This is a genomic window from Croceicoccus mobilis (assembly GCF_001661965.1).
Classification (GTDB): domain Bacteria; phylum Pseudomonadota; class Alphaproteobacteria; order Sphingomonadales; family Sphingomonadaceae; genus Croceicoccus; species Croceicoccus mobilis.
On sequence record NZ_LYWZ01000031.1, the window covers coordinates 1 to 52,366 of the forward strand.

The window sequence follows — 52,366 nt, forward strand, 5'->3', positions numbered from 1 at the left end:
GGTATATTACATCCTGCGCCGGGACGGTTGGTGCGTGAACTTGAAGAAGGTCTACCGGCTTTACAGGGAGTTGGGCCTGCAGCTGCGGAACAAGACGCCGAAGCGACGGGTCAAGGCCAAGCTGCGCGAGGATCGCGCACCGGCGGTCCGACCGAACGATGTGTGGGCGATGGACTTTGTTCACGACCAACTGGCGACTGGGCGTAAGCTTCGAATCCTGACCGTGGTCGATACGTTCTCCCGGCTATCGCCGGTGATCGATCCCCGGTTCCGCTACCGGGGTGAGGACGTGGTCGCCACGCTGGATCGCGCCTACCGGACGATCGGCTATCCGAAGACGATCAGGGTCGACAATGGCAGCGAACTTATCTCGCGGGACATGGATCTGTGGGCTTACCAGCGCGGTGTGATCCTGGACTTCTCCCGCCCAGGCAAGCCCACAGACAATGCGTTCATCGAAGCGTTCAACAGCAAGCTGCGCAGCGAATGCCTGAACGCCCACTGGTTCCTGTCGCTGCAAGATGCTTGCGAAAAGCTGGAGGCTTGGCGTAGACACTACAACGAGGATCGACCGCACAGCGCGATCGGGAATATCCCCCCGATCATGCTTGCAAACTCAGACGGTGAGACCAGCCCACCGAACCTGAGCAAGGCCGAAAACTCCAGACCTGAGCGGTCCAAGGTTGGGTAGCAGAGCAAACCTATCAGTATCAAGCGCACCGATAAATCGGCTATCTGATCCCAATCCTGACCATACCCACTGCGCATGGCAAGCCTCATAGGCGGTCGCATGCGAGGTCCCCGATGCGTTGTCACGCCAAGATCCCATCGGACTTTGCGCATGAGCTGGCACCTGAACCGCCTGGGATAGCATTACCCCCAACGCGAGCAGGGCAAAGACGCCGAGTATCCGCCGCACAGATCCTGACAGCAGGTCAGGCAGAAGTGCGCAACGCACCTCTAAGCGTTCATAAAAAATCATGGAATCGCGACCCCCTTGCGATTTTCGATTGACCGTTCCCGCGAATCAATCGACCCTGAAGCCGTCCCACATTTCCAAAACGCGCAAGTTTATTTACCCAATCACGACTTGTCTTATTTTCGACGCAATCCTTAATGCCACAAACACTATCTTTATTACAGGATCACCATGCCAAACGCCGCGCAATGGTTTCAATTGCAGAACGGATCTCTATAAGGATCGACCAACAGCCAAAGCGGTCCTTGCAGCAGCATCAAACATAAACCCCCGCCGCGATAGCACTGACCATATCGATGACGAATTCCAGTCCCTTGTCGCTCTCCTCGGCTTTTTGCAGCGGCGTCTGGCCGAGAAGCCAAGGGTGACGATAATTCATGAAGTATATCGTCGAAACAAAGTCGCCCGCATAAAGCTGCTCGGAAGCGTATAAGGCCGCAGTCGTCGAACGCTCTCCCGTCGCCCCGACAAGGTGCATGCCCTTCAAAAGCAGGGCAGAAGCCTCATCCTCGCGTCCGGACTTAACCAGTTCAACCAGATTTGTTTCGCTGTGATTATTCGTGCTCACACTGACTGCTCCCTGCTTTGATTGAAGCTGTTGGTCAGGCTCAGACGATGCTCGATCGCTTTGACCGTCATGGGATCGACCCTCATCTTCCGCGCCTTGGCTCTAAGGCTCATTCCCGCAGCGATATCCGAACCTAAAAAGCGTCTCGCTGCCGGTCCGCATTCTCGCAGTCGGACGCACCCGATGCTGCCGTCGATTTGCCGCGTCCGGCTGTACGAATAGCCGCAATCGCAGCTGAAATGACCATGAAGCTTGCCCTTGTCTCGGACAGTTCTAAGTCGCGTCACCACTCGCTCACCGAAATGCTCCGCGAGAGGGTTCTCGCATCGATATGGCGGCCTTCCGAAGGGTCGCTCCTGCGGAGGGAGCGCTGCTAGAGCTTGCCCGATAAGCAAATGCTGCGCAGGTGGCGCGAGCCTGCGCTGATTACGAAAGAAATCGACGAGAGCAGATTTGGAGAGAAGGTCAGAAGGGCACTGAAAACCGCCATTGCTGGTCCAGAACTTTCGTATGCGGTCATGGACGGCGTTTGCCCGGACTTGGCTATTACCACGGATGAGGCCGGTATCGTTTAAAATATGGCGATAATGGCTGTGCCAGCCAGGTGGCGATTTGGCCCGTGGTGGGTTTACGAGCAATTCGGCGCTCAGTCGGGCGAATAAGGCCTGCGCATCCGTCGGCTTCGAGGCTGTCTCCAGGCGCATGCCTTTTTGATGCACTCTTGGAAACACAAGCGAGTGCCGGTTAGCAGTCGTAACAGGAAACGCGCCTTCCAGCCACGATCCATGCCGATGACAAACTTCGACACCGGGAAGCTGGTGCGAACGGCACCACCAGACCTCGCCAAATTCCCCTTCCATCTCGGCGAGGCACTGCGGGCAAAATCGCAGTCGGTCCGGCAGGCTTATCGGAAAGGTTGCGAGACCAAGTACGAGATGCAGTGAACTGCCAATTTCATGCATTTCCGTCCTCGCACGATCACGCACAGCCTCTGACGCAAACGCCGTGTGGTAGTTGAAAGTGGTCGTCCGATCGATCAGCTGGTCTACAGCTGTGCGGCCGAGCTTCAGGTGCTCTCCTAATGCCGACAAGCCGCAAGGAAGATGCGACAGGGCGACGTAATGACGACCACCCGTCAGCATGCGCGAGAACGCCGAATAGGTCGGACGTCCCAGATAAAGATGCAGCCGCACCAGAAGACTGTAGAACGTCTCATCGGGATAGGGTTTGGGTAGCCAGCTCATGAGGCGGCCTCCGGCCAAATTCCGGCAAGCCCCGCTTCGCTAATCGCCTCCAGTGGCGTCAGACCTTTGGTCGCAGCGATTTCGATCAGCTTGCGCAAGTCGCGATCATTCAGGGCATCAACATCCAGCTTGGCACTTGGTCGCTTAGGCCGCTTTGCCTTGCGCAATATGTCCTTGGCCGCCGCGAAAAAGGCGAAGGGATTGTCGTCCGGGTCGAGACCCTTGTGCCGGATCTGGTCGATCAGGTTGAAGATAATGTCATCGCCTATGCCTTCGCGCTGTAGCTGGGAGATGATCATCTGCAGCCCGCCGGTCGCTTCGGCGTCGGCAGCGTGATTGAGATCGGTACTTGTAGCTGTCACCGGGATCTGGCTTGGCCCGACCAGGGCTTTCATATTCGCCCAGTAGTTTCGCTCGAAGCTGTGAAGATCTTCGAATCTCGCGAGCTTTGCCGGATCGCCTGTGTTGAGAGCTTTCACCATGGGGCGGACGGGCGCAAAATCCGTTCTTGCCACACCGCGAACGAAGTTCGGACGAATTATCTCGTCCGCCTGCGCATCCATCTCGCTGCGATAAAGCAGGCGCAATTGGACCGCGATGTAGAGCTTAACCGCAAGATCGATGATCCCGCCCGTCTCTTCGAAAAAGATATCCACGAGCTCATCATCGAGTTCGGTCGGTTCTTGTGTCCATTGATACGTCCAAAGCCGCGTCAGGCATGATTGCCATTCGGATCCTCGCGTAAGCGGCTTCCAGATCGCACATGCCGGCCCGACAGAACGCCGGGCCATACGACCGGTGCGCTGGATGTGCGCCAGTATCGAAAGAGTCCCGACAAATAGCACTGGGATGCCGAGCTGGTTGGTAAGCTGGGTGAGAAAGCTCATCATCTGGTGCTCTTCACCAGCGACCCGTCCGATGTGCTGGATCTCGTCAATGACAAGCAGACCCAGTCCGTGGAAATTCGCGGCCAGAGCCATCTGGTGCATCAGCGCGTCTTCCCCGGCGCGTCGATGCATGAAGAGCGCTGTGTAGTCGGATTTGCCAACAAGCCGGCTGAGTTCATCGAAGAACTGAAAGCACAGGCTGCGGATCGAGCCCTTGTCGGGGCATTCCAGCTTTAGCCAGGAAACCTGCGCGGGAAGTCCGGGTAGCTCGATCAGCTGCTCATAGCTACGGAGCGCCTGCTCCACGGTCTGCGTTTTGCCCATGCCCGGAGCGCCGATCAGAAATCCGCAGCCGGCTCCACCTTCACAGCCAACAGGACGAGATGCCGGGGCCCGTAAGATATTCGATCGGGCCAGCCTCCGCTGGCGCGCTTCGAATTTCCATGCGGCAGGATCGCGCCCCTCATAGCCTGCCCGCATCAACATATCGATCCCTTCCGCCATGCGCACATGGCGCGCGGTCGGAACGAAGAGCTGGCGAAGCCGCAAAACGGCATAGCGCCGCTGCACATGCGGCAGTGCCCTTTCCGCATCCGCATGATGGGGGAACGAGGCAAGGTCGCGGGCGATCTGCTGCATGCCCCTCAAGGGCGGCAGGCCCTGCTGGTAGAGATTGCCTGCAACCTCAGACATCAAAACCGCAGCTCCCCGTCACCAAGATGGTCGAAGCGGCTTGCTGGGTCTGCGCGGCTGATATTGCCCAGTTCTTCGCCAAGTTTCCCGGCAAGCTCTACACGCGCTTCGACCCTACGATGATCTCGCTCGAACTGGCGCTTCTCCCGTGCATCGGCCAGATTACATGGTCGCAAGCTCTCTATGCGTTTCGCGCGGGCTTCTGCACCAATGACCTCCAGGGAATTCCGCAAGTCCGCATGAGCGAGTGTTTGCTGGGCGTCCCTGGATGCTGCCTCGACGCGCTTTGCGCGGCGCATGACATCGAATTCTTCGAAAGACCAACCTGAGTAGCGACTATCGCGCGGCGTCAAATGCAGCGGCACAGGCAGATCTTCGCCCTGAAGATGCAGCCAGACCGTGTCCATCAGCCATGGGTGCAAACTCAGCTCCACCGATGTTGAGCCAGCAGACAGGTTCACCCCGTCAAACCAGCCTTCACGCTCGAGCCGCTCATTGGTGTAAAATACGCCTTTGCAGCTAACGCCTTGCGCGGTGATCCGGCCGCTAATTGTCGGTAGCAATGCCACCGCCAATTCGCCCGGATCGAACCGTCTGAGCGCAATACGACCGCGCTTCATGCACCAGGTCCACATCGCGATCGGACTTGGCGGTACGCCATCCACGATCATGGCATTCGATTGCCGGAATGCGGGGCGCTCCACGCCATTCAAATAGATGATGCAGTGAATGAGAACCTTCGTCAGCGCGTCGAGATCGAGAATGGCATCGCGCCGCGGATCCGGCTCCCCGCGCTCACCCGATGTCTTGTCCCGTGCGCCATCCACGAATTTGCGCAGCGCGCTGTTGATCAGATGAAAACGCTGCTCGCAGATGCCTTTCAGATCGGCGCGATAGGGCGCGGTATTCTCGATGATCAGCCCAGATTTGCGGACGAAGTCACTAGCGAGATGCCCACGCCCCTCGCCTCGGTCGAAGAGAATGCGCAGTGGCATCGATCCACCGCAGGGCCATTCAGCCTCGTCGATCTCGATTCCATGCTCAGCGCAAAAGTCGACCTTGTCCTGTACGCAATTGAGGAGTGCTGCGCCCGCCGCCTGCCAGGATGCATTTTCAAGACTGACCGAGAAGCCCACGATCATGCCGGTCAATTCGTCGACGACGATATAGAGCGTTGGTGTCCCCAGAAACTGCCAGCAGTCCTTGCGCGAGACAAGGTGCACGTCGAGCTTGGTCGCGTCGATCACGAACCGCCAGCCGATGTTCTCATTATCCGCCGCCGCATAGGACAGGCGCGGCCTTGTACGCATTTCGTGGCGAACCTCACCAAAGCGGGCTTTGTCATCGCTCACCGCCCGGTTCTGTTTTTGATACCAGTAACGGAATTGCCGTTCCGTCGGCAGAACCGGGTTCTCGTCTACGAGATAAGTAAAAGGCTGACCTGTTTCCTCATCGATCTCGCATCTCGTGGCGAGTTGGTCCTTGATGAGGCGGAAGGTTTCGCTGAGCGAGATATGTCTGTTCGCACGATAGTACCGATTCGTGCATCGCTCGAATGCGGCGATCATCTCGTCGGTCAGAACGGGGGCGCGTACGAGCCCGTCAATGGGCAAGCGCCCCATGGGACCTGTTCGCGGTTTTGGCTGGCCGGGCGCTCCGCAATTCTGAAAATTTGGCATCAGTGCTGCCAGCGACATCCCGCCGTGCCAGAACCGGTGGAGGCTCGATTTGATAGTCTTGGGGCACAGCCCTGACTGCTCCGCTGCCATTGCGATCATGGCTCGCCGCGTCCGCTCGTCGAATATGGCCGGGACACGAACAAACATCGGTTGCAGCAAGGCGAGACGATCGTGCGCGCGCTGCGTTTGCTTTTCCGTGGCGCAGGCAGGGTGGGTTCGGTTGAAAGGCGATGGATCCTCAAAGCGGATCACATTCCGCTCCAAGGCGCTGCTGAAATCGGCGAAATCTTCGATCCTGATGATGATCTTCGGCGATGTCAGATCAAACAGATAGACCTGCTCGTTGGCGATGCCGACGATGCGATGCAGCTCCTTGCGCCGATACCGAACAACATCGCGGATGAGGAACGTCATGCTTCGCCCCCGAATTCAAAATCACTTGCCCGCAGGTCAGGTGTGAAGGGCTGTGACATATCGAAGGCGAGCAGGCGCAGGCTACAGAGGTGCCGGATGCAGGCGACGAAGTCCTTCTCGGGAAGCTTGCCGTCTGCTTCAGATTTCTTCGCGAGGTGGGAGATCGGCCAATCGCTGCCTTTGGCTAGCGCCTTGGCCGTCCACTCCAAAGCTTGGCTCCAAAAGGCTTCGCCTTGATCGGGGTCGAGCGCCTGCCCGCTTAGCAGCAGCCGAATATTGGCAGCGCGTACGCGATCAAGATTGCGATCCGTCACTATGCGCCATTCGACGCCCTCATCTTCCCAATAGCGTCGCTCGATCTCGAGCTTGGAGACCATTTGCTTGAGTGCAGAGGGCGTGCAGCCATTTTTGAGCGCAAAAGCTGCAGAAGGTTTGACGGCCCGCGCCTGACGGCTCGTTTGGCCATCGACTTCCATTTCGAAATAAAAATCCGTCGACATGATGGCAGGCCTGCCCCCGACCGGCAGTCGTGGATGTCTGATGCCGAGCTTTTCTGCGATTGCCTCCGTCCGCTCGAGCTGAAGATCGACCTGTGACCGGATGACGGTCACGTCCGGCCCCCATTCCAGTTCGGCCTCCAGCCTTGTCTCCAGGTCGCTGAGCTGGTGGAGGATGACACCATCTCGCAGGACCCGCGTCGATCGTCCGCGCGAGGGCACATTATGCACCTTGATCCGGCTTTGAGCAGGCTTCGCCGACCGCCTGACAGTACGGGCCATCATTCCTCTCCAGCGATGCTTCTAGACTTGCCGGGAATGATGCTCCTGCAGTAATCGTGGAGTCAAGCCTATGACATTATTGTATTTTCAGGATGGCAAAACCGATTAAATCCGTTCCTGCAAACAGATGGAGAGCATTCTGATGCGCGCAAGATTTTGCTTGGGATTCAGCGAGCAGATCGATCTGGAGATCGATGCGCCCAACCTACAATTCCTGTCCTCAAACTGGCTGATGGGCCGTAAACCCATCATTGGTCATCTCTGTCAGCCTGACGAAGACGGCATCTGCCGCGAGGTCCTGATCCATCCTTACAAGGTGAATTGCATCATCTCGCTGGACTGAGTCGCTATCGCGCTGGATTGGCTGTCATGGCCTGTTGACGGTTGCCTCTCGCCATTTTTTTAGAACCGGCACCGGACTGTAACCTGCCTTCAAGAGGCTTTTCTGCACGTCACAGCCCTTCCTCAAGACGTGGCGGAGATCTGCCTTTTCCAGCGCCTGGTGCCGCGCCTGGCTAATCGCTTCGCGCTCCTTGTTTCTCTGCCTCTTTTCGGCGGCGAGACGCTGATTAATCAGGCTGAAATAGCGCTTGGGCTTATGAAACGTCTCGATGTTACCATCAGTGGCTTTCAACTCATCGAGCGATGCAGCGATGTGGGCTTGTACCGCATGGTCATCACAGCCCGCCTCTTCGCACAGGAGTCTGGCCGCGATTTGCATGGCAAGTCGACGACGTTCATAATCTTCCTTCGTCTCAGCGTTTCCCGCGTCATGCCGCAGAATTTCCAGTTCCTGCTTGCGAACCTCGGTTCGCTGTTCCTCCTGCAGTTTCGCCAATTCCTGCTCGCGCAGTTTCCGGCTGTATTCCGAAAGATCGACGTCGAGCGGGCCAAAATGCCTGAGTGCCCGAAGCAGCAAAGGATCTTGGGTCGCAAGGGCAGCCAGCACATGTCGGACCGCGTAGAATTCCTGCTCGGCGGTCTTTTCGATCAGCGGAATGATCGCAGCATCTTCAGATATGCTGTTATGCGGCCGGAGTTTTTCGACAAGCGCACCTAACAGCTTGGCAAGAAACCTCGGTATGCCTTGGGTCTGAACATAAAGAGTGTTGATTACGCCCGTTGAGCATGCAGTTTCCAAATGCGGGATTTGATACGCCCAAAACGCGCTCGCAAAGCTGGTCCAATCCTCGCCCGGCTCGATTGGCCCGAGGAACTGCTTGGTATCGCCAAGCAGAGCCTTGGTGATCTGCTCATTGCCTATCACGACATCGTAAGCGGCCGCCGTTCCGACCAGTAATACCGGCACGCCAGCCTCAGCTGACAATTGGCACAGAAAGTCGAGTATTCTACGCCGATGGTCGATCGGTAGCTGGTCCATGAACTCGACGTGATCGATGATCAGCATGCCGAGCGCGTGGCCAAGGCACGCGGTAATGATGTGACCAGGGACCAGCTCGCGGGCCATATTCCCGCCCATGACGATATTGCAAAGCGAGGATATGCCAAGACAGTGGTCCAATCCCTGCAAAATGCCGCGATACAAATCCTCGTTGCTGCTCAAACGCTCAGCATTGATAAGGACAGCCCCTGCCGCAGCAGCATGCGGTCGCCGTTGCTCAATGATCGAGGTTATTCGCTGCACGATCTGGGTTTTTCCCGTGCCAGAGCTACCGAAAAAACAGCTGATGTCCGGTGCCAAGGGACCAAGCGCCTTGGGCAAAAGCAGCGAGTGCGCAGCGGCTTTCGCGTTATGAGCGTTCCTGATCTCTGCAGGATGAAGGTCGGCCTCGGCGAAATCGCGCTCGGCCCATTTACGATAAACGCGCTCCAAAATCCATTTAGCGATGTCGATCTGCTGCGGAAAGGGCGAGAAATATTGGCCGTCCGATGCGGCTTCTTCGAGGCCTCCCCTTCGCAGAGCCGTTGATAGCCTTTGACCATCTTCGATGAGCGCCGAGAGGTCCTGCCCGCACCGATCATAAATCATGATTTTACCTTTGCACTTGAAAGGTGGCGTTCCGCCTCGAGATTGACCGCTTTCTCCTTTTGCTTGGTCTTATCGGTGTCGCGAAGCGACGCTGGAGACAATTTGCCTCCCGTCGCCTCAATGGCTTGGTCACCGATATCCTCGATATTCCTTCGGGTGAGATACCAGGCGTACGAGCCAGCAGCAGAATTTGATCGCCCCGCCTCGGCCACCCGCTTCGATAGAGTATCAGCCTCTTTAAATGTCATGTTCGCAAAGGCCTTGCAGGCCGGGCTCAGCCGACATTCCTCATATGTACCATCCGACTGATGCAGCCAGATTTTATTGGTGTCCTTGTGGTCGTAAGACAGTTTTACCGATTTGGCGGCTGTATTCTCCCAAACCCGGCCCTGAATATGCGCATCGCTGATGAAGAGCATTTTCATGAAACTGATGCCGTCCTTCGTCGAGGTCGCATTGCCAGTTTTCAGAACAGCCATTTTTAGCATCTCGAGATCGGTCGCGCGCAATTCGGTTCGACCGGTCTCTAGTGCCCAGTTCCAGATGTCCTTCGGAATGGCATCTATCCCTGCTTTGATCATGTCCGAATTGGGGTGGTAGCCTGCCAGGAAATTGTTGTTATTGAGATAGATGACTGCTCGCACGACCGCGGCTGTCAATTCCTTCAATGTCAGCTTCGCCTCACGCCTTGCATCGCTGTCGCCTTTCTCGGAATGGGTTGCATTGAACATACCCGGTACGACGTCCCGCAGGACGGCATGCACCATGTCGAAACGCTTCTCGACATTGCCCTTCATGTCGCCGCGATATGGCGCGGTGTTTTCAATCGTGACGCCAGTGCGCACGATGAAATTTTCCGGCTCGTAGTTTTCGAGCTCGCCGCGGTCAGCGATGATACGCGCTGGCAGCGTATCGCGTACCGGCCAATCGCCATGCTCGATTTCGATATCAAAACGACGGCAATACTCGACCTTGTCCTCGGCGATGTTGCGGATGGCAATGCCGGCCTCACGCCAAGAGGCGCTTTCAAGGGTCAGGTGCATTCCTACGATCATCTTCGAATAAACGTCGACGACAAGATAGAGAGTAGGACGGCCGACATACGCGCGGCGATTGGTTTCAGAAACGCAGCCGACATCGATAGTCGTGGCATCGATCTCAAATCGGCTGCCAATACCGATCAGATTGTCAAGCGTCGTACCCAGCCTCGAACGTGAGTCCTTCTTCACTTTGGTCGCTCCCTCTCTTGCGATGCGGTCTTCGAAGCGTCGAGCCTGCTTCTCGTACCAGTACTGATATTGGCGGAACGTTGGCAGCGGGATGGACTGTCGGTCGGCGCGTGTACGTGCGACCAGTCCGCCGCCGCTTTCGTCGACAGCGAATTGCGTCTGCAGATACCCCTGGATTGTCCGGAACGTTCGCGACAACGAGCCGCGCTTTGCCTTCCGGTAATACTTGTCGGTCGCCCATTTGAAGACCGCTTCCACATCGTCGTTCATGGGCATGTGGGGGTTGCCGCCCCCTATCTCACGTTTGCGACCGAGCGGCTTAGTTCGTCGAGCCTTGCCGTTACCCGGAGATCCGCAAGCCTCGAATTTCGGTATGAGCGCATCGGGCGACATCCCGTTGCGCCAATAAAGTTCCAGGTATGATTTGATCGATTTGGCGCAGGGCACTTTGTTCTTGCGCTCAGGATCGCCACTACAGACTTCGAGCTCAGCCCGATGCTTCGAGATCATTCGTGCGCGGGTCAGCCGATCGAAGACATCGGGAACCGTCGTAATCAAGGGCCTGATCAATTCGTAGCGCATGTCGCGGCGCTGTATCTGGACTGGCGTAAGGCTGCTCCCATTCGCGATTCTGACAAAATCGTCTTCGCGTACCCGCTCGATCTGACGGCGCCCCTCCCAGTCATCGAGTGTCGCCTGGCTCACCAGGTAGAAGTCGCCCCCTTTGCTCGCCAGATCGAAGACGACGGCATATTTGTGCTCGGTGTAAACGACCCGAAATATCCGATCTTTGGCCAGCGCTTCTCCTTCCAGATTTGGCAGGAAGTTCAGATGGCCGGGCCCCTTATCGCTTCGGACACGCGCACGCCGCGCCTTTTTCAGACGAAAAATCTCTTTAATGTAGAACATGTCACGCGCTCTCGAGGCTTGGGACCGAAACTACCTTCAACGCGCTCAGGAGAACCGAAGGTTCGAACTTCACGTCGAGGTCGAACTCAATCGATCGATCGGCAATGAGTTGCCGCACAGCTTCGACCAGGTCCGCCGCCGTCAGATCGTGAGCCGGCGAACCTGTGGCATGAGCGAGATCTTCAAGCTTGTCCGTCCGGCGTGCAACGGCCAGATATTCAGCCAGAAACGCGAGGAAAGCCTTCTTATCGAAGTTTTCCAAAGCCTTCTTCGGAGCGAGAAGGAAGTGCTCGATATTGGCCTTACGCGTTTGGCTCAGATCATGATCAGTAACCAAGCTCCAGTTGATTCCTTGACCTTTCCAATAGCGCCGTTCGATCTCAAGCTTGTCGATCGTACGGTATTCGCCCGTCCTGCTTGTCTCCGACTTTTCCGGATCAACTACTAACTCTTTGACTGGTTTGACCGCGAAAGCATGAACCTCTGCCCGCCCATCGGCAGATATCCAACGCGCCACGAAATCCGTGGTGAGCACGCTCGGCGAGCCGTCTTTGCTGTGCACCGGATGACTGATCCCGAGATGTCTCGCGATCTCGACCGTATGATCAACATTCTTTTCTTCGAAGTCAGCCAGCGCAACCTGATCATAGATATCGTGCGCTCCGGCCCACTGCAGTTCACGCAGAAACGCCGTTTCATTATTCGACATGGATTGGACGATCCGCCCGTTGTGCGGGATTCTGGATGCGAGGCCCAGTGACGAGAAATCGTGAATGGTAATATAGGGCTCGTAATCAGATTTCAGATAATTGCCCTGCCCCTTGGCCAACCTGTCTTTGGCCTGCCGGGCGTTCTGAATCCGTTTGCGTTTTGGTGAAGGCATAGCGACCCACGATGCTTTCAATAATTCTGCGACGTGGTCGGCTTAACGGGCCGATTGCTAAGATTTTCTAAAAAGCGCTATCGCGTTATATCTATAAGCTACAACATGTTATGGCCTATCCGCTTCACTAACAGAGTGCGCATTACAGCAGCACCACCTAGCTTTCGTTACACAGAATGATAGGCTGACGATCGGCTGCCCTCAGCCATAGTCGGGCAGTTTGCGCGGCATGAGAGGACCGATGACAAGCCAACTTGATGATCTGGCGAAAGCGTTTTCCGAGCCGAGTGCTGAGGAGATCGCGTTCCATGAGGACCGCCGCAGAAGAGGTCTCGGCGTAGGACTAAACGAGCAAGGCGAGCTCGTTTACCAGCGAGATATCAATGCCAAGTCGAACTCAAAATCTGAGTCTAGCGGCAAATCGCGAGACTGAGTGCCGTACGCCCATCGGGGGGGGGGGGGCCCGAACATTTGATGACCGGAACTGGCCGGAAGGAGACCGTCCGGTTTTGGCAGTCCCAGGTCGGAAAGCTGACGTGCCTACTTTTCGAGCACAGTCCACTCCAACCCGAGTTTGCCGAGGTATTTCCGCAGGCGATCTGAATCATTGGTAGATGCGCGCTGTTCGCGTGAGACCGCAAAGAGGCTGCGTCCTGCGTCAGAAAGGCTGGCGGAGCGTCGACACACCTCAACCGGATATTCCAGCCGTGCCCAGTCGAATGGGTCAATCTCCCCCACTCGCTCATTGCTGAGCAAGTCAGTCAACCCGCCGCTCTCTGCCTTGTCACCTGACCAGAGACGGGCAAGGCGGTCCGTTTCGAAATCTACCGCCTACCGGTCAATCCTGCCGGTCATGCGCAGGGGCTTCGACGGTCTCGCTGTTTTGGCGCAAGAACAGCCAAAGTGCGCTACAAAAACAACCGATTAGGGCTTCCGCCTTAACGCCCAAATCAAGCTCGCCAACGCAGATACGAGCAACGCCAAGGCAACCGTCATTGCGGGATCAACTACGAACATGCAATGCCTCCGAATCAAAACGAGGCAGTCTATGGTCACTAATTGTTCCGTGTAGGACAGCCTTTTCAGGCGTCAGGGTTCAAAGCGAAATACCGCTCAGCAATTTGCCGCCAAAGATTTGCACCTCCTTCGTCACTCTCCTGCTCGAACTTGAGGATGCGACCCTCAATGAACTCGGCTGCATCCGGTCCGTGTATCTGTTCGATCTGCAGGGCGACCGCCCAGAGCTCTTTATCGCGAGTAAGCGTCACTGGCCCAGCCAAATATCACTGAAGCAAACGACACAATCAGCAGGACACTTACGATGACCGCCTCGACTTCAACCTTCAAGGCATCCTTGCTGTTTTGTTCTCGTTCTTCGTCAGTCAACCACTCGCGCATATGATCACCCTAGTTCGGAGGTCTGCGGACGGCAATCTAGCTTGATAAATTTGGCTTCGCCAGAAGCGCGACTGAGCCGCCCCCGCAACAGTCGCCTTCACGTGGCTCGCGCAAGTTTAGTCTGCAGGGTTTCATCGCCTCTCGATCGCTTAAAGAGAACTTGTCAGGCACCATCTAAGAAATTTTTAACTTGGCAGAACGAAGCTTCCACCGAGGGGGGCCGATCATGATCGTTGCCAAGGTTTTTACCGAAGACAATTTTGGCAATTCCCGATCAAGGCCACGCCGCAGTGTTCGCGTAGCGGTTCAGGCTCTTTCAAATGCTGGCGAACCTGCAGTTATTCGGAACCTGTCGCAAAGCGGTTTGCTGCTAGAAACACGCGCATCGTTAAAGGTTGGAGATACATTTGAGGTCGATCTTCCAATTGCGGGCGATTGCTCAGCGGAAATCGTATGGTCTGAAGTGAACCGGCACGGATGCCGCTTCTTAATACCCATATCCTCTGCAGCGGTCAGCGCAGCCCAACTAATCTCTCCCTACGACGCAGAAGATACGATTTTCGAAGAGCCCGGTGGGGCCATGGAGGATTTCTTTGATGAAACCGTGTCGAGGCCTTCCAACAAGGTCTGGCATGCGGCGAACTTCGCTCTTTTCATGCTGTTGTTGGCAACGGTGCTATTCGTCGTCGGCATGATGAAAGCAGCGATGTAAGCCGCGATCCACCTCAAGGAGCAGCGAGATCGCTGACTTGGCTGCGGCCATAACGCCGGGTGGCTTTGTGATACATTCTTGTGAACGGCCATGAGATTACTTTGACGGACAACAAGTTCTCCAGTTAATCAAAAAATTAGGATTCGTTCGATATGCAGCGCGGATCGTAACTGGGGGAAATAACTTGAGAAAATTTGCTACGTCTGCGCTTGCAGGCGCTCTGCTGATCTGCAGTGGCACCGCTATCGCTGAGCCATTGTCTGCAGAGGACATAGTGATGCTTTCGAGGATGGGCTTGGGCGATGATGCAATCATTGCAAAAATTGAGAGCGAGAAAACTGTCTTCGATCTGACGACAGACCAGATGATTGAGCTAAAAAGCAAAGGCGTTTCATCGAACGTGATTGCCTCCATGCTCAGCACCGGCGCCAATGCCACGCCCCAATACTCGATGGATTCGCCTGACCCGAACGTTCCGCACCCAGCCGGCGTTTATCTACTAACCGGCTCAGGAGCAGATGCTCGCATGCAGAGAATGAATGCCACAGTTTCTAGCCAAGCAAAGACTGGCGGTATCTTCGGTTATGCTCTTACTGGCGGGCTCGCATCCGCGAGCGTCAAAGTGGCAATCCAGGATGAAACCTCTCCTGTGCAAGCCACCACCAAGCCGGTGTTTTACTTTTTCTTCGACCAAGCGAGAGATCAAGCTGCATCAAACGCTTGGGCTAGCGGCGCTAATACGTCGGTTCAATCGCCTGCAGAGTTCACACTCGTCGAACTGGATAAGAAAAAGGGCCGTCGCGAGGCTAGGGTTGGCAGCATGAATATCGCCGGAGCAAAATCGGGCGTGATGGATAAGGATCGAATATCTTTCCATTACGAGATGGTGCGTCCGGGGGTTTACGAGGTTAAGGCCGACAGCGTGATGGAGCCTGGTGAATATGGCTTCATCTTTTCGCTAGGCGGTGGCGGGACTGCTGGCGCAATGACGGCTCGGATTTTTGATTTTTCGGTGAGGTAGTAGTCGCGCCCGGCATCAGGATTTATGAAAACGTAGCAAACCTCTGGAGCGCGCTTTATCGAGCCCTCCAGAGGTCGGTATGTCCATCGATCCTAACAGCGCATTTCATTGACCCGAAGACCAGCAAAGCTGACGTGACCCCCAGCTTTCCCCCAGCTGGGATTAGAGCCGGGCGGTTGTTTTGCGCATGAGCGCGGTTGAAGCAATGGGCTGCGTAGCGAAGCAGGCCATTGCTTATCCAGTTTGGCGGCGAATGCCGCCGGGGTTGCGTAGGCGAGGATTGCCCCCGTCAGGGCCCGTGGCTGCGAACCGCTGTCGCCGTGATGCGACTGGTTGAAGAGGTCGCGGATTCCCCGGTTCTCAAACATGCGGGTGAAGGACGGATCCTCTCAAGGCTTAAGCGCAGACCCTATTGCCGCCATCGGCTTCGAAATTGCATCGAAAGCATAGTAAGCTGTTGTCGCTATGATCGCTGCCCCTCCGAGGGTCAGAGAGGTTCTTTCGAAAACCTGCCCTACCCACCGCCAATCATCAGGGCTTTGGATAATTCGGGCTTGGCAATTCTCAGGTCTGGTCGAATAATTCCGGCGATCGTTCGCCGTACCGTTTGCTTTGCCTTCGATCACGGCATCGAAGTCAATTTCGTCAGATAGCATCACGCCGAAACGGTTGCCGTTCCTCCAGACCACTCGGCCTATAAGAATCTGTTCGAAGCGCCTGATTTCTATGTAGTGCCCCCGATCAGGAGGGTCGGCGGATTCGGCCATGAGCCCTTTTTTTGAGATGTCTCGAATGCTGAGATCGATCCAATCATAATCGGCTCGCATTCGACCACTAAGGCGGACTTTCTTGCGCGGCGACCGCTTGCGCAACCCAATTGATACCATGTGCAATCCGCTAATGAATGGCGACCATTCACGGTTATGCTGCAGATGCGTTAAAAAATTGGAATAGTGTGCTTTTGATAGCAGTGGGGTCAAAGGCGTCAGCATAAATTGGCTGACCTGAACATTCGGGGTGTCCAAGCCAGCCAATCCTAGGTGCCGCAGTGTAAAGCGGCACAACCGGGGCACCCGGTAAGACCGCTTCTGCCAGAAGCTTCCTAATCTTTGCTTTAGCGCCCTCGCTTCAACCGACCGAGAACTGGCGGCTTAATTCATCTGCCAGTGAGTCCCAACGGCTCGCTGCCTTGAGATGCTTGTCCTTAATGTGAGGCATGGTGGCGCGTGAGGCGGCGTATCGTTCATCGGCTGCGTTCTGCCGATAACCGGATGCGTAACTCATTGTAATCAGACCCTTCAAATGACGTCTATTCTTCTGGGCCTAAACCTTCAGGAAAGGGTTTCTGGGTATGGATACTGAATGTCTGAAGAGCATCGTTACCATTCCCCTACCGTCCGCTCGATCATGGAGGCGGAGCCAGAACGGGAAGGTCAGCGATCTTCAAGATCGGCTTCCAAGAAAGCCAGTGTCGGAACCGCTGCATTTTTCGGACTGCTGCTGATCGTGAACGGGCACTTGCTGGAAAATGCCGAAGGCGATGCGGCTCTGATCACAGCTGCGCAGGCGGACTTATTAGCCTGAAGTTTGGATCTGAATTGCAGGCAGCATTAGCGAAAAATTAGCTATGCCACCGCTAATAAATGTTCATGATACATGGAACGATGAACGAGCGGCGCAGCGCCAAATCCCCGGCGATACAGCTTGGAAAACCGTTCTTCATGAAGATTCCAAAATCGGTTGCCGCGTCGATCTTGACCGGGTTTGCGCTCGTCACGATTTTCGCGAGCGGATTGCAACCTGATATCGGCTTCGGCGCTTTCTTCCTGCTAATATGCGCGTTCGGCGCATGGTTTGTTGGTAATAGATTTGCCGCTCTGCTCGGAACATTCATCGCGCTCACTCAGGTCTTTTTCAGTGAAGCTATAAACCTCAATCATGGGCCTTTTCTGATGGCCTTGAAGTTCTGTAGCGCTCTTGCAGTTGTACTGATGTTAGGCGTGGCTAGGGCCGCGCTTGAGATCGAATGGCATTTTGCCCGAATTGATCCATTAACTGGCGCATATAACCGGAAGGCATTTTTTGAGGCGGTGGAGAAGCAGAAGGGCGTGGATGAGTTGTCCCTTCTAATTTTTGCCGACGTGGACGGACTGAAGCAGCGTAATGATAAGCTAGGTCACGAGGCGGGCGATCTTGCCTTGTCGCGCTTTTCCACGAGAGTCAGAAACGCAATTCGGTCGGATGATATATTCGCTCGGGTCGGTGGTGATGAATTTGTGATCTTCATGCGGGTACGCGATTTGGCAGCGGCTAACATCGTGGCTTCAAGGCTTGATGCGACTTTGAACGAGAGCATCTCCACCGAGAAGGCCGAGCTGAAATGCAGCCTTGGTGTGCTGATCCTGCCGTGTGGAACGAGTTCGATCGATATGGAACTCAAGCAGGCAGATTCGTTGATGTATCATGCGAAGCGAGACTGCTCGGGTTTGCTGATGGCCTTTGCTGTTCCAAGCGATCCCACGACGCTTGTACCTTTCGCTCCAACTCATAATGACTCAGGACAGTTGCGTGTCCCGATCCGGTCTAAAGATCGATCTGCCGATATCGAAGCGCGCAGCGGTGAGGCCCAAAATCCTCTTGCTGCTTGAGAGCATGGGGTCACGTCATTCGGGCTGCAAACTGTGGAAGCGGACGTTGGAACGGGCCACCAAGATGGTCAGTAGCCGCCGACATTGCGGTCGTTCAGCCGTTCAGAAAAGCTCCCTGAGACTTGCCCTTCATTCATCAAGCGCGCGGCGGAGCGGTCGACCGGCTTCGAAGTCCTAATCGTTGACCTTAGGGCTAACCGTCGAATGTCTTCTTACGAGATCTGCCGTCGATCCGGCATTCTCCGGCAAAGCAGCCAGAACATGGGCGTGAACCTCGCCGAGATTTATGAGGGTCACGATTTCAGGGGCCTCCTTCAGAGCCTTCTGCAGGAGATCCATCTGATCGGGTTCGTAGATGATGTGATCGCCGTAGGGCGGCCAGATCGCCATCACCCTATGAACGGGCTTCTCGTCGTACGCAAAAGCTGATCATCGGTCGTGTCTGGAGACGACCGCGTTTGCCGTTTCGAAGGTGAAGCCCGCATCAATGAGCAGTTTGGCGATCCGAAACAGGCAAAGGTCGGGCACGCTGAAGCGCTTCCACTTCACGCGTGGAAGCGGGTCGTCTTGGGTGTCGGCGCCCGGCTTGTGGAAGCCGGGAAGCATCCCGACGTGACCGCCGAAACCCGCTTCAGGTAGGACCGCAGCACTTCATAGCCGACGCCGACGATCTCGGCTGCTCGGGCGGTGGTAACTGTCGGGTGCGTCATCACTGGCTACTATAATCGGGGTTATCAGAACCGAAAATGGGAAGCGACAGGATCGGTGTCATTGGGACCGAATTTATAGATCAGGAGTATCCGATTCCGCGATCAAGGCGTCGGCCAACTCGGATAGCCAGGGAGAGACGTCCTCAATGCACACGGCATCAGCGTGGGCCGCATAATAGTCGCCGACCGTTCGATAGGCGTCGCCGAAGCGATCCGAGAAGATTTGCTGAAGCTTGTCATTCCGGCTGAGGACGCTGGCGAGCGCGCGACCGCCGCGAAGGAACTTCAACGCATGGCCCGTGCCGAGCAGATAGAGGTGCTTCCGCTTCGGTGTCGGATCGAGCGCCAACAGCAGGTAATCCTTGAAGACACCGTTCTGTCGGATCGACTCGGCGCCGCCGCGCCAGCGGATGAACTTGAACTCAGCGACCCGCTGATTGGTCTCTAAGTCGAAAGCGCGCCCCGTGTTTCCGGCCCCGAGCGAGACATACTCGACGCGTTCACCGGGCTCGAGGAGGTGTGGCAGGCATAATAGAATCCCCAATGCATGGATGGTGACATTGATCTGGCCCGCTTGGCGCTTCAATTCCGCTGCGGCCTCTAACACCTCGCGGCCAGCGCCGGCCTCTTCTAAGAACCCGGCGCATTGGTCGACCGTCACGCCCTGAACGGCAGCTTCGAGTCGTGAAAGCGTTGCGGTCAGGTCGCAACCAGTGAAACCGGCAAGCAGAAGTGACCCGCGCTCAAATCGCTCCTCCAAGGACCTGGGCCATCCAATCCGTCAGTTCGGCATTCACCTGCGCGTCGACATAGACGTCGCAACGCGGCGTCGTGCCGGCCTTCACATCCACGACAAGGTGCAGTCCGACCGCATAGGCGTAAGCGCCGGCCTGCTCGGTCAGGCCCTGCAACTTCCAGATGTCGCCGTCGAAGTCCTTGTTGGTGACTTTCTTGACCTCCACCACCAGCAGGTTCTCTCTCTTTCCAACGCGGTGGACGATGAGATCGGGGACGATCGCGTCCTTGCCGATCAGTTCGTCATCGGTGAGGCCGTATCGAAGCCGCTTGATGACCGTCTCGCGCCGGCTCCACTCCAGATCGATGGACCAACCGGGATACCTTCCGTCTAGGAGTCGCCCGAGCCGAGCTACAATGGCGCGCTCGGCGGGATCGGCGTAGGCAAGTTCGGCATCGCGCAGCAGCTCGCGAACAGCTTCGGCAAAGACGGCCAGCGTCTGTTTGAGCTCATCGACCATGCGCCAAGCTATCATAGACGGCGCATCGACAATATATGATCGGCGAAGTCGCGGCGGCGGTCTTGCCAGTCGCGGTGGGAGATCGCTCATGCTGGAAGAACAACGCGACGTAGTGATTCACTGGCCCGACGAATTTGATGAGGCGAAGCGGGCCGAGCTCCGCGGCGTGGTGTTGGCATACAACGACGCGCTGACGGAACTTGAGGCAGGCCCGGCCGCCGTTTTCGCGTCCGACGGCGAGCGCAACGGCGTCTTTCATGGCTTCCTGAAGCTTTGGGACAAGGCTTGGTCCAAGCCAGGCCCGTGCATGCACATGGGCTGCACCAGCACGAGCATTCCGCGTTCACACACGATCTCGCTCGGCACTTCTATTCGCCTGATCGCGGAGAAGGGCCACGTTCTGACGCCGCGATACGGCGAGGACGGGATCGACCTGATCGACATCGGCGTGCGAGATGCGTCGACGTTCCCGGGCTTCTGCGATGCTCACGAGCAACTGTTCTCCGGCTTCGAAAGCCAGAAGGCGATGACGCAGGCCGATCATTTCCGCCTGCAGATCTTTCGGACGATCTGCCGCGAGATCCACTCGAAGCGCCACCAACGGCAGAAAGCGGAGGCGATGCTAGCGGAGTATTGGCGCCGACGTGACGCCTACATTCTCCAGAAGATCAACGCGGCGGCTGGCGGGCCGCAGGCTTTCGATGTCTCGGGCTTGAAGTTCGAGAACGACGAAATGGAGACGAAGCTGGTCAACCACCTCGCCGGCATTCAGGCGGACTTGCCGGAACTGGAAGGCCTCTACGCCAGCGTCCTCGACGAGATTCAGAATGGCGGCGACAAAGCCGCGATGACGGTCATCAATTTCGATTTTCAGCTGCCCGTTTGCCTGTCCGGTTTCGGCGTTCTGAACTACCGGGAAACCGCGGCTGGCCCGGTGCAGCGGGCCATGTGCATGTTGGCCATCCTGCCCGAGGAAGGATGTACAAAGCTGTTGCTGGCCGCGGCGAAAGAGCATGAGCGCGCAATCGGCCTGCATGCGTCGGATCGCAGAGATCTTACCTTCGGATGGCTCATCGCTTTGGATAGGGGCCGTCGGTCCTCTACGCATTCGATATCCCGCTAATCTACAGCGCCATTATGAATTCGACGGTGCGATACACCCCAGTATCGTTAGTCATTTCAACAGCTAAGAGCTGAAGGTTAGCAATCGTGTCTCGATGAATCGTTGTTTCTAACCGTGTAGCCGATCTCGACCAGCCCGGCGGCGCAAGCTCCGGTGGGCTGGCTATGGCCATGGGTAACGCCCTGAAAGAAAGCGGTGGCATTTGGCTGGGCTGGAGCGGTCAATCGGCCGAGGAAGATGGCGCCCCGCAGTTTTCTAAAGTCGGAAATATCACGCTCGCACGGATCGACCTGTCGCGTCAGAACGTCGAGGAATATTACAATGGCTATGCCAATCGCACGCTTTGGCCGCTGTTTCATCACCGTATCGACCTCACCGCCTACGAACAGTCGTTTCGGGACGCTTATCTCGACGTAAACCGCAGCTTTGCGCGTGCTATTCGTTCACTCGTCGAACCTGGCGATGTGATCTGGGTACAGGACTATCACCTGATACCGCTTGGGCGAGAATTGAGAGCGCTGGGCGTCAAGAACCGCATCGGTTTCTTCCTCCATATCCCTTGGCCAGCGCGCGAACTTTTTGTCACTCTCCCTCAGCACGAAGATCTTGTCTGGTCGCTATTCGGCTATGATCTGGTCGGCTTTCAGTCCAATAAGGACCTTGCCGCCTTTACCGATTACGTCGCGACCGAACTTAATGTTGAGCCGTCGGGAAATGGACTGATCGATCATTTCGGTCGCAGGCTTCGCGCCCGCGCCTATCCTATAAGCATCAATCCTGCAGAAATGGTGGAACTGGGTGAAAGCGAGGCGGCTGCGCGAATTGAAGCTACACTTCGCGGACGAGCAATCGGGCAGAAGATCATACTCGGCGTGGACCGGATCGATTATTCCAAGGGCCTGCCGCAGAAATTCGCGGCTTTTGAACGCTTTCTCGAGCGATTCCCGGAGCGTCACGGCACGGTCAACCTATTGCAGATCGGGCAACCGAGCCGCGGATTGGTCGAAGAATATCGCAACCTTGGCGATGAACTTGCGGCAGAGGCAGGCCGGATCAACGGGCGGCATGGAATGCTCGACTGGACGCCGCTGAGCTATCATACGCAGTCCTATGGACGCGATGCGCTGACCGGGATCTACCGGGCCGCAGATGCGTGCATCGTAACAAGTCTGCGCGACGGAATGAACCTTGTCGCCAAGGAATTCGTTGCTGCCCAAGCAGCTGACGATCCGGGCGTTCTGATCCTTTCACGCTTTACCGGCGCAGCCGAGCAACTTTGCGAAGCGTTGCTCATCAATCCCTATGACAAGGAGCAATGCGCTGAAGTTTTCGGCGAAGCCCTGGACATGCCGCGCGAGGAGCGTGTGGCCCGATGGAAGGAGTTAAAAGCCCATATCGAAGAAAATAGCCTAACCGATTGGCAGCAACGCTTTACCCACGACTTACGCGCTACGGAAAACGAAGCTGCGAGAAATAGTGCCTTTGCGTTCTAGGCGACGCTTTCGGAAATGCGTCGCAACATGTGACGGCCCAAGGGCGGATCAGAAGCGTTTTTGGTATCAGCTTCATAGCCGAAGCATTTTTGATGGCCAGCATTGACGACAGCGCCTTCATAAGCCTTGTTGCCGTTACGGATCGCAACCTGGCTTTCGCACATTGGTAGATCGAGAAAGGCGAATATCCGCCGCCTCTGCTCCAACGGATCGGCGACCAGATCTTCGTAGCGCACGATTAGCCAGCAATGGATATTAGCCAGATCTTCTTCGACCTGACGGTGCGCTTCGTTCCAGTGGTCTATGATGGCCGAATCTCCGACATCACTCCACTTGCGCATGGCCGCCGCCACGAATTCAGGGCGGCGCAGGACTACGATGAACTGCGATAAGGGGAACAGCGATTGATACAGCCGCATACGGGTCAGATTGACGGGTGATTTCTCGACCCTCCAAGGCTTCGACGGGTCAAACCAGTGCGACCAATCCGCCTCCAGCCTTTGGCGCGTTGCCAGAGTATCGAACGGTGAGCCTTCAACGAAATGTTGCGCCGGGTCGGTGGCGAAATGCACCGGAACTCCATGACGCGCCGTATGAGGAATAGCACCCTGCAGATACGCGCCTTCGTTTTCAGGAACGGGCGCGTTTTCGATCCCGGAAATATCGGGATGTTCCTGCAGCAGGCGCGCCACAAGACTGGTTCCGGACCGGTGCAGGCCGCCAACGAAGACATAGCGGTGAGGCAGGCTCATGCGGCGCGGGCACCATCGGCAGCGCGAAAGGCAGAGGCTGCACTGATGGCGCGGCAATATTCGCGCACATAGCCCTCGACCATGGTTTGCGTGCAGAAAAACTTCAGAGCGCGCGCGCGTGCATGTCCGTGGTCCAAGCTGGGCGGATCGGCCATGGCGCGGGCCAAGGCATCGACATCACCCGGAGCGATCAATGCACCGCAATCGCCGACGACTTCCGCCATGGCCCCGCGTTCAAAGGCGATGACCGGGATGTCGCAGGCAAGTGCCTCTGCCGCCACAAGCCCGAAAGGCTCCTCCCACATCGGCGTTACGCATAGCGCCCGCGCCCGTGCCACGATGTCACGCAATTCGCCGCCCTGACGATGGCCCAGATAGCGTATATTCTTGCCAAGCAGCGGAGCGACCTCTTGTTCGAAATAGATCTCGTTCTCGATCGATCCGACCAGATCCAGCTTTACGCCTGCCTGCATTGCTGCCCGTACAGCCTGGGCTGTACCCTTATTCGGCGTGATCCGACCGGTCCAGACGAGAGCTCCATCGCCGCGCCCCACTTGAGGCCGCCAGAAATCGCAGTCGATCCCATTATGAACGACCGCCATGTTCGAAGGACATTCGTCGAACCAGAGCGGCAACTGCGATTGCGACGTGACCGTCTGGCGTACATGACCGACGCCAACGGCTTTGTGCACTGCTTCACGCATCTTGCCAAACGGGGGAACATGCTGAGACGTAACCAGTGGCACGCCCTCAACTACCGCGGTCGTGATAAGTTCGGGATATAGTGAGTTATTGTGCACGGCATCGAAGCTACGTGCCCTGATATGGTCCCAGGCCTTTTCGAAAGCATGGCGTTGATAGGCGTCGAGCCGCTCGGTTCCGCGCCATTGCGCCCATGGCAGCACATCCTCATAAGGAGCGTCGCAGATTGGAACGATCTCGCAATCGGCGCGACTGCCTTCGGGCGCGAAAAGCACCGGTTCGTGCCCTGCGGACAGCAGCCCGTCGCATAGCGAAGCGCAATGCGCTTCCATCCCGCCCATGAAAGGCGGCGCTATGGCATGCCGGATATGGCTGATGACCGCGATCTTCATTGGGTTATGACCTCGCGATCACGGCTGTCGAAATTGTCGATGGCGGCCATGGCATCAGTTCCCGGCCCGCGCTCTTCCTTTGAGATGACAGAGAAGGACGCATCGTTCTCCAGCGTCACCCACGCCACCTTGTCCAGATCCGTGATGCCAGCCTTCCTGACGGCGGCCAGAACTTCGCGCCGCGATATGCGCTCGCGTTTCATCGCCTCGTCGATGAAGCGCCCCTCGTCGATGAGCATTGTCGGGGTTGCCTTGACCGCGTTCGACACGAGGTCGGACCGGCGCACCAGAGCGGTCAGCGCATATTGCATCGCCAACAGCAGGCCGATGGCAAAACCGCCTTCGGCGAGCGTTATATTCTTCAAAATAATGGTCGATGCCGCGATGGAGCCAAGCGCAACCGTCACGATCCAGTCGAAATTGTTCATTTGCGAAGTGGAGCGTTTGCCAGATACGCGAATGAACAGGATGATGAGGAGATAGAGCACCGGCGCGGTAATCGCGATCCGGATCAGCGGCTCCCAGTTTTCCGGAAAGAGGATTGGCTTCATCGCTGGGTCATGCGCCTATTGCGGGCCGGCATCGGAAATCGCGGCATTGCCTGATTTGAGGTCTTTTGCGGGATAATCTTCTGGCGATACCGCGTCCTGTTTGCGCATTTCATTATAGAGCTGACTATTGCGTGACGGATTGTCGCTGGCAGGAATGTCGGCGGGGTCCTTGTCGGGCTTTCCTTCGCTCTTCTCGGTCGGCTTCTTGTCGGTCATGGTCAGTTCCCTTTCGTTACGCGGGGCGGCGGTCTTAATTGGCAACGCGGGGGTCTCTCACTCGATCCTGTAATCGATCGGTTTGAAGCTACCCCCGTTGCTGGCATAGGCAGAGCAGGCGGTCAGCCCGATGATCAGATCCTCCTCGGCTCGAAGCGAGATACTGTCCCCCGCCTTACTGGGCGGCGGCTCGACACTGATCGCGCCGTCAGCTGCGACTGGCACGTTCATGAAACAGTTGAAGGCGACCGGTATGTCGTCTTCCACCACGCCCCACGGCGCCAATGCCTCGGCCAGATTGCCGAAGCAGCCACGGTGGACAGGCTTGTCCGGATAGAAATGGCGGAACGTCGCCTTGCTGCATGGGGTCAGCAGGAAATCATGGCAGCCGACGCTATCGGCGGTGATGGTGAGCAAGCGCCGCGAGCGGTTCGACCACAAGGTATTGCCGGTCGTCAGCCTCAGCGTCTCCTCATAATCGAACGTGCGCCCGTTCGAGATAACTTCGCGCACATCCTTCGCAGCAAAGGCGAGAAGGTCAGCGACCTGGCAGCCATCGGGATCGATGACGGTCAGAGTCTGGCCCTTAGAAAGGCCGAAAGCTACGCCAGAGCGCGGGGCGATGCGAACCGGATTGCTCATGCATCGCCCCCTGCGGCTCGCCCTGTAGCGCGCTTATCGCGGAACGGGCATTCCCACTCGCCCTTGATCAGGCGACCCGAATATTGCTGCGCCTCGCTTGCCTCGCCGTGGCGAGCCAGCATCGGATTGGTCGAACCGGCCAGCTCGACATCGCGTGAGAGGATTGTTTCGCGAATTTTTTCATAGCGTTGCTGTTCGCGCAGCTTTTCGAACTGGTCGTGGAGGTTGAAAACCATCACCGGCCGGTCAAAACGGCGCGCAGGTCGGCTGGCGCGCGGATGCATGCCTACGACAAAAAACGCTTCCCCGCCAAAGCTCAGCGAAAAATGGGGATCGTCGGGATCGGAGCTGACACGCTCGTCATAAGGCTGCTCCAGCCAGGCATCCTTGTCGGCCAGAGACTGGATACGCTCCCACATGCGCGCCTCGAACTGCGTTTCGTCCAGTTCTTCGTCTTCAGCAAAGACAAAGGCTAGTGAACGGAACAGGCCCGGATCGTCCTGATACGCATAGGACCATTCAAGCAGCTTGCGATGCATGCGCACATCGTCCCACGCGCTGGTAATCGTGCGGCAGACGACGATATTGAGCGTACCTTTCGACAATGCACTTTTCGCGCCGACGCATGGAAAGGACTTGTCGCGAATAAAATCGCTGAATCTTTCGGCCCATTCGGTACCGAAATCCGGATCGCTGTTCATCGGGCACCTTCCCCCGCGCAAATGGTTAATGGTCGCGCGCTTGGCATTCCAACCGATAGGCGGAAGATTGTTTCCAGACCGATGAAATTATCACAGCTTAATAAATATTAGCTTTGGAACAAATCATTAATCCCAGATTTAATCCGCATCGGTAAACTGGGAGATCGCAACTTGCACATCATGGCCATTGCATTGGGCGGCTGCCTGCGCGCGCCGCCGGTTGAATATGGCATTACCGAGGATACGGGCGGCCATATCACCTATGTCCTCGGTGCAATGGAGGCTTTGGCCCGGCGCGAGGATGTATCCCATGCCGAAATCGTGACTCGGCTTATCGAGGATCGGCAGCTGGGCCCCTCCTATGCGAAAGCGCGCGAGCGAACCCAAAGCGGCGTGACCATCACTCGCATTGACAGCGGAAACCGCGCCTATCTGTCGAAAGAAGCGCTGGCGAGCGACTTGCCAGCTTTCAAAACGGCGTTTCTCGCCGAACTGCGGAGGCGCAAAGTGCGCCCCGATATCATTCACGCCCATTTTGCCGATGCCGCTGAGATCGCACGCGCCGCGCGGGACGAATTCGGTATTCCATTCATCTACACCGCGCATTCGCTGGGCCTCGACAAGGGCGATAGCGACCGACCAGAACACAGGGAACGCATTGCAGCCGAAAGCCGGGCGATGGCTACTGCGGACGCGATTATCGCTTCGTCGCGTGATGAATGCGAACGCCAGATCCCCGCCTATTCAGCCGCGAAACCGGGCCGGATCCATCGTGTTGTTCCCGGCGCCGGCCATGCCCCCGCTAGCGATGCCGAGACCGATGGCGCCCGGGAGCTTATCACGCCTTTTTTGCGTTATCTGGAACGCCCTATCGTCCTTGCCATAGCTCGCGCCGTCCATAAGAAGAACCTTGTCACCTTGGTTGAAGCCTTCGCCGGATGCCCCGGTTTGCGCGACAAGGCCAATCTGGTTGTCGTCGCCGGTCTACGCCGTTCTGTCGCACAGGGAGAGCGTGAGCAGCAGGAAGTCATGGCCGGGATTGTAGATGCCATTGACCGTCACGATCTGCACGGATCGGTGGCATGGCCCCGCCGTCATTCACAGGCCGATATTGCAGGGCTCTACGCTCTTGCCAGGAAAGGCGGCGGTGTCTTCGTCAATCCAGCGCGCATCGAACCCTACGGCCTCACGCTGGTCGAAGCGGCCGCACATGGCGTACCGGTGGTTGCCACCCGTCAGGGAGGCCCGGTCGATATCGTTGCCGAGCTGGAGCATGGCTTGCTGGTCGATCCCCACGATACCGACGACATCGGACGAGCCATCATGCGCCTGCTCGACGACCGGGACCTTTGGCAAAAATGCTCGTGGGCAGGTTTTGAAAACGCCTCGACGATGGACTGGAATGCCTACGCACGCGATTTCCTGGCTATCGCGCAGGATATCACGGCGACGCGGCGCCCAAGCTTGCCAGAACGGATGAGGGGTGTGAAATCGCCCGCGCTTGAGCGACCAACTGGGGTCGAAACGCTCATTCTGAGCGATATCGACAATACGCTGACTGGATGCCCATGTGGCGCCGGGGCGCTGCGCCGCTGGCTGCGACCGCAGCAGCAGATTGCCTTTGGCATCGCGACCGGACGATCCCTGCACGAGGCCATGCGGATCTTGCGGCAGTGGGAGTTTGAAACGCCCGAGGTGCTTATCACCGATGTCGGGTCGGGCGTCTGGTGGCGCGGCCAGCACGGGCTGGACCGTGACGAGGCCTATGACCGCCATATCGCGGCAGGCTGGACGCCGCAGCGTGTTCTTCGCCAGCTGCGTGGGATGGCCGGGTTAAGCCTGCAGCGCGAAATCGACCAATCGCCATTCAAGCTATCCTTCACCGTTTCCGGGCCGGACGTCGCGCGAGCCGTAAGAGAAAAACTGGCGAAGCATGGCCTCGCGGCGAAGGTTGTTTTCAGCCATGGCGACATGCTCGACATTCTGCCTATCCGTGCTGGAAAGGCTGGTGCGATGAAACATGTAGCCCGCGTGCTGGGCCTGCCTTTGCAGCAGGTGATCGCCATCGGCGACAGCGGAAACGATCTCGACATGCTGACCGAATGCCCCAATGCCGTTCTGGTCGGCAACCACGATGCCGAACTCAGTGCGCTGGCTACGAGCGGGGGCGCATATGTTGCCCGCAGCCACCATGCCGGCGGAGCATTGGAAGGCATCTTGCATTCGCTTTCCGCCGCCCGCCCGTCCCGGCCTGCGGACGACCCGCCAATATCGGTCGATAGCAATGTAAGGACCGCAGCGTGAACGGCGGTTCAAGGAGCGGAGGCCCAATCGGCATTTTCGTCCATCACCAAGGGCGCGGCCATGCCAACCGGGCAGCAGCCATCGCCAATGCGCTTGAAGGCAAGAGAGAGGTCAGGCTCTTCACCGCCCGAACCGACATATTCCCGCCCCTTGGCGACCATGTAGCAATAGACGCTATCCCCTCACTTTTCGAACCGACCGGATTGGAGCCGCCGCGCCTTTCGGCTGTCGCCACTCCAGACACATTGCATTGTGCCCCGTTGGGATGGCCCGGTATTCGTAAAGCGGTGGCGACCTTAACCGAATGGTTCGATGCCGCATCGCCAGCTTTGTTTGTCACCGATGTTTCGGCAGAGCTTGGTCAGCTCGCGCGCATCGCATCTGTCCCGCATGTGGCTGTATTGCAGCACGGTGACCGGTCCGATCCGGGTCACATGGCCAGCTATGACGCTGCGGTCGGGTTACTTGCCCCCTATGACCGCGCGCTGGAGCAGGACGACAGGCCGGAACATTTACGGGCAAAGACCCATTATGCGCCAGGTGTCGGCGTAGGAGCCGGCTCGACCATCTCGCGCGAAGATGCGCGAATTGCCCTTGGTATCGCGCGGGAAGTCGATCTCGTGCTTGTACTGGCGGGCGGCGGAGGACAGGGCACGCCCACCGCGCCGCTGACCATCGGCGCACGGGCAGAGCCGGGCAGCCGCTGGATCGTCATCGGCGAGACTTTCAGCGAATGGCACGAAACGCCGCCTGGCAATCTCGAGCTGAAGGGCTGGGTCGATAATGCCGCGCTCTGGATTGCGGCGGCGGATCGCATCGTGTCGAGCTGCGGCAATACCACGGTGCACCAGATCGCGGCGGCCGGAAGGCCGTGGATCGTAATCCCCGAATGGCGCTATTTCGGCGAACAATACGCAAAGGCGGAAGCGTTAGGGCGTGCCGGTGTGTGCGCCACGCAGCCTGTCTGGCCGGCGCAGGCGGCGGATTGGGCACGGCTGTGGAGAGAGGCGCATAACATCGATCCAGAGAACCAACGCGCCCTGGTCGATCCCGGCGCAGCCGCTGGCGCTGCGCAATGGCTCGACGATCTGGCAACCCGACTGTGGGCCGGATCCGGCATCGTCACTTCAGAGGACAAGGCACTCGTTTCGTGAACCATATTTCCGTTTGCACATTGGCCCATGGGCGTGCCGATCACCTTGCTAATCTCGTACGCGGGCTGGCGGCCAGCCACTGGCCTGTCGACGAGCTGGTCATCTCTGTCCTGCAGGATGAGGATTACGACCTGCCACCTGCTCCGTTTCCGATCCGCCAGCTGCGTCTTTCGGAGACGATGCTGTGCCTTGCCCGCGCACGCAATCTGGCGGCGCTGGCTGCGACAGGTAGCTTGCTCGTCTTCCTCGATGTGGATTGCATCCCGCATCCTTCCCTGCTGGGCGATTACGCTGCTGCATCACGCGTCCACAGCGGCGTGTTGATGGGAGAAGTCGGCTATCTGCCCAAGGGCGCTACCGACACCGGTATCGACTTTACGCAATTTGAAACCCTTGCCGTACGACATGCCGACAGGCCAGGACCTCCCCTTGGCTTTTCACAAAGCTGCCGCGACTACCGCTGCTTCTGGTCGCTGAATTTTGCCATGTCAGCCGCGGATTTCGCGAAAAGCGGCGGGTTTGATGAAGGCTATAGCGGCTATGGCGGGGAAGACACCGATTTCGGACGGGTTTGCACCCATGCAGGATTGGATATGTGGTGGGTGAAAGGTGCGAAAGCCTATCACCAGTATCACCCTCACCACATGCCGCCTGTCCATCACATCGACAGCGTGATCGCCAACGCGGAATATTTCCGCGGCAAATGGGGTGAGCCGACCATGCAGCACTGGCTGCGGGCGTTTCGCTTGATGGGCTTGGCCGAACCGGGACCAAACGGCTGGCAACGCATCCGTGATGTTCAGGCCGATGACCTGGATCTGACAAGACAGCAAGCCGATCAGCCATATGCCAGTTCAAGTGCTGTCCTGACGCTTCTCGAAAGCAGGGAGCTGAGCAGAACCTAGCTTCTCGGCCTTAAGCCGAACCTCCAGATGATCGAAAAAATCGAGCTGTGATCCGAAGATCCGACCGCGACGTTTCCGCTTTTCAAGTTGCTCTGGCGTTTACCTACACGATATAGAGTCGCTGCAAACGGCAGTCTCACCATCGTGTGAGCGCAGTCCTTTTGCGACCCTTTGCCGACGAGTGGCCAAGTCCTGTGCCGAACTCGCCCGACAAGGTGTTGAAAACGGCATCCATGGTGGCCGATGACGCAGCCCATTTGGCGTCGTTGCTTCGGCAATCACCGTATCCAGGCCATTGATCGAGCGAATCAAGAGACGGTTCGCACGGGTCCATAGGTTTTTCGGAACCCAAACAGTCTGAAAGCATCATCTTTATATGAGATGGCGCGAAAGATGCTGCCGTCGCTGATTGCTGCGGCCTAGCCTGAATGGAGCATCCGCCATCGGCTTCAAAGGAGGAGATGATGGCCAATACAGCCGACCGACTCATGGATGAAATTCAAAGTCCTACCGCGAACGAAGGTGTGAAGAGAAAAGCCCGCGATGAAGGGCATAATCTGATTGCTTCCGACCGCGTAGAAGGAACAGCGGTCTATCGCCCAAATGGCGACAAGATCGGCAAGGTCCACCACATGATGATCGGCAAGCGCAGCGGGCTTGTCGAATATGTCATCATGAACTTCGGTGGCTTTCTCGGTTTGGGGGAGGAACACCGACCGATCCCATGGGACGCCTTGGACTATGACCCAAAGCTGGGCGGATATGTCGTGTCTGCCGTAGATGATGTCTTACAGAACAGCCCGCTGTACACTGAGGAGAACGAACCAGATTGGGATCGAGAGTATGGAACCTATGTGTTCGGCTATTGGGGCGTTCCATATATGTAGGTCGAAGCCTTCGATATATGAGTGCTAGGCACTTAACATCGCCGTATGAATTGGCTGGCCTAGGCAGTCCCACCGCTCTGGTCAGCCAACTTTGCCCCAGTTTCGAGACATCAGGTTCCTTTGCCATGAAAAGCAGTCATGACGAAGAGGTTCAAACGATAGGAGAAGCGGTTCTCACCCGTTCAGTTTCCACACCCCGGTTCCCCCTACATCTCGATCAATGGTGCAGAGCAGCGACACTCCGTCCCAAAGTTCAGCATGCTGCGCGCTTTTGTTCGTGCTCAACAAATTGAGCGCACCGGCGGCATCCTGGCTTTCGAACTGGATAACGCGTTCTGCGTTGCCGCCCGTACCGGCAATTTTGAGAGTGTATGTGTGCATAGGTCGGATCCCCTCGACCAGAAAAAGGGCGATGTCAGACCAGAAGGGACCGACTCGGCGTCCAAGAACCGATGCACTTACTGATACAGCATTGATGCCACTGACGCAGTGTCAAAGGTTATAAGCAGCGTCGCTAGATTTTCCAAATCTGCGAGCGTGCAAACCTATGACGCCAATCCTTTTTCTGCGATGGGCTTATTCCCCTCCCACAGCCATGCCCAGCGACCGAAGCTTTCGCGGTCCATCCGCTCCTTCGCTCTTTCTACATTGGCAGCTTGGAAGGTTAGATGCTTTGTTGCCCCCATGCCGTCCGACATCTTCAACCGATAGGAATGCAAACTGTTGCTCTCACTATGGAATTTCAGAGCGAACGCCTGTCTGCCTATTTGTTTCCCGGAACCCTTCAGGCGGCCATCATCCGCTGCGTTCAAGGCGCGATGATCGACCAGGCTAAGGCCAAGTTCACGATCAGCAGCAGCCCGAAAAATGCAGCGGCCCCGATACTGGTTTTCTTCGAAGGCCTTCTTGTCACTCGCTGACCTTCCCGTTCTGGCTCCGCCTCCATGATCGAGCGGACGGTAGGGGAATGGTAACGATGCTCTTCAGACATTCAGTATCCATGCCTAGAAACCCTTTCCTGAAGGTTTAGGGCCGAAAGAATTGGCGTTATTCGAAGGGTCGATTTCAATGAGTTACGCATCCGGCTATCGGCAGAACGCAGCCGATGAACGATACGCCGCCTCACGCGCCACCATGCCTCACATTAAGGACAAGCATCTCAAGGCGGCTAGTCGTTGGGACGCGCTGGCAGACGAACTGAGCCGCCAATTCTCGGTCGGTTGAAACGCGGGCGCTAAAGCAAAGATTAGGAAGCTTCTGACAGAAGCGGTTTTACCGGGTGCCCCGGTTGTGCCGCATCACACTTCGGCACCTAAGGATTGGCTGGCTTGAGCAGTTCGAATGTTCAGGTCAGCCAGTTCATGCTGGCTGCGTGTGCGCGCCACGCTTGAGCACTACGTCTCCACGCTCGCTTAAAATCTCGACGCATTCGAAGTGCCCGAAATTGACGGTGTCCCTCGCGATCAGTTGGGCTTCCGCCAATGAGCCCGTCCAGGCTGCATCAACGACGGGCTTATCATCGCGATAAAAAATGACCCGATAGGTCATGGTGGCTTCTCCCGCTGGCTCGGTCACATTTATAGACCAATCTCCTTTGTAATGCCGATCCGTAGATTTCCTACTGCCCTGCGGGCAACCCGCCTTACCGCAATAGCAAAATTTGTTCCTGTTTTGTTCTAACGTATCATCGGTCGAATCAAGTTAAACACGATCACCGATTTGTCTCGCCACGGCTATGATGTGAAAGTGACTGGCGAGGCCTGCGGGAACACTGGCATGATCCGCCGAATTATCTCTAGGATCATTGTCCATCCCGCCCGGATCGAACTCGTGATCCAACCTGCAGGGCTTCTCGAGATGCTGGGGCTTGATGTCGATGGCCACATGCCTACTGTCATTACACATAAGGCAGCGGCCGGCCTGGCCCGGACAGGTCTTGCGGTCCAGTTGGTGCAGCATAACGGACTGGCCGCCAAGGGGAATCGGCGCGTACAGTCCCATTGCGACATGCTCACAATCTCGTGGGTGCGCCCAAAGCCCCTCGTTTCGCGCCAGTTGCAAATACAACTAATTGGGCGACAAATGACGAAAGCTGCGTTTATCGCAATTTTTCCGAATGCGCTCCCTGCCGTGAAGAACCGATCAGGGCCGTCAGCCATGTTCTCCGGATGCGTATCGGCCAATTGTGTACCTCCTCGATTGCCAGAATGTGAGAAGGCACATCTGATCAATAGGCAGAACGGCGGCATGTTCGGTCCTCTTTGCGGACAGATCGTCGGCTTTCCTGACCAACAGTCCAAGAGACAGCACGCCCACGACAGATCGCTTTCTCGCGATTTGCCGGAATACTTCGAAACGTATCTTTTCGCCGCTCGTTGGAGTCATGTGGCTTCCGTCCTGACAAAAAGCTTCGAGGACGAAGCTGACAAGGAGAGAGGGAATGGAAATGCGACATCTCAAGACAGTAGCGCATGTAGCGGGCCTGGCTGGTATCGCGTCGGTCACAAGCGGCATATTCATCGGCAACGGCTGACCCCGATCCGGGGGGCGAGGCAAGACTCGCCTCTATGCTGGAGGGTCGGATCGCCGGGGAGCCCAAGAGCTGTATCCCGGCGTCTTTGAACGATCGCATGAAGATCATTGATCGAACCGCCATCGTGTACGACGCTGGCAGAACGATTTACGTCGCTCGTCCCGAGAACCCGCAATCGCTTGATAATGACGATATTCTCGTGATCAACAAATATGGCGGCCAGATCTGCAAACAGGACATCATTCACACGGTCGATCGCTCTCTCGGCTTCACGACCGGCGTGGTGTTCTTGGGAGATTTCGTACCCTACACCCGCCAGGGCGACTGAACTGGGCAATTGCGGTGAGGCACATGACATGCGCCGCCTTTGTCGAAACAGGCCACGACCAGTGCGTGCTCTTTTCCACCTGGACAGACCGCACCGATCTGTTGCCGGGCGCGGAGTGAACAATCGTGAACAGCTGACAGGCGTATTCGTAAGATAGGAGAGGAGAAGGTCATGCGCTACAGGGTTATGTGTTACGACGCGCAGTGCCGATTAACCGAACGAGTTTTGTCAGGCTCGCTTGTGGAAGCACAGATACAGGCAAGGATGAGCATCGGCGACGACCGGTTCGATCATGTCGATCTGATCAACGCAAGCGGCAGCGTTATATTGATGCATCGCAGGCACTGACAGCGTGAACAATTCACCGCAGAGGTCCGATTTCATGGCGGCTTTCCAACCTAGGTTAAGGTCATCTGCCAACTGCCGCGCCAAGTGCCGACGATCATCAACTGGCACTGGGCCGATACGTGTATACCGTTATTTTTCGGATGGAATTTCATCAGTATATCGTGAACGCGAAGACATTGGACGAAGCCAAGGGCATCGCGCTCGACGGCCTCAGGATCGGCCGTTTCCACAAGGCGCAGATCCTCAACGAGGAGGGCGTGTTGAAACTGGAATTTTCGGGCAGGAGAGCATCGAGACTTCCGAAGGTTTGAAAGATTACCAGTGGAAACGAGCATGACAATGACCATCGACCATGCGCTGGGTCGCAAGCTTGAGCGCTTCGCTCGTCTTTCCGAAGAAGATCACAGGGCGCTGCGGCGTTTGCGCGAAGCCCCCTTGCGCGAGGTGGAGCCGCGCGCCGATCTTATCGCCGAGGGTGACGAACCTGCGGTCGTGCGACTGTCTGAATCGGGCTGGGCCTGCCGTTACAAGCATCTGCCCAATGGTCGGCGGCAGATCGTCGGGCTATTCGTCCCCGGCGATTTCTGCGATCTGAACGTATATATATTGCGGCACCTCGATCATTCGATCGGAGCGATTTCGAAAGTACGATATTACGCCTTGCCCCCGCACATGATCGAGGAACTCGTTCACGATCGTCCGCGCATCGGCAAGGCATTACTCTGGAACGAGCTGGTGCAGGCGTCGATCCAGCGCGAATGGCTCCTTACCCTTGGCCAGCGCAATGCACGCGAACGCCTGGCCAACCTGTTCGTGGAGATGTTCCACAGGGTGCGTTCAATCGGGCTGGCCGGCGACGGAAAATTCGAATTTCCCCTCACCCAGACCGACCTCGCCGATACCACCGGCATGACGCCTGTTCACACCAACCGCACGATCCAGGAATTGAGACAGGAAGGCCTGATCGACATGGATCGGCGCCATCTGGGAATCTGCGATCTTGCGGCACTGTCGCGTCTTGCAATGTTCAATGCCGGCTATCTACATCTCGACCGTGAAGGCGAAACGCTCGACGCTGCGAATTGATGGCAAGCGGGCCAACCAAGCAACGTTTTGTCCGACAATTCTCCCTTTTCGACCTAGGCAATTTTATGTCTGCTTCCGGGAGACCGACTGGGGAGCCCTGATGACCGAAACCGGGCGCAAAGCTGCCATCAGTTGACAGCGAGCAGCAGCTCTCTGTTTCAAACTTGGCGACGTAACCGCAGTTTTATGTGCCGGTATCGGCAGGTCGAAAATCAAAGACTTCAGACAGTTATTGCGATCGTATCGCAAAACGGGATTAATCAAAAACCGCAGAAGTCCGCCAAAAATCCCGACTTTTGATGGAAAGTCTTTTTTGTCAAAAACGGCGAACTGGAAAGACTTTATTGTATTTGGAAAGACTTTATTGTCTCACAACAGTCTCACAACAAGAAAAAGCCGAGTTTAGCGGATCACTCCACGGTAACGCTCTTGGCAAGGTTCCTGGGCTGATCGACATCCGTACCCTTGGCGCAGGCCACGTGATAGGCCAGCAGTTGCACCGGAACGGCATAGACCAGCGGTGCGATCAGCGGATGCACCTTGGGCATCTCGATCGTCGCCATGCAACCCTCGCCCGCTTCGGCAATTCCCTCGGCGTCGCTGATAAGCACGATCTTGCCGCCGCGCGCACGAACCTCCTGCATGTTGGAGACGGTCTTTTCGAACAAGGGGCCTGACGGGGCCAGCACCACAACTGGGACGTGATCGTCGATCAATGCGATGGGGCCGTGCTTCATCTCGCCGCTGGCATAGCCTTCGGCGTGAATATAGCTGATCTCTTTCAGCTTGAGCGCGCCTTCCATCGCCAGCGGATAATCCGGTCCGCGTCCCAGATAGAGCACGTCGCGCGCCGGTGCGATCAGATGCGCCATCTGCGCGATGTCATCGTCGTGGTCGAGTGCTGCGTTAAGGCACGCCGGAGCCTCCAGCAAATGATCGACGATCGCGCGCTCTTCGTCTTTTGACAGGCGGCCCTTCTTAACCGCGAAATGCGCGGCCAAGGCCGCCAGAACGGCAAGCTGGCAGGTAAACGCCTTGGTCGAGGCGACGCCGATTTCAGGGCCTGCATGGGTGGGGAGCAGCAGGTCAGCTTCGCGCGCCATGGAGCTGGTGGGCACGTTCACGACCACCGCGATGGTCTGCCCCGCTTCCTTGCAATGGCGCAGCGCGGCAAGCGTGTCCGCCGTTTCGCCCGATTGCGAGATGAAGAGCGCCAAACCGCCCGGCTCCAGCACCGGGTCGCGGTAGCGGAATTCGGATGCCACATCGATGTCGACAGGCACGCGGGCGAACATCTCGAACCAGTATTTCGCGACCATGCCGGCATAGAAGCTGGTGCCGCAGGCGACGATGGTGACGCGGTTGATGCTGGTGATGTCGAAATCGATCTGCGGCAGGGCGACCGTGCGTTCAAGCTGGCGGACATAGCTGCGCAGGGTTTGCGCCACGACCGTCGGCTGCTCGAAGATCTCCTTCTGCATGAAGTGGCGGTAATTGCCCTTTTCGATCGCCGCCGCGCTTGCGCCCGATTTGGTGACGGCGCGTTCGACTTCATTGCCATCGACATCGAAGATCGTCGCGCCCTCACGGGTGATGATCACCCAGTCGCCTTCCTCAAGGTATGAGATATCCTGCGTCAGCGGGGCGAGCGCCAGCGCGTCGGACCCGAGATAGGTTTCGCCCTCCCCGTAACCCACGACCAGCGGCGACCCCAGCCGCGCGCCGATCAGCATGTCCGGGTCCTGCCGGAACGCGATGGCCAGCGCGAAGGCGCCGCGCAGGCGCGGCAGCACGGTGCGCACAGCCTCTGCGGGTGACTTGCCTTCTTCGATATGGCGGGAAAGCATCTGCACGACGACCTCGGTATCGGTCTCGCTCTCGAACTTGCGGCCCAGCGCGAGGAGTTCATCGCGCAAGGGCTTGAAGTTCTCGATGATGCCATTGTGCACCAGAGCGACTTCGCCGGTGGCGTGGGGGTGCGCGTTCTGTTCGGTCGGCGCGCCATGGGTGGCCCAGCGGGTATGCGCGATGCCGACTTCGCCCGGCGCGGGATGCTCGGCCACTTCGCGGGTCAGGTTCGCCAGCTTGCCCTCCGCCCGGCGGCGGACCAGCTGTCCGCCCGACAATGTGCAGATCCCGGCGCTGTCATAGCCCCTGTATTCCATGCGCTTGAGGCCATCGACCAGCCGATCCGCCACAGGCTCGCGTCCGACGATCCCGATTATACCGCACATAGTATTCTATTCCCTCCGCCCGCGGTTCAGTGCGGGAATTTGGTATCGACGAAATGGCGCGTGAATTCGCGCGGGTCGGGCGGCGTGCCGCCATTGGCTTCCATGAACTTCATCGCGCCCTTGTCCCACACTTCGCGGATCGCGCCCTGCATGCCTGCAGGGAAGTTCATGCGCTGCTCGACAATGCTCTTCCAGCTGCCCTGCAGCCCATAGGCCTTGTGCAGTTGCGGCTCTATCGCGGTCAGCGCCTTTTCGGCATCTTCGTGCATACAGCCGGTGGCCGACAGCACATAGCTGTCGAGCAGGCGCAGGAAGGGTTTGCCCTTGTAGCGCGGATCTTCGCTCACTTGCCTGCCTTCCGCTTCTTCATCGTGTCGTGGAAACGATCGGCCCAGCCGGGCTTCACGAACTGTTCTCCGCGGACCAGCCGCAATTCGCCATCCGAAACATCGCGCGTGACCGCGCTGCCGGCTGCAACAATGGCATCGGCCCCGATCTTCACCGGCGCGATCAGCGAGGAATTGGAGCCGATAAAGGCCCGCTCCCCGATCACGGTCTGGTGTTTGAAATAGCCGTCATAATTGCAGGTGATGGTGCCCGCGCCGATATTCGCGCCCGCGCCGACCGTGGCATCGCCCAGATAGGTGAGGTGATTTGCCTTGGCACCTTCGCCCAGCGTGGCTTTCTTCATCTCGACGAAATTGCCGACCTTGGCGTTCTTCTCCATCACCGCGCCAGGTCGCAGGCGGGCATAGGGGCCGACTTCGCAGCCTTCGCCCACGCTTGCCCCTTCCAGATGGCTGAAGGCGCGGATGGTCGCGCCAGTCGCGACTTCCACACCGGGGCCAAAAACGACATTGGGTTCGATCACCACGTCCTCGGCCAGCTTCGTGTCCCAGCTGAAGAACACGGTTTCGGGCGCGCGCAGCGTGACGCCCGCGTCCATCGCCTCGGCGCGCTTGAACTGCTGCCACTGGCTTTCCGCATCGGCAAGCTCGGCGCGGGAATTGATGCCCGTGACCTCGGCCTGGTCCGCGGTTTCGACCACGGCGCATGGCTGGCCATCGGCGGTCGACAGATTGACGATGTCGGGCAGGTAATATTCGCCCTGCGCATTATCGTTGCCAACCCGGTCCAGCAGCGCGAACAGCACATCGGCACGCACCGCCATCACACCCGAATTGCACAGGTTGCAGGCGCGCTCTTCCTCGCTCGCGTCCTTGTGCTCAACCATCTTGGCGATGGTGCCATTGTCGTCGGCGATGATGCGGCCATAGCTTCGCGTGTCGTCGGGGCGGAAACCCAGCACCACGGCAGCGGGATTATCGCTTTCATGGAGCCGTTCACGCATGGCGCGCATGGTGGCGGATCGCAGGAACGGAACGTCGCCGTAAAGGATCAGCACCTCGCCATGAAACCCGCTCAGCGCCTCACGCGCCTGCAGCACGGCGTGGCCGGTGCCCAGCTGCTTGTCCTGCAGCGCGAATTCGGCGCGTGATGCCAGCGCCTCTTCCACCTGTTCGCGCAGATCGCCAGTGATGACAATCATGCGGGCGGGTTCCAGCTCCTGCGCCGAAGCGACGAGATGTTCGATCATCGGCCTGCCGCCGATGGGGTGCAGCACCTTGTGCAGCGCGCTTTTCATGCGGGTGCCCTTGCCTGCGGCAAGAACGATAACGGCAAGCTGGGAATCTGGGGTCTGGGTCAAGGTCGTCCCGTCTGTTGTGTCTTTGGCGGTATATGCTGACCGGCTTGCCAGCAAATTGTTGCGGTTTCCATATGTGGCGGGCATGCGCTCACAGCAATGACTGAACGCACTAACCCTGAAATTCGTTTCCCGCTGCGCTTTCGCGCCATCGGCTTCGACCTCGATGGCACGCTGCTGGATACCGCGCCCGATATCGCGGCGGCCCTGAACCATGCCTTGCAGGTCGGGGGCCGGCCGCCCCTGCCCTATGACGGAGTGCGCGGCCTGATCGGCGGCGGGGCGAAAAAGTTGCTGGCCCGGGCCTTGGCTGGCAGCGCTGGCGAAAGGGTCGACCCTGAACTGCTCGAACCGCTCTATGCCGAACTGCTGGCGCATTACCGTGCCAATATATCGGTCAACACGCGCGCGTTTGACGGGATGGAGCGCGCGCTCGACCGGCTGGCGGGCGAAGGCATCGCGCTGGGCGTTGCGACCAACAAGCTGGAGGGCCTTGCCCGCCACCTGCTGGAGGAGATGGGGCTGGCGGACCGTTTTGCCGTCATCGTCGGCGGCGACACGCTGGGGACCGAGCGGGCCAAGCCGAAACCCGACATGCTGCATCACCTCGTCGAAAAATGCGGCGGCGGCCCCGCGGCATTCGTCGGCGACAGCGCCTTTGACATCAACGCGGCCAAGGCGGCGGGCATGCCCAGCATCGCGGTCAGCTTCGGCTATCCCGGCATGGCGGTTGAGGATCTGGGCGCGGACCGGCTGATCGACCATTACGACGCGCTGATCCCGGCACTGGCGGAATTGTAAATCCCTCGCTAGGCTGCATTTTCATGGCGAGGGACATCGGTTCGGGGGAACCGACGCCGGAACGGGGGCAGCATGTATAGCGAAGACGATCTCAATTCGGCGGTCGCCGCCGGGGCGTTGAGCCGGGAGGCGGCGCAGGGACTGCGCGATCACGTGGCGCATCTGCGCGGCATGCCGCGTGGGAGCGAGGAGAATTTCCGCCTCCTCAACAGCTTCAACGACATCTTCGTCACCATCGCAGCCGTGTTGCTGCTGGTCGCCGTGGGCAGCATCGGCAATGCCGTCTATCTGCCGCTTGCCGCCGTGGCGGTGGGCGCGCTGTCATGGGCGCTGAGCGAATATTTCGCGCTCAAACGCCGCATGGCCCTCCCCTCCATCGTGCTCGCCATCGCTTTTATCGGGTCCTGCGCGCTGCTGCTTCCGCTGATCGGGGCAGAGCTGGTTTCAGGCGATAACCGCGACTGGTTCCTGATCCCGGCGGGGCCGATTGCGGCCATCGCCGCCTTTGCCCATTGGCGGCGCTTTCGCGTTCCCATCACGATTGCCGCCGGCACGGCTGCCTTGGTCGGCATGGCGGTCGCCAGCCTGCTTTCGGTGATAGAGGTCGTGCTGGGCCCGCTGGCCGCAACCTCGGTCCCGCCGGTGGTACTTGTCTGCGGCATCTGCGTCTTTGCCTTTGCCATGTATTGGGACGCGCAGGATCCCGCCCGGCTGACGCGCCGCAGCGATGTCGCATTCTGGCTGCACCTGCTGGCTGCGCCGATGATCATCCACCCGCTGTTCTCTTTCTATGGCGTATTTTCCGCAACGGGAATGGACACCATCGGCGCAGCCGCGATCATCGCGACCTATGTAGTGATGGGATTGGTCGCGCTGGCAATCGACAGGCGCGCCCTGCTGGTCTCGGCACTCGCCTATGTGCTCTATGCGCTGGGTCAGCTGGTAGAAGCGTTCGGCGCGATCGAAGGTGGCGTTTCGATCACGACACTGGTGATCGGCTCGGCGCTGCTGATGCTCTCGACATTCTGGGCGAAACTTCGCGCCTCGCTCTTGCCTCTATTGCCTGCCGAACTTCGGGAAAAGCTGCCGCCGCTTCACGCAGAGCCGCTCCCGGCCCCGGTGGCGGCCTAGTCGTCGACCACTTTCAGCAAACGGCGTTCGAGGATGGAGAGAACGCCGGCCAGTTCGTGCCCGCGTTTAAGCACCTGCCCCGCTTCGCCGAACAGGGTCCACATGCCCTGTTTGCCGCGCAAGGCGGGGCGTTTTTCGATTAGCACCTGCGGACGTTCTGCCGCGCGGCGAAATGCCGAGAAACTGGCGGCATCGCGCCCGAAATCCATCGCGTAATCGCGCCACTGACCGGCAGCGACCATGCGGCCATACAGGTCTAGGATGCGGTTGAGTTCCAAGCGGTCGAAACCGATCTGGCTCGCACCCGAACGGGGAAGCGGAACGATATTGCTCATGCAGCGCCCCGGTGCAGGGGCGACCTGTCAGCCACGATCATCCGTTGCCCACCTCATCGCGGCGATCTTCGCGATTGGCGATCGGTTCGGGCTCCGGCGCGGTGCGTTCGGGCATCGTCAGCGGTCCATGCCCCTCGGCGGCGCGCAGGCGGTCGATCTCCGCCTTCAATGTCGCGATCTGCTCTTCCAGCTCGTCAACGCGCGGCATCACCGGTTCGCACGGGTCCTTGCACGGGGTGCCATAGGGCATGAACTGCCTCTGATACGTCTCCGCCGCGACCAGCGTGGAGCGGGCCTTCTGCCCGATCATGGTCGCGCCTTCGGGCACATCCTCGATCACCACCGCCGCAGCGCCGATGCGCGCGCGCTTGCCGATGGTGACAGGGCCGATGATCTGCGCGCCCGAACCCACGATCACACCATCCAGCAAGGTCGGGTGACGCTTGCCCGGAACGCCATTGGTCGGATTGGTGCCGCCCAGTGTCACGCATTGGTAGATCGTGACATTGTCGCCGATCTCCGCCGTTTCGCCGATGACGGAAAAGCCGTGGTCGATAAAGAAGTTCTTCCCGATCTGCGCGCCGGGATGAATGTCGATGCTGGTCAGAAAGCGCGCAAAATGATTCACGAAACGCGCGGCAAAGAACAATCCGCCGCCATAAAGCCAGTGCGCGATACGGTGCATGCCCAGTGCCAGCACACCGGGATAGAGCAGGACTTCCCAGCGCGAACGCGGCGATGGATCGCGCTCCACCACGGAATCGAGATATTCGATAAGCCGTTCAAACATGCCTGCATTCTCGCACTTGCAGGGCCCTGCCGCAAGCAGGGCCGGATTTCCGGTCCGGTAACCGCCGGTTCGCAGCGATTACAAAAGCTCTTCCTGCTCTCCTGCCGGGCCGCCTCCCAGCACAATTTCCAGCGCTTCGCGCCAGATGGCGAGCGTTGCCGGAACCTTGCGTTCCAGCGTGATGCGGTCGATTTCGGCGACCAGTGCCTCGACCCCGGCGAAACTGCGCGGGGTGCGGGGAACCAGATAGGTGGTGGCCCCGTCCGCCAATACAAGCCCGCGCGCCTCTGCATGCGCCTCGATCAGTCCTGCCAGCATGTCATCATCGGGCGTATCGATGCGAAGATTGAGTGCAGGCCCCAGCCGCGAACGCAGATCGGGCAGGGTGATTTTCCAGCCATCGGGCACCGGCGGCCCCACGATCAGCAGCGGGCGGCGCGTTTCCTGCGCGCGGTTCCAGCGGTGGAAGATCGCATCCTCCTGCCACCCTTGCGCATCGTCGATCACATCGCCGAGACCGCTGTTTTCGAACCAGCGCGCGATCAGCGACTTGCCTGAGCGCGGCTCTCCCCAAAGCAGGGCGGTGCGAAACGGCCAGTCCTGCGCATGGCGGCAGGCTTCGAACACGCCCTCGTTCGGTTGGCCGACAATGATGCGCATGACATCGGCCCGCTGCTTCAGCGGCAGCGGGATCTGGCCTGCAAAGGGTGATTTTCCGGCTTTTCCAGACATGACGGCTGCGGTCTTAGCGCGAAAACCCCGTTATCGGGAAATCCGCAATGCGTCGCTGCCCTGCTGCACGGTCCAGCCGCGCGCCCGCAGCGCCGCGGCCAACGTATCCAGATCACCTGCAAAGCCGACCTGCAGCACCGAAGTTCCGCCGATCGCAAGGCTGCCCACGGTCGTGCCCGAAACGCCGGGCGTGCCGTTGATCGTCTGCAGCGCATTATCCAGCGCCGCCGGATCGGGCGTCGCCACCTGCACCGTATAGCGCGCCGCCGTCGCGGGCGGCGGGGGTGCGGTAGCGGGCTGTTCTGCCGGCGTATCGACCATCTCGGTCGTGGGGGCGGGCGTCTCCGCCTCTTCCGGAGCGAGTTCGCGGGTCAGCGCCTCGATCAGTGCGGGATCGATCGATTCCTCTTCGACATCCAGCGTATCGTCGATGCGAAGCGTGCCATCGGCCAGCGCGGCGGAATAGATCTCGTCGACCCGCTTGACCGCCTTTTCCAGCATGGCGGGCAGTTCGGCATCATTGGCCGCCGTCATCGTGAAGCTGTCGATATAGTTATTGTCGGGGCCATGGCGCACGGTGAAGGTTCCCTTCACCGGACCGCCCGGCCATTGCCGCTCCAGCCTTGCCACCGGGATCAGCACATCGGCAGCGCCGAATTCATCGAGGATCGTGCGCCACCAGCTGCGGCTGCGGCGCGACGCCTGCCCCGCGTTCAGCAACAGCGATTCGCCGCCCGCGCCATAGGGGCGCACGTAATCGATCGGGCTGGCGCTGGTGCGGAACTGCGCCCAGGCGCGCTGCCAAGGAGTGCGCATTTCATACAATTGCGCGACGCCGCCCGAATAGGTGACGGGCAGCACGAGCATGGGCGCGGACCGCGTCATTTCCCCGGTCTCGCCGAACAGGGCCCCTGCCCGCGCGCGGTCAAAGATCACGCCCAGCGTCGCGACATAGCGGCGCGGGCCGATTTCCTCGCGCTCCACCGCGACGGCGGTGACAAGCTCGGCAATGCGCGAATCGGGGATCTCGGGCGCCTTGGCTCCGCCATGGGTGCGCGAATAGAGGATCTCCCACGCCTTCCTCTGCGCTTGCCGCCAGCCGTTCGATCGCGCCTCGATCGCATCGTCGCCGGTGGCGACGACGGAAATACCATCGACCTCAAAATCGCCGGTGCTGGCGATGGGGGCAATGCCGCGATCGCCCTCCACCTGCGCCCACACGGCCCAGCCCGCCAGACCCGCGCAGGCCAGCGCGCTGCCCAGAATCACGGGGCGCAGCACTTCGGCGCGCAGCCATGCAGGGCGCGCAGCGACGGATAGAGGGGAAGAACGCACGGTCATCGCGGATGCTTTTGGGTGCCGGTCAGTCGCGCGGCAAGGTCGGATAAGCACTCATGCCCGCTTCTTTGCCCAAATGGGCGTGGAAATCCAAGCGCGAAAGCGATAGGCGCTTTGCCTTTCACGGCTGCCCGGCGCATCGGGTGCACGACCCGCCCGGAAAAGGAATACGGATTCGCCATGACCGACACCCCCGAAAACGAGACACCCAAGAGCTACAGCTATGAGCAGGCGGGCGTTTCGATCGCGGCAGGCAATGCGCTGGTAAAGGCGATCGGCCCGCTGGCGAAATCCACCGCCCGCCCCGGCGCGACCAGTGAGCTGGGCGGTTTCGGCGGTTTCTTCGACCCCAAGGCGGCCGGATACGACGATCCGCTGCTGGTCGCGGCGAACGACGGCGTGGGGACAAAGGTCAAGCTTGCCATCGATTTCGACCGGCATGACCATATCGGCATCGACCTCGTCGCCATGTGCGTGAACGACTTGATCGTGCAGGGGGCCGAACCGCTCTTCTTCCTCGACTATTTCGCGACCGGCAAGCTGGAGAACGGCGTTGCGACCCGCGTGGTCGCCGGGATTGCGGAGGGGTGCAAGATGGCAGGCTGCGCGCTGATCGGGGGCGAGACGGCAGAGATGCCGGGCATGTATGCGGCGGGCGATTACGACCTTGCCGGGTTCTGCGTTGGCGCGGTGGAGCGCGGCGAGCAGCTGACAGGCGAGGCCGTGGCAGAGGGCGACGTGCTCCTTGGCCTTGCCAGTTCGGGCGTGCATTCCAACGGCTATTCGCTGGTGCGCCGCCTTGCCGCGGACAAGGAGTGGAAGCTTGATCGCCCCGCCCTGTTCGATCACGAACAGCTTTTGATCGACGCGCTGATCGCGCCGACGAAGATCTATGTGAAGAGCCTGCTGGAGCCGATCCGTGCCGGGCGCATTCACGCGCTGGCGCATATAACCGGCGGCGGTCTTCTCGAAAACGTGCCGCGCGTTCTGCCCGAGGGACTGCACGCCCATATCGACGCGGGCGCATGGGAACAGCCGCGCCTGATGGCCTTCCTGCAGGCGCAGGGCAATATCGAACCCGAGGAAATGGCGCGCACCTTCAACTGCGGCATCGGCATGGTACTGGCGGTATCGCCGGATGAGGCGGTGCAGCTGGCCGTCGATCTTGAGGAAGCGGGTGAGGAAGTCACCGTGATTGGCGAAATCCGAGCTGGCACGCGCGGCTGCACGGTTTCGGGCGACGCGGGCGAATGGTCTGCGCGCGCCGACTGGAGCGCGACACACGAGGGGTGAGCGGCAGCCGCCCGGCAATTAGGGCGAGCATTGCGCAGCAAGCGGAGTCCAAATTCGCCAAAAGCGGCGCTTCGGCTGGCGGACGCAAGGGCGCTAAGCCCGCAGCGATCCGTTCAACGTGACAGCCGCGGCTTTGCCGTGGCTGCGGCGGGTTTGGGGTGTTTGGATTATGACGCTAAGGGCGGGGACATCGTGAAAAACAGACTTTGCACTTTAAGCCTTGCGGTTCGCCCATAGCTGGAAGCCTAGAGAGAACCCGCTAGCCAAAACAACGACCGCCATTAAATAAAGGCCCCAGTCCGTCGTAGCATGAGATAGTTGGCTCGCCATGATGACCGCCAGAAAACCGGCGACGCATAAAGTGATTGCGGGAAGAAAGTAGGCGAGGCGATCGCTGGCATACATTTCGTCCCATGCCATCGCAGGACCCTCGGAGTTGGTCGCTGTAGGAGTAAATGCCTTCAGCAAGTCTCCGCAACTTAGGCCAAGTATGAAGAGCATGAAGCCCTTGAACCATTCCTCGCCTAGAAGCTGAGACGAGAGCACATAGCCGAGTGCGATTGCCGCTATCGGCAATAGTTGCTCCAACCACTTTTTGAAACCGAATGCGTTTTTCATTCAGCAATTAAAACCGGATTGCACCGTAACTGCAACGGCTCGCAGCCAAAACCCCAAAAAACCGCCGAAAACCTAAACCAGCTCCCGAACCCCGCGCGCCACGCTTGCGATCATGTCGGCCCAGCGCGCCTGTCCGCCTTCGTCGCGGATCAGGTCGTTCCTCACCTCGATGGCAAGATAGGGGCGGCCATGGGCTTCGGCGTGGCGGTTCATCGTCGCGTTCAAAAGCTTGCCCGAATAGGGTTCGTTGTCGCCCACCGTCAGCCCATATTCCTGAAACAGGCGGATCGCGTGGCGGGCCGCTTCGCCCTGCTCGTTATAGAGGAGGCCGACTTCCCATGGGCGCTGCTCGTCTGGATTATCGGCCAGCTGCGGGGTAAAGCTGTGGAGCGAGACGATCAGCCCCGGCTGCGCCGCATCGAGCCATGCCGCCATCGCATCGTGATAGGGGCGATAGAAGCGCTCCAGCCGCCATTCGCGGTCTGCGCCCAGATTGCCGGGGATCAGCACGCCATCGCTGTCCTGCGGGATCAGCTTGGCGTGGTCCTCCTCGCGGTGGAGGTCGACGACGAGACGGCTGACGGCAGCGAGATGCGCGGGGATCGCGTGGCGCCGCGCCATGCGCTCGGCAATGGCGGCAACGCCGATGTCCCAGCCGATGTGGTCATTGAGCTGATCCTGCGTGACGCCCAGCGGGATGTCTTCGGGCACGAAGTTGGAGGCATGGTCGGATACCAGCACGATGCCGCCGGGAACCGGCTCACCGATCTGGCGGAAATTGGGGTCGTTCACGATTTTCAAAGCAGTTTTCCTGTCATCTGCCACCATTCGGGGTGGCTTGCGGCGATCTCGGCAGCGGCGGCGTCGCGCTGATCCTCGCCATCATAGATTGCAAAGCACGAGGCGCCCGATCCCGACATGCGGGCAAGCCATGGGCGCGTGCCCTTGAGCGCGCCGATCACGCCCGCGATTTCGGGGACGAGCGTGCGGGCGCCCGCCTCCATGTCATTGCGTCCGGCGACCGCCTGTTCGCGAACCGACCCCTTGGGCAAGGGGCCGCGGTCGATGCCGTTCCACGCCTTGAACACCGGGCCGGTGGAGAGCGGCTTCCGGGGATTGACCAGCAGCACCGACATGCCGGTGAGGTCGCTTTCGACCACGGTAAGGTCCGTGCCCGTGCCGGTGCCGACGCAGGTCTGCGAAATGACGCAGGCGGGCACGTCCGCGCCCAGCTTCGCCGCCCTTTCGCGCCAGTCATCGGGCCAGCCATAAGTCTCGCAGATCAGGCGAATGAGCGCGCCCGCATCGGCGCTCCCCCCGCCCAGCCCCGCCGCGACGGGCAGGTTCTTTTCCAGCGTGACGTGCCAGCCGTCAGGACCATTGGCACCCGGGCGGGGAAACGCGTTCAGCGCGGCGGCGAGGATATTGTCCCCCACCGGCGCGCCCGCCAAAGCGCCCGCGAACTCGCCGACGACCTCGATCCGGTCCTCGGCCTGTCCGGTCTTTACCGACAGCAGATCGCCTGCATCGACAAAGGCGAACACGGTTTCCAGATCGTGATACCCGTCCTTCCGCCTGCGGCGCAGGTGAAGGGCAAGATTGATCTTGGCATAGGCGATGGCTTTCAAGCCGTTACCTCCGTTCGCAGGGGTGTTCAGTCCCTGTCATATCGGGATTGAACGGCTTTCGTGCCACCCCCCTTGCCAGATTACCGATAACTCACGCCTCATTCGCGTCGGTCACGCGCATGGCCAGCATGGCAAGGATGAAATAGCCGATGGTGCAGGTAACTGCGGCAAAGAAGAAGCTGGACCGCATGATCACCAGCGCCTCTGCCGTGGGGGACGAAAAGCTCATCTGCACGGCAAGGCCGATCATCGACAGCAGCATGACCACCGCGCCCAGCAGCAGCCATTTGGCGATGCGGGCGGTGTGTTCGTTCGAGGGATCTTCCTCCTCGTCCTCGGCCTGCTGCTGCGCGTTTGCGTCGCGTTTACGCTCGAACTTGATCAGCGCGGCTTCGCGTTCGGCCTGGTGCGCCTCGTCCTTGGGCCAGTTGTCGCGCGCGCCCATCATCGCGGCCAGCGCGGGATAAAGCAGCAGGCTCAACGCATATTCGGGCAGGAAGATATAATAGAAGCTGATCCATTCGGTCACCACCATCGTGGCGGCAAAGGCCAGCGCCACGCCCCATGTGAGGAGGGCGGCGGGATTGAGGCTCTTATCGTGATAGCGCGACCAGTATCGGGTCAGGCCGATGCGCGGCAGCAGGTAATGTTCGGCGATCACAATCGCGCCGATGGGGCACAAGAGGATCGCGCCATAAACGGTGAGCGGCATGACCGAGCGCGCGACGAAGGGGAAGCAGGCCGCGATCACGATCACCACGCCCACGCCCGCCGTGACCTTCTGCCGCGACATGTTCGGAATAAGCGTCGCGGCCGCCAGACCTGCGCGATAGAGGCACGCATTCGCGGTCGTCCACCCGGCGCAGATCACGACGAGAATGCCGATATAGCCCAAGGTGCCCCATGCGACGTCGGCCGAATCCATCGCGGTCAGCGACTTGCCCACCATGATCGCCGCGCCCGCGCCCATAAGCCCCGCCGAGATCCAGCCGACATAATGGCCAAGGAACATGCCGACAGAGGAAAACACGCCGTAATATTTTTTCTTCGCAAAGCGGAAGATCGCCATGTCGATCAGGCCCAGATGCACCATCGCGCCATTCGCCCATGCAAAGGCGGCGACTTCCCAGACCGATATGCCCGGTTCGCCATCCAGCGTCGTGCCGGTCCAGATCGCCTCCCTTGCGGCGGCGAGGAACCCATCGAAATTGCCAAAGCCCGCCTCGCCTGTCACTTCAAGGGCGATGGCAGGGAGTGCCACCGCCGCTCCGCAGATGAAGCAGGTCAGCATCCATGGCGCGCAGATCGTGGCGAAATTGGCCATCGCCTCGAACCCGCGCGATGCGACCGCGACCACCACCGCGCCGAGCACCAGCGTGGCCACGATGAACAGCACCGATGTCGGATACCACGCCAGCTGCACCGGCAACCCCAGCGCGAACCGCAGCGCATAGGACGACACGGTGATCATCGCGGCGGCCAGCGAACCGTAGAACAGCAGGATCGCGAGATTGTAGATCTTGGTGAAGACCGGCCCCGCGATCTGTTCGAGATAGGTGAAGAGCGAACGACGCGTCTTCACCGCGATCGGGGTGGTGACGATAGTCCAGCTGAGCACCGCCATGAAATTGCCGATCAACAGGCCGACCAGCAGGTTCATCGTGTCGACACCCATGGTGACAAAGGTCACGCCGATGACGAATTCGGTGGCAGCGATATGTTCGCCCCCGAACAGCCCCGCGAAATAGCGCCATTCGCGAACGTGCCGGGCCGCAGGCGGAATCGCGCCTGCCAGATGACGCTTATGCGGGGGCTGCCCGCTATGCTGGGCGGGACCGGCGCCGGGAGCGGCTGCCCCGGGCGCTATGGTGTCGGATGATGTGGCGGTCATGAATTTCCGGGAAGCGGGGGATTTGGGGGAATGACACTTATGCAGAATTAGAAAAACGCTGCAACCGCACATACCCCAAGGGCCAGCCCCGGCTCCCGGAAGGACGCACTTACATATTAGGGTAGTTCGGCCCGCCGCCGCCTTCGGGCGTGACCCAGTTGATGTTCTGCGTCGGATCCTTGATGTCGCAGGTCTTGCAGTGGACGCAGTTCTGCGCGTTGATCACGAATTTGGGCTCTGCGCCCTCTTCGTCGAGACCGGTATATTCATACACCCCCGCCGGGCAGTAACGCGCCGCAGGCCCGGCATAGACCGGCAGGTTGATCTTCAGCGGAACATCCGGGTCCTTGAGCTGAAGGTGGCAGGGCTGATCTTCCTCATGATTGGTGTTCGACAGGAACACGCTGGAAAGACGGTCGAAGCTGATCACGCCATCGGGCTTGGGATACTGGATCGGCTTGAACAGATCGGCGCGCATCGTCTGATCGCAGTCGCGGTGGTGCTTCATGGTGATCGGCAGGCCGATCTTCAGCGTGCGCATCCACATGTCCGCGCCCGCGATCACCGTGCCCAGCGCGCCGCCGAACTTGGCGACGGCGGGTTCGGCGTTCTTCACTTTCTTCAGTTCATCCGCGATCCAGCTCGAACGCAATGTCGTCTCGTAATCGACGACCTCGTCGCCCGCGCGCTGGGCGCCGATGGCCTCGGCCACGGCTTCGGCCGCGAGCATGCCCGATTTCATCGCGGTATGGCTGCCCTTGATGCGGGGCACATTGACGAAGCCCGCGCTGCATCCGATCAGCGCGCCGCCGGGGAAGGTGAGTTTCGGCACCGATTGCCAGCCGCCTTCGTTAATGACGCGCGCGCCATAGGAAACGCGCTTCCCGCCTTCGAGGATCGAGCGGATTTCAGGATGCTGCTTCCAGCGCTGGAATTCCTCGAACGGGAACAGATACGGGTTGGCGTAATCCAGCGCGACCACGAAGCCCAAGGCCACCTGCCCGTTGGCCTGGTGATAGAGGAAGCCGCCGCCCCACGCATCGTTTTCGCTAAGCGGCCAGCCCTGTGTGTGGAGAACGCGGCCCGGCACGTGCTTGGCGGGATCGATGTCCCACAATTCCTTCATGCCAAGGCCATAGACCTGCGGTTCGCAATTCGCCTCAAGGTCGAACTTCGCCTTCAGCTGCTTGGTCAGCGACCCGCGCGCGCCTTCGGCAAACAGCGTGTATTTGCCGTGCAGTTCCATGCCGGGCTGGTAATCGGCCTTGTGGCTGCCATCGGCGGCCACGCCCATGTCGCCGGTCGCCACGCCCTTGACCGAACCGTCATCGTTATAAAGCACCTCGGCCGCCGGGAAGCCGGGGAAGATTTCCACGCCCAACCCCTCGGCCTTTTCCGCGAGCCAGCGGCACAGGCTGCCCAGCGAACCGGTGTAATTGCCATCGTTCGACATGAAGGGCGGCATCGCCAGATGCGGCATCGCGAACTTGCCCTTGGCCGACAGCGTCCAGTGCCAGTTATCCGTCACCGGGGTCTCGGCCATCGGGCAATCGTCATCGCGCCAGTCGGGCAGCAGTTCGTCCAGCGCCTTGGGATCGACCACCGCGCCCGACAGGATATGCGCGCCGATCTCCGAACCCTTCTCAAGCACGCAGACCTCAAGATCCGCATTCACCTGCTTCAACCGGATCGCGGCGCCCAATCCCGCAACGCCGCCACCGACGATGACGACATCATAAGGCATGGATTCGCGT

56 protein-coding genes and 1 pseudogene are annotated in these 52,366 nt (G+C 59.0%); 20 read left to right on the top strand and 37 right to left on the bottom strand.

Annotation, left to right across the window (positions count from 1 at the left end; translation table 11 throughout):
* Window positions 1-691: IS3 family transposase (locus tag A9D13_RS19595; RefSeq protein ID WP_066777906.1), on the top strand; the 691-nt coding region annotated here is incomplete at its 5' end.
* A gap of 544 nt (window positions 692-1,235) precedes the next feature.
* Here the strand turns inward: A9D13_RS19595 and A9D13_RS19600 are convergent.
* Genes A9D13_RS19600 through A9D13_RS19620 form a run of 5 tightly spaced genes read right to left on the bottom strand, consistent with a single transcriptional unit; the run spans window position 1,236 to window position 7,243 of the window.
* A complete protein-coding gene (locus tag A9D13_RS19600; protein ID WP_066777909.1) occupies window positions 1,236-1,547 on the bottom strand; it encodes a hypothetical protein in 312 nt (103 codons plus the stop codon).
* Window positions 1,544-2,791, bottom strand: coding sequence for a TnsD family Tn7-like transposition protein (locus A9D13_RS20295; RefSeq protein WP_082922588.1), 1,248 nt, complete (start codon window positions 2,789-2,791; stop codon window positions 1,544-1,546). Before A9D13_RS20295 ends, A9D13_RS19600 begins: the two co-directional genes overlap by 4 nt.
* Window positions 2,788-4,317 carry an ATP-binding protein gene (locus A9D13_RS19610; RefSeq protein WP_172808237.1) on the bottom strand — a complete coding sequence of 510 codons (1,530 nt, stop codon included), beginning with the start codon at window positions 4,315-4,317 and terminating at the stop codon, window positions 2,788-2,790. The genes A9D13_RS20295 and A9D13_RS19610 overlap by 4 nt, the downstream gene beginning before the upstream one ends.
* Before the next feature lie 53 nt (window positions 4,318-4,370).
* On the bottom strand, window positions 4,371-6,464 hold the full coding sequence (locus tag A9D13_RS19615; RefSeq protein WP_066777920.1) for a DDE-type integrase/transposase/recombinase: 2,094 nt from the start codon (window positions 6,462-6,464) through the stop codon (window positions 4,371-4,373).
* The gene (locus A9D13_RS19620) at window positions 6,461-7,243 is read right to left on the bottom strand and encodes a TnsA endonuclease N-terminal domain-containing protein (RefSeq protein WP_172808238.1); all 783 of its coding nucleotides are present in this window, start codon (window positions 7,241-7,243) and stop codon (window positions 6,461-6,463) included. Before A9D13_RS19620 ends, A9D13_RS19615 begins: the two co-directional genes overlap by 4 nt.
* 142 nt (window positions 7,244-7,385) lie before the next feature.
* On the opposite strand from A9D13_RS19620, the gene A9D13_RS19625 reads away from it, so the two are divergent.
* Window positions 7,386-7,586 carry a hypothetical protein gene (locus A9D13_RS19625; protein WP_156522201.1) on the top strand — a complete coding sequence of 67 codons (201 nt, stop codon included), beginning with the start codon at window positions 7,386-7,388 and terminating at the stop codon, window positions 7,584-7,586.
* A gap of 24 nt (window positions 7,587-7,610) precedes the next feature.
* On the opposite strand, the gene A9D13_RS19630 is transcribed toward A9D13_RS19625, so the two are convergent.
* From A9D13_RS19630 to A9D13_RS19645, 4 genes are all read right to left on the bottom strand, one after another.
* A complete protein-coding gene (locus A9D13_RS19630; RefSeq protein ID WP_066777929.1) occupies window positions 7,611-9,233 on the bottom strand; it encodes an ATP-binding protein in 1,623 nt (540 codons plus the stop codon).
* Window positions 9,230-11,371, bottom strand: coding sequence for a DDE-type integrase/transposase/recombinase (locus A9D13_RS19635; protein WP_066777931.1), 2,142 nt, complete (start codon window positions 11,369-11,371; stop codon window positions 9,230-9,232). The genes A9D13_RS19630 and A9D13_RS19635 overlap by 4 nt, the downstream gene beginning before the upstream one ends.
* Before the next feature lies 1 nt (window position 11,372).
* Window positions 11,373-12,254, bottom strand: coding sequence for a TnsA endonuclease N-terminal domain-containing protein (locus A9D13_RS19640; RefSeq protein WP_082922589.1), 882 nt, complete (start codon window positions 12,252-12,254; stop codon window positions 11,373-11,375).
* Window positions 12,255-13,336: 1,082 nt separating this feature from the next.
* A complete protein-coding gene (locus tag A9D13_RS19645; protein WP_066777935.1) occupies window positions 13,337-13,522 on the bottom strand; it encodes a DUF6961 family protein in 186 nt (61 codons plus the stop codon).
* 356 nt (window positions 13,523-13,878) lie between these two features.
* Between A9D13_RS19645 and A9D13_RS20300 the strand changes: the two genes are divergently transcribed.
* Window positions 13,879-14,364: a PilZ domain-containing protein gene (locus A9D13_RS20300; RefSeq protein WP_156522202.1), complete on the top strand. Its 486-nt coding sequence runs from the start codon at window positions 13,879-13,881 to the stop codon at window positions 14,362-14,364.
* A gap of 184 nt (window positions 14,365-14,548) precedes the next feature.
* Entirely contained in the window at window positions 14,549-15,385 is an 837-nt protein-coding gene (locus A9D13_RS19650; protein ID WP_066777944.1) for a hypothetical protein, read from the top strand.
* 263 nt (window positions 15,386-15,648) lie between these two features.
* On the opposite strand, the pseudogene A9D13_RS21460 reads toward A9D13_RS19650, so the two are convergent.
* Together A9D13_RS21460 and A9D13_RS19655 are read right to left on the bottom strand one after the other, a co-directional pair.
* Window positions 15,649-15,762 (bottom strand): annotated as a pseudogene (locus A9D13_RS21460) (globin domain-containing protein); the annotation flags it as partial.
* Between the two features lie 12 nt (window positions 15,763-15,774).
* Window positions 15,775-16,410 (bottom strand): PilZ domain-containing protein, encoded by a 636-nt coding sequence (locus A9D13_RS19655; protein WP_156522203.1) that lies wholly within the window; start codon window positions 16,408-16,410, stop codon window positions 15,775-15,777.
* A 337-nt stretch (window positions 16,411-16,747) separates the two neighbouring features.
* Between A9D13_RS19655 and A9D13_RS20730 the strand changes: the two genes are divergently transcribed.
* Both A9D13_RS20730 and A9D13_RS19660 read left to right on the top strand, forming a co-directional pair.
* Window positions 16,748-16,969: a hypothetical protein gene (locus tag A9D13_RS20730; protein WP_156522205.1), complete on the top strand. Its 222-nt coding sequence runs from the start codon at window positions 16,748-16,750 to the stop codon at window positions 16,967-16,969.
* Between the two features lie 80 nt (window positions 16,970-17,049).
* Window positions 17,050-18,033, top strand: a complete 984-nt coding sequence (locus A9D13_RS19660) for a GGDEF domain-containing protein (RefSeq protein ID WP_172808239.1) — start codon at window positions 17,050-17,052, stop codon at window positions 18,031-18,033.
* A gap of 174 nt (window positions 18,034-18,207) precedes the next feature.
* Here the strand turns inward: A9D13_RS19660 and A9D13_RS20735 are convergent, their stop codons facing one another.
* The 4 genes from A9D13_RS20735 to A9D13_RS19670 all read right to left on the bottom strand — a co-directional run bounded on the left by A9D13_RS20735 (window position 18,208) and on the right by A9D13_RS19670 (window position 19,999).
* Complete coding sequence (locus tag A9D13_RS20735; protein WP_156522206.1) at window positions 18,208-18,423, bottom strand: hypothetical protein; 216 nt, start codon at window positions 18,421-18,423, stop codon at window positions 18,208-18,210.
* A gap of 155 nt (window positions 18,424-18,578) precedes the next feature.
* Complete coding sequence (locus tag A9D13_RS20740) at window positions 18,579-18,743, bottom strand: hypothetical protein (RefSeq protein WP_156522207.1); 165 nt, start codon at window positions 18,741-18,743, stop codon at window positions 18,579-18,581.
* A 73-nt stretch (window positions 18,744-18,816) separates the two neighbouring features.
* On the bottom strand, window positions 18,817-19,503 hold the full coding sequence (locus tag A9D13_RS19665; protein WP_066777956.1) for a hypothetical protein: 687 nt from the start codon (window positions 19,501-19,503) through the stop codon (window positions 18,817-18,819).
* Window positions 19,487-19,999 (bottom strand): hypothetical protein, encoded by a 513-nt coding sequence (locus A9D13_RS19670; protein WP_066777958.1) that lies wholly within the window; start codon window positions 19,997-19,999, stop codon window positions 19,487-19,489. Before A9D13_RS19670 ends, A9D13_RS19665 begins: the two co-directional genes overlap by 17 nt.
* A gap of 88 nt (window positions 20,000-20,087) precedes the next feature.
* On the opposite strand from A9D13_RS19670, the gene A9D13_RS19675 reads away from it, so the two are divergent.
* Together A9D13_RS19675 and A9D13_RS19680 are read left to right on the top strand one after the other, a co-directional pair.
* Window positions 20,088-21,122 (top strand): hypothetical protein, encoded by a 1,035-nt coding sequence (locus tag A9D13_RS19675; RefSeq protein WP_066777961.1) that lies wholly within the window; start codon window positions 20,088-20,090, stop codon window positions 21,120-21,122.
* A gap of 98 nt (window positions 21,123-21,220) precedes the next feature.
* Window positions 21,221-22,615, top strand: a complete 1,395-nt coding sequence (locus A9D13_RS19680; RefSeq protein WP_229665579.1) for an alpha,alpha-trehalose-phosphate synthase (UDP-forming) — start codon at window positions 21,221-21,223, stop codon at window positions 22,613-22,615.
* On the opposite strand, the gene A9D13_RS19685 is transcribed toward A9D13_RS19680, so the two are convergent.
* The 6 genes from A9D13_RS19685 to gntA are packed head-to-tail and all read right to left on the bottom strand — an operon-like array spanning window position 22,612 to window position 26,571.
* Window positions 22,612-23,367, bottom strand: coding sequence for a sulfotransferase family protein (locus A9D13_RS19685; protein ID WP_066777964.1), 756 nt, complete (start codon window positions 23,365-23,367; stop codon window positions 22,612-22,614). The two genes, A9D13_RS19680 and A9D13_RS19685, sit on opposite strands and share 4 nt — an antisense overlap.
* A complete protein-coding gene (locus tag A9D13_RS19690; RefSeq protein WP_066777968.1) occupies window positions 23,364-24,461 on the bottom strand; it encodes a glycosyltransferase in 1,098 nt (365 codons plus the stop codon). The genes A9D13_RS19685 and A9D13_RS19690 overlap by 4 nt, the downstream gene beginning before the upstream one ends.
* A complete protein-coding gene (locus A9D13_RS19695; RefSeq protein WP_066777971.1) occupies window positions 24,458-25,012 on the bottom strand; it encodes a DUF421 domain-containing protein in 555 nt (184 codons plus the stop codon). The genes A9D13_RS19690 and A9D13_RS19695 overlap by 4 nt, the downstream gene beginning before the upstream one ends.
* Before the next feature lie 15 nt (window positions 25,013-25,027).
* Window positions 25,028-25,228 carry a hypothetical protein gene (locus A9D13_RS19700; RefSeq protein WP_066777974.1) on the bottom strand — a complete coding sequence of 67 codons (201 nt, stop codon included), beginning with the start codon at window positions 25,226-25,228 and terminating at the stop codon, window positions 25,028-25,030.
* A gap of 57 nt (window positions 25,229-25,285) precedes the next feature.
* Window positions 25,286-25,870 carry a DUF1989 domain-containing protein gene (locus A9D13_RS19705; protein WP_066777991.1) on the bottom strand — a complete coding sequence of 195 codons (585 nt, stop codon included), beginning with the start codon at window positions 25,868-25,870 and terminating at the stop codon, window positions 25,286-25,288.
* Window positions 25,867-26,571, bottom strand: coding sequence for a guanitoxin biosynthesis heme-dependent pre-guanitoxin N-hydroxylase GntA (gene gntA, locus A9D13_RS19710; RefSeq protein WP_066777993.1), 705 nt, complete (start codon window positions 26,569-26,571; stop codon window positions 25,867-25,869). Before gntA ends, A9D13_RS19705 begins: the two co-directional genes overlap by 4 nt.
* A 180-nt stretch (window positions 26,572-26,751) precedes the next feature.
* Here gntA and A9D13_RS19715 point away from each other — a divergent pair, with 180 nt between their 5' ends.
* Window positions 26,752-28,875 carry an HAD-IIB family hydrolase gene (locus A9D13_RS19715; RefSeq protein WP_229665580.1) on the top strand — a complete coding sequence of 708 codons (2,124 nt, stop codon included), beginning with the start codon at window positions 26,752-26,754 and terminating at the stop codon, window positions 28,873-28,875.
* Between the two features lie 8 nt (window positions 28,876-28,883).
* On the opposite strand, the gene A9D13_RS21210 is transcribed toward A9D13_RS19715, so the two are convergent.
* Complete coding sequence (locus A9D13_RS21210) at window positions 28,884-29,036, bottom strand: hypothetical protein (RefSeq protein WP_229665574.1); 153 nt, start codon at window positions 29,034-29,036, stop codon at window positions 28,884-28,886.
* A gap of 126 nt (window positions 29,037-29,162) precedes the next feature.
* On the opposite strand from A9D13_RS21210, the gene A9D13_RS19720 reads away from it, so the two are divergent.
* From A9D13_RS19720 to A9D13_RS19730, 3 genes are all read left to right on the top strand, one after another.
* Window positions 29,163-30,029, top strand: coding sequence for a glycosyltransferase (locus A9D13_RS19720; RefSeq protein WP_229665575.1), 867 nt, complete (start codon window positions 29,163-29,165; stop codon window positions 30,027-30,029).
* Window positions 30,026-30,934 carry a glycosyltransferase family 2 protein gene (locus tag A9D13_RS19725; protein ID WP_066778005.1) on the top strand — a complete coding sequence of 303 codons (909 nt, stop codon included), beginning with the start codon at window positions 30,026-30,028 and terminating at the stop codon, window positions 30,932-30,934. Before A9D13_RS19720 ends, A9D13_RS19725 begins: the two co-directional genes overlap by 4 nt.
* Window positions 30,935-31,398: 464 nt before the next feature.
* Entirely contained in the window at window positions 31,399-31,821 is a 423-nt protein-coding gene (locus tag A9D13_RS19730) for a PRC-barrel domain-containing protein (RefSeq protein ID WP_229665576.1), read from the top strand.
* Between the two features lie 174 nt (window positions 31,822-31,995).
* On the opposite strand, the gene A9D13_RS19735 is transcribed toward A9D13_RS19730, so the two are convergent.
* Window positions 31,996-32,202 (bottom strand): hypothetical protein, encoded by a 207-nt coding sequence (locus A9D13_RS19735; RefSeq protein ID WP_066778008.1) that lies wholly within the window; start codon window positions 32,200-32,202, stop codon window positions 31,996-31,998.
* A gap of 332 nt (window positions 32,203-32,534) precedes the next feature.
* On the opposite strand from A9D13_RS19735, the gene A9D13_RS19740 reads away from it, so the two are divergent.
* Window positions 32,535-32,741 (top strand): hypothetical protein, encoded by a 207-nt coding sequence (locus A9D13_RS19740; protein ID WP_156522209.1) that lies wholly within the window; start codon window positions 32,535-32,537, stop codon window positions 32,739-32,741.
* A gap of 148 nt (window positions 32,742-32,889) precedes the next feature.
* Complete coding sequence (locus tag A9D13_RS20745) at window positions 32,890-33,045, top strand: hypothetical protein (protein WP_156522210.1); 156 nt, start codon at window positions 32,890-32,892, stop codon at window positions 33,043-33,045.
* A gap of 135 nt (window positions 33,046-33,180) precedes the next feature.
* Here A9D13_RS20745 and A9D13_RS19745 read toward each other — a convergent pair whose 3' ends face one another.
* Window positions 33,181-33,369, bottom strand: coding sequence for a hypothetical protein (locus A9D13_RS19745; protein ID WP_066778014.1), 189 nt, complete (start codon window positions 33,367-33,369; stop codon window positions 33,181-33,183).
* Window positions 33,370-34,451: 1,082 nt separating this feature from the next.
* On the opposite strand from A9D13_RS19745, the gene A9D13_RS21215 reads away from it, so the two are divergent.
* A complete protein-coding gene (locus tag A9D13_RS21215) occupies window positions 34,452-34,682 on the top strand; it encodes a hypothetical protein (RefSeq protein ID WP_229665577.1) in 231 nt (76 codons plus the stop codon).
* Window positions 34,683-34,910: 228 nt separating this feature from the next.
* On the opposite strand, the gene A9D13_RS20750 is transcribed toward A9D13_RS21215, so the two are convergent.
* The gene (locus tag A9D13_RS20750; RefSeq protein ID WP_156522211.1) at window positions 34,911-35,066 is read right to left on the bottom strand and encodes a hypothetical protein; all 156 of its coding nucleotides are present in this window, start codon (window positions 35,064-35,066) and stop codon (window positions 34,911-34,913) included.
* Window positions 35,067-35,170: 104 nt separating this feature from the next.
* On the opposite strand from A9D13_RS20750, the gene A9D13_RS20755 reads away from it, so the two are divergent.
* Window positions 35,171-35,341, top strand: coding sequence for a hypothetical protein (locus A9D13_RS20755; protein ID WP_156522212.1), 171 nt, complete (start codon window positions 35,171-35,173; stop codon window positions 35,339-35,341).
* Between the two features lie 22 nt (window positions 35,342-35,363).
* Window positions 35,364-36,116 (top strand): Crp/Fnr family transcriptional regulator, encoded by a 753-nt coding sequence (locus A9D13_RS19760; protein ID WP_216635523.1) that lies wholly within the window; start codon window positions 35,364-35,366, stop codon window positions 36,114-36,116.
* Window positions 36,117-36,526: 410 nt separating this feature from the next.
* On the opposite strand, the gene glmS is transcribed toward A9D13_RS19760, so the two are convergent.
* The 3 genes from glmS to glmU are packed head-to-tail and all read right to left on the bottom strand — an operon-like array spanning window position 36,527 to window position 40,058.
* Window positions 36,527-38,350, bottom strand: coding sequence for a glutamine--fructose-6-phosphate transaminase (isomerizing) (glmS, locus tag A9D13_RS19765; protein ID WP_066778024.1), 1,824 nt, complete (start codon window positions 38,348-38,350; stop codon window positions 36,527-36,529).
* 26 nt (window positions 38,351-38,376) lie between these two features.
* A complete protein-coding gene (locus A9D13_RS19770) occupies window positions 38,377-38,697 on the bottom strand; it encodes a hypothetical protein (protein ID WP_066778027.1) in 321 nt (106 codons plus the stop codon).
* Entirely contained in the window at window positions 38,694-40,058 is a 1,365-nt protein-coding gene (glmU, locus tag A9D13_RS19775) for a bifunctional UDP-N-acetylglucosamine diphosphorylase/glucosamine-1-phosphate N-acetyltransferase GlmU (protein ID WP_268235858.1), read from the bottom strand. Before glmU ends, A9D13_RS19770 begins: the two co-directional genes overlap by 4 nt.
* Window positions 40,059-40,154: 96 nt before the next feature.
* On the opposite strand from glmU, the gene gph reads away from it, so the two are divergent.
* Complete coding sequence (gph, locus tag A9D13_RS19780) at window positions 40,155-40,856, top strand: phosphoglycolate phosphatase (protein ID WP_066778029.1); 702 nt, start codon at window positions 40,155-40,157, stop codon at window positions 40,854-40,856.
* A 72-nt stretch (window positions 40,857-40,928) separates the two neighbouring features.
* Window positions 40,929-41,987 (top strand): hypothetical protein, encoded by a 1,059-nt coding sequence (locus A9D13_RS19785; RefSeq protein WP_066778032.1) that lies wholly within the window; start codon window positions 40,929-40,931, stop codon window positions 41,985-41,987.
* On the opposite strand, the gene A9D13_RS19790 is transcribed toward A9D13_RS19785, so the two are convergent.
* The 4 genes from A9D13_RS19790 to A9D13_RS19805 form a co-directional block, all read right to left on the bottom strand.
* Window positions 41,984-42,322 (bottom strand): DUF2794 domain-containing protein, encoded by a 339-nt coding sequence (locus A9D13_RS19790; RefSeq protein ID WP_066778035.1) that lies wholly within the window; start codon window positions 42,320-42,322, stop codon window positions 41,984-41,986. The genes A9D13_RS19785 and A9D13_RS19790 overlap by 4 nt on opposite strands.
* 37 nt (window positions 42,323-42,359) lie before the next feature.
* On the bottom strand, window positions 42,360-43,112 hold the full coding sequence (epsC, locus tag A9D13_RS19795; protein WP_082922593.1) for a serine O-acetyltransferase EpsC: 753 nt from the start codon (window positions 43,110-43,112) through the stop codon (window positions 42,360-42,362).
* A gap of 78 nt (window positions 43,113-43,190) precedes the next feature.
* Window positions 43,191-43,844, bottom strand: a complete 654-nt coding sequence (locus A9D13_RS19800; protein WP_066778037.1) for a hypothetical protein — start codon at window positions 43,842-43,844, stop codon at window positions 43,191-43,193.
* Between the two features lie 30 nt (window positions 43,845-43,874).
* Window positions 43,875-45,185, bottom strand: coding sequence for a heavy-metal-associated domain-containing protein (locus A9D13_RS19805; protein ID WP_229665578.1), 1,311 nt, complete (start codon window positions 45,183-45,185; stop codon window positions 43,875-43,877).
* A gap of 177 nt (window positions 45,186-45,362) precedes the next feature.
* On the opposite strand from A9D13_RS19805, the gene purM reads away from it, so the two are divergent.
* Window positions 45,363-46,475: a phosphoribosylformylglycinamidine cyclo-ligase gene (gene purM, locus A9D13_RS19810; RefSeq protein WP_066778062.1), complete on the top strand. Its 1,113-nt coding sequence runs from the start codon at window positions 45,363-45,365 to the stop codon at window positions 46,473-46,475.
* A 213-nt stretch (window positions 46,476-46,688) separates the two neighbouring features.
* Here the strand turns inward: purM and A9D13_RS19815 are convergent, their stop codons facing one another.
* The 5 genes from A9D13_RS19815 to A9D13_RS19835 form a co-directional block, all read right to left on the bottom strand.
* Window positions 46,689-47,093, bottom strand: a complete 405-nt coding sequence (locus A9D13_RS19815) for a hypothetical protein (protein ID WP_066778044.1) — start codon at window positions 47,091-47,093, stop codon at window positions 46,689-46,691.
* Between the two features lie 72 nt (window positions 47,094-47,165).
* The gene (locus tag A9D13_RS19820; RefSeq protein ID WP_308420427.1) at window positions 47,166-47,885 is read right to left on the bottom strand and encodes an N-formylglutamate amidohydrolase; all 720 of its coding nucleotides are present in this window, start codon (window positions 47,883-47,885) and stop codon (window positions 47,166-47,168) included.
* A 5-nt stretch (window positions 47,886-47,890) separates the two neighbouring features.
* A complete protein-coding gene (locus A9D13_RS19825; protein WP_066778051.1) occupies window positions 47,891-48,721 on the bottom strand; it encodes a 4-(cytidine 5'-diphospho)-2-C-methyl-D-erythritol kinase in 831 nt (276 codons plus the stop codon).
* A gap of 91 nt (window positions 48,722-48,812) precedes the next feature.
* A complete protein-coding gene (locus tag A9D13_RS19830; protein WP_082922594.1) occupies window positions 48,813-50,612 on the bottom strand; it encodes a purine-cytosine permease family protein in 1,800 nt (599 codons plus the stop codon).
* Window positions 50,613-50,721: 109 nt separating this feature from the next.
* Window positions 50,722-52,366: electron transfer flavoprotein-ubiquinone oxidoreductase (locus tag A9D13_RS19835; protein WP_244884880.1), on the bottom strand; the 1,645-nt coding region annotated here is incomplete at its 5' end.

Coding starts and splice junctions, on each gene's coding strand:
- A9D13_RS20295 (WP_082922588.1), bottom strand. CDS start 2,791: ATGAGCTGGCTACCCAAACCCTATCCCGATGAGACGTTCTACAGTCTT.
- A9D13_RS19610 (WP_172808237.1), bottom strand. CDS start 4,317: ATGCAGCAGATCGCCCGCGACCTTGCCTCGTTCCCCCATCATGCGGAT.
- A9D13_RS19615 (WP_066777920.1), bottom strand. CDS start 6,464: ATGACGTTCCTCATCCGCGATGTTGTTCGGTATCGGCGCAAGGAGCTG.
- A9D13_RS19620 (WP_172808238.1), bottom strand. CDS start 7,243: ATGGCCCGTACTGTCAGGCGGTCGGCGAAGCCTGCTCAAAGCCGGATC.
- A9D13_RS19625 (WP_156522201.1), top strand. CDS start 7,386: ATGCGCGCAAGATTTTGCTTGGGATTCAGCGAGCAGATCGATCTGGAG.
- A9D13_RS19630 (WP_066777929.1), bottom strand. CDS start 9,233: ATGATTTATGATCGGTGCGGGCAGGACCTCTCGGCGCTCATCGAAGAT.
- A9D13_RS19635 (WP_066777931.1), bottom strand. CDS start 11,371: ATGTTCTACATTAAAGAGATTTTTCGTCTGAAAAAGGCGCGGCGTGCG.
- A9D13_RS19640 (WP_082922589.1), bottom strand. CDS start 12,254: ATGCCTTCACCAAAACGCAAACGGATTCAGAACGCCCGGCAGGCCAAA.
- A9D13_RS20300 (WP_156522202.1), top strand. CDS start 13,879: ATGATCGTTGCCAAGGTTTTTACCGAAGACAATTTTGGCAATTCCCGA.
- A9D13_RS20730 (WP_156522205.1), top strand. CDS start 16,748: ATGTCTGAAGAGCATCGTTACCATTCCCCTACCGTCCGCTCGATCATG.
- A9D13_RS19660 (WP_172808239.1), top strand. CDS start 17,050: ATGAACGAGCGGCGCAGCGCCAAATCCCCGGCGATACAGCTTGGAAAA.
- A9D13_RS20735 (WP_156522206.1), bottom strand. CDS start 18,423: ATGGCGATCTGGCCGCCCTACGGCGATCACATCATCTACGAACCCGAT.
- A9D13_RS20740 (WP_156522207.1), bottom strand. CDS start 18,743: ATGACGCACCCGACAGTTACCACCGCCCGAGCAGCCGAGATCGTCGGC.
- A9D13_RS19670 (WP_066777958.1), bottom strand. CDS start 19,999: ATGGTCGATGAGCTCAAACAGACGCTGGCCGTCTTTGCCGAAGCTGTT.
- A9D13_RS19675 (WP_066777961.1), top strand. CDS start 20,088: ATGCTGGAAGAACAACGCGACGTAGTGATTCACTGGCCCGACGAATTT.
- A9D13_RS19685 (WP_066777964.1), bottom strand. CDS start 23,367: ATGAGCCTGCCTCACCGCTATGTCTTCGTTGGCGGCCTGCACCGGTCC.
- A9D13_RS19690 (WP_066777968.1), bottom strand. CDS start 24,461: ATGAAGATCGCGGTCATCAGCCATATCCGGCATGCCATAGCGCCGCCT.
- A9D13_RS19695 (WP_066777971.1), bottom strand. CDS start 25,012: ATGAAGCCAATCCTCTTTCCGGAAAACTGGGAGCCGCTGATCCGGATC.
- A9D13_RS19700 (WP_066777974.1), bottom strand. CDS start 25,228: ATGACCGACAAGAAGCCGACCGAGAAGAGCGAAGGAAAGCCCGACAAG.
- A9D13_RS19705 (WP_066777991.1), bottom strand. CDS start 25,870: ATGAGCAATCCGGTTCGCATCGCCCCGCGCTCTGGCGTAGCTTTCGGC.
- gntA (WP_066777993.1), bottom strand. CDS start 26,571: ATGAACAGCGATCCGGATTTCGGTACCGAATGGGCCGAAAGATTCAGC.
- A9D13_RS19715 (WP_229665580.1), top strand. CDS start 26,752: ATGGCCATTGCATTGGGCGGCTGCCTGCGCGCGCCGCCGGTTGAATAT.
- A9D13_RS21210 (WP_229665574.1), bottom strand. CDS start 29,036: ATGGTCGCCAAGGGGCGGGAATATGTCGGTTCGGGCGGTGAAGAGCCT.
- A9D13_RS19730 (WP_229665576.1), top strand. CDS start 31,399: ATGGCCAATACAGCCGACCGACTCATGGATGAAATTCAAAGTCCTACC.
- A9D13_RS19735 (WP_066778008.1), bottom strand. CDS start 32,202: ATGCACACATACACTCTCAAAATTGCCGGTACGGGCGGCAACGCAGAA.
- A9D13_RS19740 (WP_156522209.1), top strand. CDS start 32,535: ATGCAAACTGTTGCTCTCACTATGGAATTTCAGAGCGAACGCCTGTCT.
- A9D13_RS20745 (WP_156522210.1), top strand. CDS start 32,890: ATGAGTTACGCATCCGGCTATCGGCAGAACGCAGCCGATGAACGATAC.
- A9D13_RS19745 (WP_066778014.1), bottom strand. CDS start 33,369: ATGACCTATCGGGTCATTTTTTATCGCGATGATAAGCCCGTCGTTGAT.
- A9D13_RS21215 (WP_229665577.1), top strand. CDS start 34,452: ATGAAGATCATTGATCGAACCGCCATCGTGTACGACGCTGGCAGAACG.
- A9D13_RS20750 (WP_156522211.1), bottom strand. CDS start 35,066: ATGAAATCGGACCTCTGCGGTGAATTGTTCACGCTGTCAGTGCCTGCG.
- A9D13_RS20755 (WP_156522212.1), top strand. CDS start 35,171: ATGGAATTTCATCAGTATATCGTGAACGCGAAGACATTGGACGAAGCC.
- A9D13_RS19760 (WP_216635523.1), top strand. CDS start 35,364: ATGACAATGACCATCGACCATGCGCTGGGTCGCAAGCTTGAGCGCTTC.
- glmS (WP_066778024.1), bottom strand. CDS start 38,350: ATGTGCGGTATAATCGGGATCGTCGGACGCGAGCCTGTGGCGGATCGG.
- gph (WP_066778029.1), top strand. CDS start 40,155: ATGACTGAACGCACTAACCCTGAAATTCGTTTCCCGCTGCGCTTTCGC.
- A9D13_RS19785 (WP_066778032.1), top strand. CDS start 40,929: ATGTATAGCGAAGACGATCTCAATTCGGCGGTCGCCGCCGGGGCGTTG.
- A9D13_RS19790 (WP_066778035.1), bottom strand. CDS start 42,322: ATGAGCAATATCGTTCCGCTTCCCCGTTCGGGTGCGAGCCAGATCGGT.
- epsC (WP_082922593.1), bottom strand. CDS start 43,112: ATGTTTGAACGGCTTATCGAATATCTCGATTCCGTGGTGGAGCGCGAT.
- A9D13_RS19800 (WP_066778037.1), bottom strand. CDS start 43,844: ATGTCTGGAAAAGCCGGAAAATCACCCTTTGCAGGCCAGATCCCGCTG.
- A9D13_RS19805 (WP_229665578.1), bottom strand. CDS start 45,185: ATGACCGTGCGTTCTTCCCCTCTATCCGTCGCTGCGCGCCCTGCATGG.
- purM (WP_066778062.1), top strand. CDS start 45,363: ATGACCGACACCCCCGAAAACGAGACACCCAAGAGCTACAGCTATGAG.
- A9D13_RS19815 (WP_066778044.1), bottom strand. CDS start 47,093: ATGAAAAACGCATTCGGTTTCAAAAAGTGGTTGGAGCAACTATTGCCG.
- A9D13_RS19830 (WP_082922594.1), bottom strand. CDS start 50,612: ATGACCGCCACATCATCCGACACCATAGCGCCCGGGGCAGCCGCTCCC.